This window comes from Paenibacillus silvae, from assembly GCF_014639235.1.
GTDB classification, from domain to species: Bacteria; Bacillota; Bacilli; order Paenibacillales; family Paenibacillaceae; genus Paenibacillus; species Paenibacillus silvae.
Genome location: NZ_BMFU01000005.1, coordinates 144,860 through 202,530, shown reverse-complemented (window position 1 = coordinate 202,530; position 57,671 = coordinate 144,860). Strand labels below are relative to the sequence as shown.

Here is a 57,671-nt window from a genome sequence, read left to right as displayed (position 1 = left end):
AAACCCGTTAGGCAAAGGAGAGAGTGCCATGCTTACCCGAGATATGCTGATTCAAGGCTTGCCTGTCTTAGGAACAGAACGCCTTGTCCTGCGCTCATTACGTCAAAGTGATTACATTGCATTATCCGAGCTGTTGTCCGATCCGCAAGTCATACAATACGTGAATCGCGGCAGCCAGTCTCCCCCAATACGTGCGAGAAAATTGCTGAACCAGATTCGGAGCAGCAGTACCAAGTTAGATTCACTGCATTACGGGATCTGCTGCAAAGGCAGCGAGCAGGTCATTGGCATTGCGTCCTTCCAGCACTGGAATGATCAAAAGGGTACAGCCCAGATCGGGTACATCCTGAGCAAATTATACTGGGGCAAAGGCTTGGCAACCGAAGCGGTTCATCGTTTGTTAACATTCGGATTTGACGAACTTCACCTGTGGAGGGTTGAAGCTCGTTGTTATGAAGCAAACTCATCCTCAGAAAGGGTGCTCCTTAAAATGGGCATGCTTTACGAGCGCAGTCTTCCAGCCTTCGGGCTGAATGATGATGATGACGAGGTCGGTGAGGGCTCCAACTCCATGGACGTCAAGGTATACGGAATGTCTCGTGGACAGTTCCAATCGGGTGTGAACGGGAAAAGTCTGCATTCGCCAGCATGGGACAACCCTGAAATATCATAGAGTATATCAGGGTATGAGAACTGAAACGAACTTCAATCATTTGTTACACAATTGAAATATAGCTGCAATTGAATTCTAACAGACAGAGGGTAAACTTATCTCATGACCCCCTTTTTGATAATAGATAATGCAGTTGGGACCCGCGATGAGCGGGTTCATTTTTTTGTCCATTAAAGTTTCACGAGTCCAGCGGGCGCGCTAATAAAATAAAAAAAGATCCCAATGCTGGTTACTTGCGCGGGGATCTTTGTATTTAGACAGCTTTTATTCTTACAGGGGAACAATCTGCATTTGCTTCTGTTTGAAATAAACCCATTCGGTGAAACCAATTTCCTTCAAACGTGTCCGCACTTGCTCAAGCTCATCGGCAACTCTTCCTGGGATATGTGCATCCGAACCGAAGGTGACTTTTACCCCGTAATGCCGGGCACGTTCCAGAATGGCATCAGATGGGTACCAGCCACCGCTGAGTTTGGTTTTGCCCGAAGTGTTGATTTCGATCGCAACATTGGCTTCGGCAATAACCTGAAGCGTTTCATCAATAGCATGGTCTGCCATAATTTCAGAGAATGGGGGATAGTTACCTTTCATTGCATCAATATGTCCAAGAATCTGGAAGATGCCGCTACGGGCCGATTGTGCAATTAACTTGTAATATGCTTCCTTAACTTCGATTTTGCGAGCATCCGATAATCCTTTCCAGCGGGTTTTATTGAAAATACTGATCTCCTCTGTGTGATGAACGGAGCCGATAACATAGTCAAACGGATACTGTCCCAGCGTTGAACGATACAGTTCGGCATGGACTGGAAAATAATCGGATTCGATCCCGAGCAGAACATCGATTTTCCCAGCGTATTCTTCTTTAAGCGAGAGCACTTCGGCTACATAATGCTGTAACTCAGATTTACCCATCGCGATTCGTGGATGCGCCTGTTCCAGCTCACTGCCAAAGTAAGGGGTATGATCAGAAATTCCGATGGCTTGAAGTCCCGCTTCAATACCTGCTTCAATGTAATCTCTGATGTTGCCATCCGCATGTCCGCAGCGGAAATGGTGCGTATGAAGATCAAATTTCATATGGAATCCCTGCCCTTTCTTTTCATCTAGGTTTATTCCGAGCTGATGAATTGAGTTTCCGGCATGCCCTTGAGGTCACTAAGAAATTGATGCATCGCCGAGTTGAGATAACGACTGGATTTGTAGATGACACCTACAGGATGGCTGACCTCCAGTTCACTTAAAGGGATCATCCGCAGTGTACCTTGCCGCAGCTCATGTGCTACCGATTGTTTGGAGATAATGGCAGCCCCGAGATCAATCTCAACCATACGTTTCACTTCTTCACTGCTGGACAATTCCATCACAACATTGGGCTCAATATTGTATTTTTTGAAAACAGCTTCAGTAAACCGGCGACCTACCGTATCGGGCGACAGAAGAATCAGAGGCGTGCTTCGCAGCACGTCCACGGCTGCATGTTTTTTCTTCGCGAGTGGATGAGCAGGAGATACGACCAGCTCAAACGTGTCATAGTACAGCACAGAGGTACTAAGGTTAGGATTACGTTCAGTAAGGTATCCAATTCCGATGTCCACCAAACCGTTTTCGACCTGTGTATAGATCTGTGAAGAGGGCAGCGATTGAATGCTTGTTTTGATGAGCGGGAATTGATCCTGAAAGTAGGATAACACCCTTGGCAAAATCTGAATGGCAATGGATGTTGTCGTTCCGAGCACAATACGTCCTTGTGGGGTTTCGTCGAGATCGGATAGCTTCTGTTTTAACTCGTCAACAATATCGAGCATGCGTTCAGCGTGCTCCAGGAAAACCTGTCCGCGATCCGTCAGCGTTACCGGCTGGTTCCGATCAACAAGCACGGTGTTGAATTCGTCCTCCAGGCTTTTGATCTGGGCCGACACAGCCGGCTGGGTCAGGTTAAGGAGTTCACCCGCTTTGCGGAAACTCATCGTTTTGGAAATGGTAATCAGCGTTTCCAGTTGGCTGATGTTCATATACGGCCTCCTTGCAGCTTAATATCTCTGTATGTCATGTGTCGTGCTGTAAAAGTCCGTGACGGGTACAGTTTCTTTTATATTAAATTATAGGGGATTACGGTCATCAGAGCAATGAAGGGGAAGGGGCATATGAAAAGTAGTTCAACAGACTAACAAACTTAAAATAAGTTATTATTTAAAATTTAAAACAATTCAAAATCAGTATAAAAGTCCTACAAGCCTTTCGGGGCTTGAATGCAGTCAAATAATTTTTCCAAAGAAGTGAAATACGGACAAAAACAGCTATAAACATTTGCTATTCGAATGACGATAAATTATAGTGCACATGCTTTGCTGAATTCTTAATGAATTCTCGTACGTGATAAAGTATAATAAATTTAATAAATATGGGACTTTTGGTGTGTGACCAATAACCCAGTGTGAGGAGGACATAAAAAGTGAAAGCGGAAGTGATAAATCCATTCCTGGAATCGGCACGTAACGTATTTGAACAGCTCATCCAGGTTTCGCCTTCCACCGGGAATCTTGGCGTGAAGAATGTAGAATACATTGCTGACCATGTCTGGATTGTAATTGGAATGACGGGGCAGCTGAGCGGAAATATTGTTTTTGGTATACAAGAAACGGTTGCTTTGAAAATTGTTTCAGCTATGATGGGTGGTTTTGTGATCACTGAAATGGATGATATGAGTAAAAGTGCGATCTCCGAGCTGGGCAACATGATCAGTGGGAATGCCAGTACAATTCTGTCCAACCAGGGCGTCGTTGTAGATATTACACCACCTCAAGTGATGCAATCGGAGCATTTAACGTCATTCAGTGCAACGAAAGCGTTAAGTATTCCTCTTCTGATGGATGGCATTGGCGAGATGGATATTCAGGTGATGATCTCGTAAAATAGAAGCATGGCCTTTATGAGGCAAATGTGTTCATTACGGGAGGACATCAACCATGCTGAAAGATCAGGTTGTTTTTATTACAGGCGCATCGAGCGGAATCGGTGCACTTTGCGCACAAATGCTGATCGAGGAAGGAGCCATCCCGATTCTGGCTGCCCGTTCACGGGACAAGCTGGAACAGATTGGTGCTTCACTACAAGGACGGCATGAATTGCTCACACTGGACGTTACCGACAGTGAGCAGGTTCAGACGGCTGTAGACGCGATGTTACATAAATACGGAAAAATTGATATTCTGCTGAATAACGCCGGTTACGGAAAATTTGCTGCCATGACGGACATGTCTGTACAGGAATTTGACGAGATGATGGACGTGAATTATATGGGCATTGTGCGCTGTACCAAAGCGGTGCTTCCACATATGCTGGAACGGGGCAAAGGCCAGATTGTGAATGTTGCTTCGATGGCTGGCAAGATTGGAACGGCCAAGTCGGCTTCTTATACAGCTACAAAGCATGCGGTGCTTGGATTTAGCAACGCGCTGCGGCAGGAGCTGCGCAAGACGGGCATTACGGTCACGACGATTAATCCTGGCCCGATTGATACACCATTTTTTGATCGCGCAGACCCTTCAGGACATTATGTGAACAATGTGCGCTGGCTGATGCTGACACCACAGAACGTAGCAGGCCACATGATTCGGGCGATGAAGAAACGCAAGGAAGAAGTGAATCTGCCAAGGCTGGCATCTGCTGGTATCTGGCTGTATCAATTATTCCCGCGGCTCGCCGATCGACTGTCACACGGTGTAATGAATCAGAAGTAGAATGTAACAAGCAGCACCATATATCGGATGATGAAGGGCTCCGCCGAGGGGCTTTTCTTTTTTTTGTGCGGACTTGCACGTTTTAAGAATAAGATTTGGTACACAGGCTTTTTTCGCATATAATGAAAGATAATGTGATGACAGGTTTTGTTTGAATACGAAATAAATTTAAAGGATGGAATACATGACGAATCAAACTTTTGCATCAATAGGCGTGGCACAGGATTTGGAGGCGCTGCTGGCCCAGCACGGCATTAACGAGCCTTCTCCGGTACAGGCGCAGACGATTCCGGTTATTCTGGAAGGCCGTGATGTCGTATCCAAATCGCAGACGGGAACTGGCAAAACGCTTGCCTATCTGCTGCCGCTGCTGCAATCTATCAAGAATGACATTAAAGGCACGCAGAAGCTGATTATCGCGCCGACGCAGGAGCTTGCCATGCAAATTGTGCGTGAGGCACAGCGTTACGGGGCAGAGCGCGGCATTGGTGTTCAAGGTCTGATTGGCGGTGCGGCTGTGAAACGTCAGATCGAGAAGCTGCGTGAGCATCCAGAGCTTGTTGTCGGCACGCCTGGAAGGTTAAAGGAACTGATCACACTCAAAAAGCTGAAAATGCACAACGTATCCACCATTGTGATCGACGAAGCAGATCAGGTGTTCCAGCTCGGCGGCGTAAGTGATGTGGAATTTGTGCTGAAAAGCGCCTTGCGTGACCGTCAGTTAATTTTCCTGTCCGCAACCATTGACGAGCATACAGCTGCACTGGCGAAGCGCGAGATGAAAGAGCCTGTGCATATCGGTATTGAACCGGATCGTGCAACAGCGGCAGGACTTGAGCATTATTACTTCGTAGAAGAGGGCCGCAACAAGGTTGATCTGCTGCGCCGTCTGGTCAGACAATATAACCCAGATCGGGCCATTGTATTTGTCAATGCAACCGAGGACATCGGTGAAGTTGAAGCGAAAATGAATCACCTGGGACTGTCCGCAGCTGCGCTGTACGGGGATGCCGACAAGGTGACACGCAGCAACGTACTGTCAGCATTTCGCAACGGTAAAATCCAGCTGCTGATCGCCTCCGAGGTAGCGGCAAGAGGACTGGACATTGAGGGCTTGCCGATGGTCATTAACTTTGATCCGGCTTTTGACTCCGAGCACTACGTTCACCGTGCAGGCCGGACAGGCCGAATGGGGCGTTCAGGCATCGTGCTGTCTATTGTAGATGAGACACAAATTTTCATTATGCGCAAATTCGCTCGGGAACTTGGCATTGAGCTGCAGGAGCGTGTTCTGTTTGGCGGCAAAGTATTGGAAGCTGATCCAAGACCGGATACTCGCCCGGAAGGGCATTCCTTCTCGCGTAAACCGGGACAGTCCCGCGACCGCAAGCCAGGTCAGGGCAGCCGGAAGCCGGGCCCAAAAGCGACGATCTCCAATCAGCGTTCAACAGGCAGCAAGCCGGCTGGAGCTCGTACGGGGCGCGACCAGGATCGCAAAAACAAGGGTGCACCCAAGTGGAGCAAAGACAGAGCACCGCGCTCTGAGGAATAATCGGATGAAAGGGGTGCAGGGATAGATGGAGAACGTTCAATCGCCTGTGCTGCAGATCAGCGGGCTTAGTGGTGGGTACAGTGCCAAAAGGCCAGTGCTGCACGGCATTAACCTGGAAGTGGGACGCGGAGAAATGGTCGGGCTGATCGGATTAAACGGTGCTGGCAAGAGTACAACGATGAAACATATTCTAGGCCTCATGACTCCGCAGCAGGGAGAAGTTCGAGTGATGGGCAAGAAGCGGGAAGAGGATGCACAGATCTATCAGTCCGCGATGGCCTTTGTCCCGGAATCTCCTGAATTATATGATGAGATGACGGTAATGGAGCACCTGGAGTTTACAGCGCGAGCTTACAACGTGTCGGAGGCAGATTTCAAACAGCGGACAGAGAAGCTGCTGAATCTGTTTCGCATGAATGAAAAGAGTACAAGTCTGTCAACACATCTGTCCAAAGGTATGAGGCAGAAGGTGATGATTATGTGTGCGTTTGTTGCCGGGCCACCGCTATACATCATTGACGAACCTTTTCTGGGACTTGATCCGCTGGGCATCCGTTCCTTGCTCGATTTCATGCTGGAGATGAAAGCAGCGGGCTCTTCCATTCTGCTGAGTTCTCACATTTTGTCCACTATTGAAAATTATTGTGACCGCTTTGTTGTACTGCATCGTGGACAGGTTATTGCTCAAGGCACACTGAGCGAGCTGCGTGCCCAGTTCGGGGAGTCTGATACACCGCTGGAGCACATGTTCTACTCCCTTGTGCAAGGCAGGGACTGACATGGATCTCAAGCTGTTATGGAAGCAACGTCGGACAGGTTTCTGGAATGGGATTCTTCCTTATGTGGGTTATGTGATCCAGAGCGGGGTTGCGATGGTCTTTTTATTTCTGGTCATTGCGTTCTCTGCCTGGTATACCTCGTTTGTACAGAACATTCCTGCGGGATTTCCAATTCGCTGGATTGCTTTATTGCTGCTGGCTCCGCTTGTGCTGCTCAGCAGTTACCGTACATATCTGCTTCCGGCGGATATTGTATTCCTGCGGCCGCAGGAATACCGGATGCAGGAGTATTTGAAGAACAGCTTTGTTCGTGGCGTTATTTATAAAATGCTGGGGCTGCTGCTCGTATTTCTGACGTTATGGCCGCTTTATGTAAGGGCAGATGCAGATGCCAAGCCGCTGGGCTGGTCGATTCTGTTTCTTGTGTTGTGGAAAGTGTTGTCCAGTTATGGAGCGTGGCAAGAGCTGAGGATGGTACAGGCCGTAGCATCCAGAGCATATCGTCTGCTTCGCTGGGCACTGGCCATCCTGGCTGTGGCGGCCTGGCTGTGGCAGCAGCCGTTTCGCAGTCTCTGGTTCTTGCTGCTGCTTGCGGCCGTATATATTGTTGCGCTGCACGTGCCCGTGAAACATCGTGTCGCATGGGAGCGTCTGATTCAGGTGGAGCAGACGCAGGCGGGCAGAGTGATGCGAACATTAGGCTGGTTTGTGGATGTGCCGTCGTCCGGACAGAAGGTAAGCTCTCGCCGCTGGCTCAGTAAATGGGGAAACGGTCTTCCATGGAATGCAGGGCAGGCTTATCGGTACCTTATGACCAAAACATTCATCCGAACAGAAGTATTTACGATTGTGCTTCGTCTGATCCTGCTTGGCATGCTGTTGTCCTGGTGGACAGCGGGCAGTTACTTTGGAGCCGGCGTGTATCTGTTCTTCCTGCTGCTTGCAGGTATTCAGCTCGGGGTGCTGCGTCGCAGTCACAGTGAATCCTTCTGGATCATGATCTACCCGATCTCAGGGGAAAGTCGCCGCTCGCAGGTGCTCGGTTTTATTTTTCAACTCCATGCATTCGCCGCAGTGCTGATGTGGCTGCCGATGCTTGCAGCCGGAATTGAAGGACTTACCGTAACAGGCACTGCACTGGTGCTGGGCATACTTGTCATCGTGCTCATGCGCCGTTCTCAGGGAAGTAAATGGCTCAAGGAGGAAGAGGACGAATAGTTTTTTTCGATCCTGTGCCACCTGCCCGAATGTACTGCAGCTCTGTTGTAACTCACACACGTTGTATTTATCCGAAAAAAGGTATTCCGGGCTGTATCCTGGAATACCTTTTTTGTGCGTGCTGCAATATCAAGATGTCATGTGTGCAGGAAGAGTTTTAACTAACAAAGGAAGGATTTAGTGATGATAACGAGCAGGATGAACAGAACAAGAATGGCACCTGTGTTGGTGAATCCTCCAACGCCGCAGTATCCGTATCCGCCTCTTGTATCTTCCACTTGGGACATGGGTCATACCCCTTTCGAATGATGGTTTTGGCACGCCCTTGCGTACATCGTATATTATGTGCCATGGAGTTAGGCTGATTGGGCCCTTGCCCGTTCATCGCTGTTTTGGGCATCTGTCCCGCAGGAAGGGATGGATGCTCCAGTAGAAACAAGACGAGGCCGGGAAGACAACATGTTACTTCCGAGCTGTGTAAATAGAAAGACCCCTTGGCATCATAAGCTTGCGCTTAGTGCTGCCAAAGGGTTCTGTAGTTGAAACATATTATATTGTTGAATGGTTCTGTTCTATGTCTAGGCTCTTTGGTTTAGCGCTTTTGCAAGTCCTGAACGCCGCGATAGACTGTATCGAACAGTTCTTCCAGACCATTCTCCTCTATACAGGAGAAGGCAATGCGCAGATCAGTCTCACCCAGCGCAATCGTACCTACACCATATTGATGCAGCAGGTGACTGCGCAGCTCCTCAGCACCAACATGCTTCAGCTTCAGGCACATGAAGTAACCGGAGTTGAACGGATAATAGTCCCATACATCTCCATATTTGCCGCTGTCGAGAAGTTCTTTGACTTTGTTGGCGCGGCCTTTCATAATCTCGAATTTCTCCAGCTTCTGAGCTTCGAACTCCGCTGCTTTCAGCGCATCCAGCACAAATGTCTGTGAAGGATGTGGTCCGCTTGAAATGGTTGCACGAATGATGCCAAGTGTTTTTTGCTCCAATGCATGTAGAACAGCAGCATCTTCATGAGCAAAAGTAATGAATCCTACACGGAAGCCCCATACGAATTCTTCTTTCGTTGCGCCGTCAATCTTCACCGTTAATACACGTGGATGAATATTGGCCAGTTTACCAAAAAGAGACTCATGAATGGAATCTTCAAAGAACAAACCGAAATAAGCATCGTCAGTCACAGCGACTACATTTACTCCAGCTTCAGCAGCTTGACGAATAGCATCTACAATAGCATCTGCTTCAGCAGCACCCGGTGTGTAACCTGTCGGGTTGTTCGGGAAGTTGAGCAGCACGATGGCTTTGCCTTTATCCTTTTGTGCCAGCAGTGCTTGAAGCAATCCGTTGCTGTTAAAGTTCATCTGATCATCAAACAATGGATAATGAACCAACTGGCCGTGACGACGAATTCCGAAAGTCAGCTCGTAGTTCTCCCAGTTTTTATCCGGATATATAACAGCATCCCCGTCTTCTGTGAACAGGTCGGCTACAATACTGAGTCCATGGGTCAACGCATTGGTTACGATCGGATTACCGAACGATTTTCCTTCCAGAGAAGGTGTTTCCTTCAGCATCTTGTCTCTCCAGACGGTCCGCAGTTCAGGTTTACCTGCCGGCGGCGCGTAAGGGTACAGATCCTTCGGCTGGAATGCAGAGAGCTTCTCCTGAATCACCGGGAGATGCATCGGCACCCCACCCTCCAGGGCGATACCAATCGTTGCATTGTAGGTCTTGGCCAGGCTTGCCGCTTCCGCAGATTGACTCAAGATACCTTCTTTCGGAAAATAAATTTCTTTGCCGAGTTGTGACAGCATGGAGTAGACGTAACTGCTGCCGGCCTGAATACTTTCGTTCAACTGTTCAGCCAGTGGATTCATTTTTTTCATCCTTCCAAGTCTTTGTGATTCAACTGCCTAACATTATATCACCTTGACATTCCCCCGTCACGGAAATTACGCAATATGACAGTTATATCACTTCACCGCGTTGTTGTGGATGGAGAAAACATATCCTTTTGGTTCGTTTTTTCAGGTTTTTTCTGTCCTCTTCGTTAATGTGGAAAGGAATAGTTTAACTTATATAGCCGAGTTTATTGCTGATGGAAAGGGCAATATTTCCGCATCATTTCGGCTGTTTCCTGATCTCGGCCTTCATTTCGTTTGTGCAGCTCACCGCTAATGTGCTCGAATCGTTCGGGATTCAGATTTTGTCCGAATTTGAACTTGGCACTGATTCGCTCCGGCACAATCCGAACGACAGCAACGGCTTTCAGCTGTCCTGTATAGCGAGGGTCCTCTGCATCAATCGGTACATAACCGCCTTGTGGCTGGAGCTTTTCCATAAAACGCTGCAGCACTTTTCCTTTTATTTCAAGCTCTTTCACGGGCTCTGCATAACCGGCAGCCATGACACTTTTGAAAAAGGAGGTCGCGGGACAAGCCAGCTCAGGATCACTGAAAAAGGAAGGAATCAGCGAGAATTCCTCCGCAACCGTAAAGCTGACCAAGGAATGCTGTTTGATCTGCTTCATTTTTTCCCCGGCCAGGCTGCCATGAAAATAAAAGCACCCATCCATATATACAAAATTCAGCGGTGTCACTCTCGGTTCTCCTTCCGGGCTGACGGTGCCCAGAAATCCGAAGGAGTATTGGTCCAGAAAGGTGATCATTTCCTGTTCTTCTTCTACAGCGAACTCTTTGCGTCTCATATTATTTCCCCCATTATTAGGTCGTTTAGGAAAAAGGATTCTAACGTAATGTTCCTTGGCATAACGATAAAACGAATATTGACAGCTAAATAGATCCAATTTACATTCAATTTTATAGTCCAATCTGGAAGAAGGATCAGTGCAAGCACAACTGACAAGTGAACAAAAGGGGATGCTTACATGGAATTATGGCTGCCGCTTGACTCATACGAGCTCCAGCATCGTTACAAATATCAGGCGTTATATTACGCACTGCGGGATGCCATTCATTCGGGTACACTGGAGGCAGGAGCACGGCTGCCCTCTACACGTGTGCTGGCGAAGCAGTATGAACTGTCACGCGGCTCGGTAGCCCAGGTATACGATATGCTGCTTGCGGACGGGTATGTTCAGGCCTACCGGGGAAAAGGCACTTATGTAACAGAATCGTTATCCACTCATTCTGACCAGCAAACCGACGCGGTGCTGCCTCTCTCTCCATGGGGTGAACGATTGCTTGCATCGGCGGCAGTTGATAAACGATCCCTTGAAGAGACGCAGTCAGGACATGAGTCTGTGATTAACTTTCGGATGCAGCGTCTGCAGCACGATCATTTTCCTGCGGCGGAGTGGAAAAGTGCGCTTGCCGCTGTTCATCGCAGCGGCTGGAGAGAGCCGGCAGGTGCTGCCGGGGACCCGGAGCTGCGGGAAGCCATTGCCTCACATCTCCGCTGGACACGCGGTATCCAGACAGAGGCATCCCAGATCGTGCTTTTCAGCGGATCGATACAGGGCATTACGTTGATCTCCCAGCTGTTCATTGCTGAAGGAAGCCCGGTCGTGTTGGAAAATCCGAGTTATCCGGGCATCGTTCATGCAGTCAGATCCTGTGGTGGTCAGGTCATTCCAGCGGAAGTGGATGAGGGTGGCATTATCCCGCAGCCGTGGCAGGCACAGATGCTGTTTGTTACGCCGACAAGACAATTCCCGACAGGAGCAGTGCTGGGTCTGGAACGAAGACGAGCGCTGCTAGCTTGGGCATCAAAGCAAAATGCCGTGATTGTTGAGGATGATTATGACAGTGAGTTTCGTTGGGGCGGGCGGCCGATCGAACCGCTCAAGGTGCTTGACCACGAGCAGCGTGTTATATATATCGGCTCCTTCTCGCAGACGATGCCGGCTTCGTTCCGATTAGGTTATGCGGTACTGCCGCCCAGTCTTGTGGAGCCGCTACTGGCTGCCAAGGCGTTGTATGAGCCTGTATCACCGGCACTGCTGGAGCAGCGTGCACTGGCCAGGTTTATGGCAAGAGGAGACTATATGCGCCATCTTCGCAGGCTAACCCGGCTGTATGGAGAGCGACATGATTTTATGGTGCAGGAGATGGAGCGGTGTATGCCCAAGGCGTTCACGCTGCTGCCCGGGGATGCCGGGCTTACGATCTATGCGGTCTGGAATGGGGATCGGGCCAGTTACGAATGTTTTACGAAGCAGGTTCATGAACAGGGAATATTGCTTCGGGATGTGGAGCGATATCGCTTGATGCCGGGGCATGATGCGGTCTGTTTCGGGTTTGCTCATCTGGAAAAAGCAGAGATTCGTGAAGGCGTGCGCCGAATGCAATTCGCATGGGAGAAGTGCACATTTTCGTTTCGTTGAATTCCGCTGTATAATGGGATAAGTGTGTAAAGAGATTAACTTTCAAGGGGGAGTGGCGACATGCTGCAGGCATCGCCGTCATCATTTATTATTTTGCCCGCTGTCGCTAAAATTGTCTGTGAACCGGGCTGGAAATGGCAGAAGCGGGAAAAACCGATGCAAAATTATGATTTATTTTACGTGTGGAGCGGTGAAGGCACGGTTATTCTGAATGATCAGCCTTACGAGGTTGGCAAAGGGAGCTGTTTTCTGTTCCGTCCCGGCGATCATACAAGTGCAACACATAATCGGCAGAAGCCGCTTGTGCTGACGTATATTCACTTTGATGTGGACGGGCCTGTGACTGATGTGCCTCAGTCTTATCGCGAAGTGCAGGAGACGGTGGAATTCGAGCATCTGCTGGCACGGTATGTGCGGTTGTTTTTATCCGACGTGTACGGTCGTGATGAAGAAAGCAAATTGATTCTGAAGCAGCTTATGATTCATTTGCTGCGTGCAGATACGGAAGAACCAGTGGAGAAAAAGGTAAGCAACCAGCTGTCTGATGTCATCCAGGAGGTTGCCAATTATGTTCGCCAGCATCCGGGGATTACACATCGTGTAGAGGATCTGGCCGCACGGGCCGGGCTTTCGCCACGTTACTTTTCGATCAAGTTCAAGGAACTGGTCGGCTCATCGGTGCAATCCTATATTATTCGTATGCGTATTGAACGGGCGGAGCATCTGCTGGTGCATACCGGCATGAATGTGACCGAAGTTGCGGATGCACTGGGGTATCGGGATATCTTTTTCTTCAGTCGTCAGTTCAAGCAGTATACAGGTAAAAGTCCGTCCGAGATTCGTTAACTGCCCATCCGTGTCTTGCTTCTAACCCGTATCGCCATCGTTTCATTGCTGGATTGCAGGGGTAAGTAACTAGCAATCCAGATGACCATAGAAGGAGGAACAGGTGATGATCAGAAGAAAAAGACGGGTCCGCCACCGCAGAAATTCGATGAGGGGATACAGCATTTACCGAAATCGTATGCGCCGGCTGGTGCGAGTGGAGGAACCGCAGGATATCTGGTTTTAACGTTAATTTAAACAGGTGATTCAGGCGAAGCGTGGCTCCGCCATGCATGTATACAAAGCATAAATAAAGAGGATGGCACACCACCTGCTTCCAGTGGTGTGCCATCCTCTTTATTTGCATATTCACTTATGACTGCTTAGGCTTCAGGCGGCCAAGTAAAGAACCCATTTTCACGGAATCTCCCGGCTTCAAGTCAGATGCTGGTTCGAAGGTGCCTGTCTGCATGAGCAGTACAACGGTGGAGCCGAATTCAAAATAAGCCAGATCGTCTCCCTGAGCCCAGGCGCGGGCATCTGCATCCGCATATTGAATACTACTCACGTTCATCGCCCCAACTTTGACAACCGCTACTTCACCATAATCATGTTCAATATACGTAATGAGCCGTTCATTTCGGCTGAGCACGGATTTCATATGGGTAAGCCCAAAATCATTGACAGGATAAACCTTGCCCTTGATGTGCTCACTCTCCATTTTGCGACCGCTGACAGGTGCATGAATACGATGATAGTCACGCGGGCTGAGATAGAGCACAAATACGTAGCCATGCTTGTACTTCTCCAGATGCGGAGAATGATTTAATAATTCAGCAAGTGTATAATTTTGTCCCTTAACATTCAGAATGGTTCCAGCGGAGATCGGGCCGGCCGCTGTAATTTTGGCATCAACGGGGCTGATCAAAGCATGTTCTGAAGAATCCAGCGGGCGCATCCCGGGTTTTAATTTGCGAGTAAAGAAATCATTCAGGGAACGATATTCCTTCCAGTCTTTCTCGGCTTCCTGTGCAGGGATGTTGTAGGTCCGGACAAAATATGGGATAAATGCTTTGCTTCCCCGGCTTTTGGAGAAGGCTCCCACGGTCCGGGAGATCCATTTGCGCGAAGATAGCTCGGTCATTAATCGCAACAGCGTTTTTGCCATGAATATCCCCCTTAGGGTTAATACAAACTTCAAGGCCGCAAAAGCGGCCATTCTGCATAATATTGACACAAATCACGAATGAAATCAATACAATCCGCGATCATAGGTCTGCGGCTGTCTTGGAATGCTGAATTTCTGATCCAGCAGCAGACGTCCATATGCCATCGGTTTGCTGTAAGTCAGCTGCCAATGCTCCCTCATTCCTGCTTTGCGAAAACCATATCGCTGGTCTCGTCCATTGCATTCAATGAAGAAAATGTCTCCCCCTCGCGTAATGCCAAGATCAAGGCCCAGATCAGCAAGATGTGGCAGACTGGCACTCAACGTGTGCGCAATTCGGGCAGCTACTGCGGCAACTCGAGCTTCAAGGTGAAACAGCCCGGTTCCTGGCTCATTTAGCCCTAATGCCTCAGAGACGGTCATCACTTTCCCGCCCTGGGCGATGTTGGTGACAAACGTATGGGCGGGTGCTGCCTTGGCAAACATGCCTGTTACGCTCCATAACCCGTCACCACCACGCTGGACGGATACCCTGAGATCGACAGGTCTCCCCTCATGCCGGATGAGTGGGATGCGTTCTTCAATCAGGTAGGCGTGACGGAATATCCGCCGAAGTGCAGCGGAAGGCAGCTGCCCCCGATTCAAGCGAAAGGTTGCCCATCCGCTGCGCGATGCTCTGGTTTCACAGGTCAGCTTCCAATGCCCCTCCTGCTGAAACAGCCGCATAATGCCATGACCGATGCTGCCACTAGACGGTTTAATGATGAGATCATTGTAATGCTGCATCATATAGGCAAGGGATTCGGGAGTTGCTTTGACGGCATAGGGGAGATGTGCTCTCAAAAAAGGGTCCTGCTGCAGCATGTCATGTACATGATGCTTGTGGTAGCGATTACGTACGTTGTAGACCTGAATGCCTTGCAGCAGTAAACGTGTGATCTGTCGCTGCTCCGCACTCCGAAGCTGAAGCGCCCGGTTATGAATAACAGAGGGCAGCGTTATGCGCTCACGGACGTATTGCCCCTCTTTTTTCACATAAGCCCTACACACCTTACGTTCCAGATCGATATCTTCCAGCCGTAAAAAGCAGGGTGTTAATCCGAAGCTGGCTGCGGCCAGCTCATAATTAGCGAGTGATTCCTGACCGGTCCTTCCGGCCGGTATCCCCCGGTACATGCGTGAATCGAACATGATGCCGATCGTTTCTTGAGGCATGACCGTTCCTCCTTCGTTGTTATCGCGACCCTCCATCGTTGTCCTCTCGGCACGCCGGTCTGCCTAGTGCTTGGCTCTGACATCGCGATAACACTGACCGGTGTGCAGATGCATTCCAATGCACCCGTGTATGCTCAGACACCATATCCTATGAGCGGATCAGGAATGGGGCGTGGACAGCCGCCTTGTCTCTTGTTTGTGTTCAGCCTATTTACTGCCGGACAGGCATGGACTATGGTCTGAATTCGCTTATAGCAGATTGTAGATATGCAAAAGTCGGGTCAGAAATGTGGCAGATGCCCAGAATGAAGCATATGATGCCGGAGACGAACGTTAGAGGAAGGAGCTGGCCTCATGAATAAGAAGGGCAAAAAAAAGATTTTAACGCCGAAGCTGCCTCATATCAGTCCAAAATTCAGGGAACTGGAGCTAACCGATCGGCGGATTGAATCCACAAAGTTGGAAAGAGCAGTGAAAAAGGCAGAGAATTCGGTTTCGGACACCATTGCTACCGAAGCGGCTGCTGCCGAAACGACAGAAAAGCCGGAAGCTGTCACATCCGGGTCCGAGTCCGAGTCCGTGCAGATTAAACCGGAAGTCGTTATGGAATCGGAAGCTCTCAATAAACCACATTCGGAAGAATTATCACCTGAAGCTCCAAGCCTGAAACAGAAAGAGGATACTATCCAGACGACTGTGGAAAGAGAAATTCATATCAGCAGCATTGCTCCTCCTCAGGAAAAACAGGAGGATGCGAGATGGCTCGCCGGCAAGCAGCATCTGGAACAGCTGAATCAGAACCGGATGCCTGGTCATGAGGGACATTATATCTATACGGATGACATCAGTGATTTTGCTGTGACCGAAAGCAAGCTGGCGCCCTTTGCAGTAGATGCATCCAAGCTGAAATCAGGGGCAGTAGGCAGTGAAGCTTTGCAGGATTATGCAGTGACGAGCATTCATATTGCTGACGGTGCGATCGTATCTGCTAAGCTTGCCGAAGCTTCCATTGCAGAGGAGCATCTGATTGATGGCTCTGTATCCGGTCACAAAATCAGAAATGCCTCGATTGCCGGGGATAAAATCCGGGACGGCAGCATCACTTCACAGAAGCTGAGCAATCAGGTTATTGATGCAGCCAAAATTGCGGATGGCTCGATTGGAACGAGACATCTCAGTCGTCTGCTGGTCACTGAGGACTTGATTCAGAATCAGGCGGTAACCGCGGACAAAATTGCGATCAGCGGTATCGAAACCCGCCATTTAGCCGGCGGCGCAGTGCATACGTCAAAGCTTGCAGACGATGCAGTCACGAGTGCCAAAATTCGTGAAGGTGCGGTGACTGGCAATAAAATTGAAGATCAATCCATTGATTCACGTCATATTCAGGCCGGCTCGATTAAACAGTCTCATCTGGCAGAGGCAGCAGTAGGACGTAATCAGCTGTTAAGTGGCAGTGTCGGCAGTGAACAGATCGAGGACGGAGCTATTCAAACCCGCCATGTAGCAGAGCATGCCTTAAATGGAAAACATCTGGTGGATGGTTCGATCGGAGCGGCACAGATTCGAGCTGGTGCAATCGGCAGTGAGCAGATCGGCAGTGCCGAAATCGGCACTGAGCATCTGGCTAATGGTGCGATCAGCAGCAGCAAGCTTGCAGATCAGTCCGTGGGAACGGCTAAATTGCTGGAGCAGGCTGTAACTTCTTCAAAGCTGGCAGACCAGAGCGTTATTGCTTCCAAAATTGCCGATGAAGCCGTGCAGGGGAAACATCTCGCCAAAGGTTCGATTCGTGCAGAGCATATCGCCAATCGCGGTATTACACCCGTTCATATCGATAATGGAGCCATTCATTCGATTCATCTGGCCAACAGCAGCATCGAAACAGCCCATCTATCAGAGGAAAGTGTATCTGCTGATGCGCTGGCAGCTGGATCGGTTCTGGAGAAACACCTGACAGAGTCATCGGTTGGATCATTTCAATTACAGGATGAAGCGGTAACGACTTCGAAGCTGGCAGCCGAAAGTATAACGTCTGAAAAACTTGGACCCGGCTCGGTAAACGGCAGAGTTCTGGCTTCGGGTGTGGTGAGCTCCTCCCATCTGGCGGGCGGAGCCATTACAGCAGCACATCTGACCCCAGGCAGTGTGGGCTCGGAGGCACTTCGTCCGTATGGAGTGAAATCCGAGCATCTGACAGAACGTGCGGTAGGTGCACCACATCTTCAGCCGGGAAGTGTTCAGACAGACACCGTGTCACGTGCAGCCATTACAACCGACAAAATAGCACCGGGCAGCATCAATTCCGCACTTCTGGCGAATGGCTCGATCTTTCCGCCGCATCTGACAGACCATGCCGTGACATCACCTAAACTATCACCTGAAAGTGTATCCACGGATAAGCTGGCAGATCTGGCGGTTACCTCGGCAAAGCTTGCTGACGGCAGCATCACTTCCTCCAAAATTATGGCGGAAAGCATTGTTGCCAAACATATTCCTGCGGAAACGATTCGCGGATATCATCTGAAGCAGCATGCTGTTTCATTGGAACATCTGTCGGATGAGGTACGCAATCCCGAACTCTTTGCCAATGGCAGTATTCCTGGAAGCAAGCTGCGTCCAGCAGCAATATCGACAGAACATCTGGCCTCTGGTTCGGTATCCGGAGAGGCATTGCAGCATGGAGCAGTAGGCAGCGAGCACCTGCGGCAGGATGCTGTCGATTCACAGCACCTTGCTGACGGCAGCATCAAGTCCGAGCATTTGGCTGCTCAGGCCGTGAATGGTGCTCATCTAAAGGCAAATGTAATAGACAGTGAGCACATTGCCGAACAGGCGATATGTTCCCGTCATCTGGCGGCTGGGATTGTGCAAAGCGGACATCTTGCGCCACTCTCTGTATCGGAAGCACATATGCAGCCGGGACTGATCAGCGGACTGCATCTGCAATCAGAAGCTGTAGGTGCAGCTCATTTGCAGCAGGGCGCGGTGCATTCTCGTCATCTTCAGGATAGAGTGGTGCTTTCGCACCATATTCTGGAGCGTAGCATCGGGACTGAACATCTGGAGGAGGAATCGGTTAGCACTGCACTTCTGCAAGATGGTGCAATTACTGCATCCAAACTGGCGGATAACAGTGTGGACGGAAGTAAACTTGCAGATGGCAGTGTAGATGACAGTAAGCTTGCAGAGGGCAGTGTAGACGGCAGCAAGCTTGCAGAAGGCTCGGTAAGCAGCAATCATTTAACGGCAGAGAGTGTGCAGGCTGCGCATATTGCAGCAGGCGAGGTCCATGGGGATCATATAGCGGATAGCAGCATCACTTCCTACCATCTGAGCGAAGACGCCGTAGGTACAGTTCACCTGCAAGATGGTGCAATCACCGCCTCCAAACTCGCGGATAACAGTGTGGACGGAAGTAAGCTGGCAGATGGCAGCGTAGATGGCAGCAAACTTGCAGAAGGCAGTGTAGACGGCAGCAAGCTTGCAGAAGGTGCAGTAAGCAGCATTCATTTAACGGCAGAGAGTGTGCAGGCTACGCATATTGCAGCAGGCGAGGTCCATGGGGATCATATAGCGGATAGCAGCATCACATCCTATCATCTGAGTGAAGAAGCCGTAGGCACAGTTCACCTGCAAGATGGTGCAATTACCGCCTCCAAACTCGCGGGTAACAGTATGGACGGAAGCAAGCTGGCAGAGGGCAGTGTAGATGGCAGCAAGCTTGCAGAAGGAGCGGTAAGCAGCATTCATTTAACGGCAGAGAGTGTGCAGGCTGCGCATATTGCAGCAGGTGAGGTCCATGGGGATCATATAGCAGAAGGCAGCATCAGTTCCTACCATCTGAGCGAAGAAGCCGTAGGCACAGTTCACCTGCAAGAAGGTGCAATTACCGCCTCCAAACTCGCAGATAACAGTATGGACGGAAGTAAGTTGGCAGAGGGCAGTGTAGATGGCAGCAAGCTTGCAGAAGGTGCAGTAAGCAGCATTCATTTAACGGAAGAGAGTGTGCAGGCTGCGCATATTGCAGCAGGCGAGGTCCATGGGGATCATATAGCGGAAGGCAGCATCACTTTCTACCATCTGAGCGAAGAATCCGTAGGCACAGTTCACCTGCAGGATGGCGCAATCACCGCCTCCAAACTCGCGGATAACAGTGTGGATGGAAGTAAACTTGCAGAAGGCAGTGTAGACGGCAGCAAGCTTGCAGAAGGAACGATATCATCGGTGCATCTGGCTGATCGTGCCATTGACGGCAGCAAATTGAGCGAACAAAGTATTACGTCTGATCACTTGAATGAAGGCATTGTAGGTACAGCTCATTTGAGCGAAGAAATCTGGAATGCGATTCGTCAGGTCAGTGCAGAGACGTTGGAACAGCTTGCCGACCTCAAACGTCAGGAAGCGATGCAGGAAGTTCAGCAGTTTATGCAATCCGTTGGTATGCAAAATGAAGGCTTGTTCACCTGGGGAGACAATGGAGAGGAATCGCCGGAGGATAACGATGCACAGAATGCGTTCCAGGTGGGAAACTGGAAGCTGCAGGAGCTGCTGGGGTTAGCCGATGAATATGAGGAGCAAGCCGTTTTGACAGACGGTGAGCACGCTGCGGAATGGCCAGAGCCTGAGGTAATACAGACAGGAGAGAATATCGCGGCTTCAGATGAGGCCGACTCTGAACGTCCCGAAGCGGTTATTCCCGTAGCGTATACACTTGAGCCTCAATCAGTGACACAAGAGCATCTGTGTGATGCTTCTGTAGGCAGCGAGCAGTTGCAAGCCGGTGCTGTGCATGCCGAGCATCTGGCGTTTCAGCCTGTGCGCAGTGTAAGCAAACAGCCGGTTGTGCAGCAGTTTGGAATGGAAGCCTTTATTTTGCCAGAGGATGAGGCTTGCACGGAGGTCACGATTGTTTTTGAAGAATCATTTGATTCGGAGCATTATGTGATTGTGGGTATGAGTAATGATCGCGGATTCCAGGTGTCGCTCTTATCTCAGAGTGAGGATGAAGCGGTGCTGGAGATTACCCGCACAGCAGATTGCAAGCATACGTACGGTTTGTTGTCATGGATTGCAGCGGGACCTTCAGCCTGACCGTTGCCTTAACATTTGCCTGTAAGGTCTGAATTTGATATATGCATAGATAGAAGCGGTGTCCGGCAGTTGTTCCGGGCACCGCTTCTGCTATTTGCCGTTATGACCGTTCGGACATGAGGGGAGCGAGACGGTCGGTTTTCTTTTTTACAAACCTACCGCTTGATAAGCTTTGGTGATGGCCGTAGCTTCAGCGGAATTGGCACCGTACAGGTCCTTGGCTGCCTGAATTGTCGCTGTTTTGGCTGCTGCGAATTTGGAGGTTGGCGTCAGGTAGTTCACAAGCGTGCTATAGAAAATACGAACTGCTTTATCCCGGCCGATGCCGCTAACCGTTACACCGTTATGTGTGCCGCCTTGGGCTGCAAGATAATAGGCTTTGTTAATGATACCACTGTTTATATGCACACCGCCGTTATCCTGCGTACCTGTATAGCGGTCACTGTATTTGTCAGGTTGATCATACAGCGTAGGATTGGACAAGGAGCGCAGTGCATCCCCCGGAATGTTAGGAGTGTAGATATCATCGCCAAGAAGCCAGTTTTTGCTCTCAATTGTATTCCCCATAATATCGGCAAATGCTTCGTTCAGAGCCCCGGGTTCATTGCGATACTCCAGATCGGCTGTATACTCGATGACCCCGTGTGTTAATTCATGACCGACAACATCCAGATCAGCGGAGAAAGCACGGAACAATGAGCCGTCGCCGTCACCAAATACAATTTGTGCCCCGTTCCAGAAGGCGTTGTTGTAATTGGAGCCATAATGCACCGTAGAGCGGATCAACAATCCGTTACCGTCGATGCCGTTGCGGTTGAATTTATTTTTGTAAAAGTCATAAGTTGCTGCTGCATAAGCATGTGCATCTACAGCTGCACGGTCTGTCCATATATTGTTGGAGCTGGTAAGCAGGGTTCCTGGCAGAGAGGAGCGATTGTTCGCTGAATAGGTTTGAATGCCGTTACCACGAGTGGTGTCTTTCAATTGGAAGGTGCTGCCGGATTGCGTGGTGGTCAGCGTTTTGGTGTCACCCAGCACGCCAGTACCTGTACCTGTGGCAAAGTTGATGATATCAAACTGGGATACGATGCTTCCGTCCAGGGCGTTAATGAAATACTTGGTTCGCAGCGGAGCAGGCTCGAGCACGTTAACTTCTGTAATGTAAACAAGATAGGTTTGACCGTCTTCTTCATGATGATAAATATTTAACTCGGCTTTTGGCTCAAGCTCCGGTGCGCCCAGCTCGCCAATACGGGAGGTTGCTTCTTTCTCAGCGGCTTGGATGGCATCCTCTGCACTGATTGCGGGAACGCCATCATTCGGGATAGCCTGTTCTTCAATTGGAGGAAGATCGCCGAGTGCAGAGGTTACTGCCCCGTTCTTGTCCAGATGAATTGTTTGTTCTGCACCGTATACCGGAACACCTTTGATGTACTGCTTCAGACGAAAGTGCCTTACGCCGGAAGTGTCCGTGCTGCGTTTAATAATTTTGAGCTGGCCTTTGACATCGGCATTCAGGAATTGCTCCTGTTGCCCCAGGTAATTGTAAATGGTTTCGTCCGGATTATTGGTCAACAGTATACTCTCCTCGGAGGTGTATGGAGCCTCAAATGGAATGGATGAATCAGAGATCGGGGCAGCGGCAGCAGGGGACACGGAAGCAAGCAGCAGTGCTCCTCCAAGAATCGTTGGCATAACTTTGGCAAATTTCATCGTTTACTCTTCCTTTCCGGATCAAATTTTAATAAAAAGCGATTATGCCTATCTCGGCTGGTTGTCCGTCTGCATCGGGCAGGGCGGAGTGTGGAGCTTGGATGAGAAGAGGGGCTAACAGAAATGTGTGAATAACAGTTATGGAATGGCATCACTCCTTTCAAGGTTGTTACAATTGCCAAGTACACGGCGGGAGAATAAGACGAATGGCTATAACTAACCAAAGGTCAATAAATGAATGGAGAAAGCGAAGTTGGGAACGTGAGTTCCTAAGAAGGTTAAAATTGTAAATATCATCGGCTTGAATCGTATAGTATCACAGTGTAAAAGTTTGGAAAAGATGTTATGTCAGCTTTTTAACAAAATTGTGTCTAAAGACGGGGAAACGATGTGGAATCTGATTTTTTTGACGAATTTTGTCAAAATTAAAGGCTTGTTTTGCATCAATCGATGCTTAGAACCTGCATACAGCAAGGGCAAAAGCCGTTTCCACTGCTCCACGAATACATAGAATAACGTGTACTCCCTTGGCATGATCAGGATCGATTTGCGGGAGGTGAAATGGTTGCGGAAACAACGGATTAAAGCCCGTTTTGCAACAAAAACAGGAAATAAACGCTCCGGAGGGGCGGCAAGGAAAAAACAAAAGTATTCTGGGAGGAAAAAGGGTACAAAGGCCTACGTGCTCATCGCACCCGTCACGGTTGACGAGGCTGCTCAAGAGAAGGGGAAGCCTGTTCGTGATGATAGGGAAACGGTTCACCGGATCGGGGAAAATGCTCACGGGCCTCTGCTGTCCGTTATTATTCCAGCGATGAACGAGCAGCGTACCATTGCGGCTGTAGTCCATGAATGCTTGCGAATATGCCGTGATGCGGAGGTGCTGGTTATTGTGAATGGATCAACCGATGCTACGGCCAGCGAAGCAAAGCGGGCAGGAGCACGTGTGATTCAATATGCAGAAGCGCTGGGGCATGACGGGGGACGCAGAGCCGGGGCGGCAGCTGCAAGAGGGCAGATTCTGCTTTTTACCGACGCGGATATCAAGGTTCCGGCTGAACATCTTGCACCATTCGTGCAGGCAGTGCTGAAAGGTGTTGATGTTGCGTTGAACGATTACAACGGCCCGGTGACACGAAATCCGGTGCATCCGGTTGTTGAAGCGAAACATATGTTAAACAGTCTGCTGTGCAGATCCGATCTTGGCGGGGCTTCCATGACAGCCGTTCCGCACGCCATCAGCCGCAGAGCACTGGAGATCATTGAGACATCCTCTTTGGAAATTCCACCGCTTGCTCATGCGAAAGCGATCGTTGGGGGGCTTCGGGTGCAGGCTGTTCATCATGTGCCTGTGGGAAGATTGAATGCGGTTCGCAGCAAGAAACGAAGCAAAGCTGATCTGCTTAGCCAACTTGTGCAACAGGATCATCTGGAGGCTATTCGCTGGATTACCGATACGCGTGGTGCGCGAGGCGGTTTTCCAGACTTACAGCGTGTTCGCAGTTTGACCATATAGAGGGACGAACAGCTGGATGGTGAGCGAGGTTATGACCAGCTGCGGTAGGGGAGAGGGATAGGTAAGTCGCAATCGTGAATGGGGTTCTGTGCCGGCTGCAGTATGATCGGAGGTGACAGCAATGAAAACGAGACCAGAAGCAGCGGTTCGCAGACACACGGTGGCCAGGCGGACGTCCGCGAGAAGGTTACAAAGCAGGCCCCTATCCGGGAAAGGCACAACACGCAAGCTTCGTCAGAAGAGCAGTCGAGGAAAAGAACGGCAGCTGGGACTGGACCTTCGTTCGTACTGGCGAGCGGGCAGACTTGCAGGCAAATCTTCGACGATGGATGCCGATCTGGTGAATCAACATGCTGGGGCTGCATGGCAGGCTTACGCAGCGGATCAACCGGGACTGGAGCAATTGGAGGATGCGATGCAGGCGGGAAAAGCATTTATGCAGGGGTATGCCCAATCCTCTGGCCGTTCGCCAGACATTCTACCGCTCGCTCTCCGCCATACCGCCGCTGCAGTAGTCTGTGCCTGCAATGAGGAACGAACGCTGGGGCAGGTGCTGATCCAGCTGAAACGATTGCCCTTGCGTGATATTGTAGTTGTATTAAACGGCACGACAGATAACAGTCTGGAGCGGGTGCTGCAGCAGCCGGGCATTACGCTTGTGTATGAACCAGACCGGGCCGGACATGATGTAGGGCGTGCACTGGGAGTCAAAATGACGGATGCGGAGACGGTTCTGTTTGTAGATGGGGATATGGTCGTGCCTGCCGAGGAGCTGGCGCCTTTTCTCTTCGCTGTTGACCGGGGACAGGATGTTGCACTTAACAATCTGACCTCTTTGCTTCCTCCATTTGCCAAGCAGGATGAGGTCAGCCGCATTAAAGCGTATTTGAACCATACGCTGGGCAGGCGGGAGCTTGGCTCGAATTCGATGACTGCTGTGCCGCATGCTGTATCCAGACGTATGATTGAGACGGTGAAGCCTGCTTCACTGGCGGTTCCACCCAAAGCGCAGATGCTTGCCATCCTGCATGGGCTGCGGGTATCTGCTCCGAGTCAGGTGGACGTCATCCGCTCCAATCGGCTGCGCCCCGGGAATACAGGGAGCAACAACGAGGTTGCCAGACTGATTCTGGGTGATCATCTGGAAGCGCTGGCCGTCTGGCTGAACTCAGGTGGGAACGCTGCCCGGTTGAGTGTTCTCTCCCGGGCAGAGGTTGCATACAGGAGGAACGCGAGATGACGCTGACGAGCATAATCATACCGACGTATAACGGACTCTCACTGTTAAAGCCTTGTGTGGAGGCCATTCGAACATATACAGGGGAATCGACACCATACGAGATCATCGTGGTGGATAACGGATCGACGGATGGAAGTGCCGAGTTTTGTGCCAGAGAGCGCATACGATTTGTTCGTCTGCCTGAGAATCGGGGTTTCCCGGCGGCCTGCAATGCAGGGCTGCGCGCCGCCTGCGGGGATGAACTGCTGCTGCTGAACAACGATGTTACCGTGACATCCCGCTGGCTGGAAAATATGCGGGCAGCACTGTACAGTGCCGAGGATGTGGGCATCGTTGGTCCGGTGACCAATTATGCCAGCGGCATTCAACAGGTGCAGATAGAGTTTCGGGATATGGCACATTTTCAGGAGCTGGCTGCTGCGAGCAACGTTTCGGATGCGTCGCGATGGAGGGAAGTGCGGCGAATCGTCGGACTGTGCATGCTGATGAAACGAAGTGTGCTGAATGCGGCTGGATGGCTTGATGAAGCGTACTCTCCGGGGCATTATGAAGACGATGACTACTGTTACCGGGCGAGACTGCTGGGATTTCGACTGCTGGTATGTGGGGATGTACTCGTACATCATCAAGGCAGTGCGAGCTTTCAAAAGACGGATCCGATCGAATGGAAACAACTGCTGGAGCGCAACCGTTCGATTTTTATCAATAAATGGCATGTCGATCCACTTGAATATATGGACATATCCGATGAAGGAGGGAACAAGATATGAAAGGTGTAATTCTTGCCGGCGGCACAGGGACCCGATTGTACCCTCTGACCCGGCTTATCAATAAACATCTGCTTCCCGTCGGCAAACATCCGATGATTATGTATGGCATCGACAGGCTTCGTCAGGCAGGGATTGAGGATATTCTGATTGTTATTAATAAACATTCCGCAGGCTTGTATACGGAGTATCTTGGAGGCGGAGCGGACCACGGGGTCAAGCTAACCTATCGCATTCAGGAAAAAGCCGGCGGCATTGCTGAAGCGCTCGATCTGGCATCTACTTTTATTCTTCCGGGCGAAAGATTTGTGGTGCTGCTGGGCGATAATCTGTTCAGCGATGATCTGAAGCCTTACGTGGACAGATATATGCAGCAGCCTGCCGGCACCGCACGTGTACTGCTCAAAGGGGTGGATGATGCGCGACGGTACGGTGTGCCTGTTTTTGACGAGCAGCATCCGGAACGTATCGCATATATTGAGGAAAAGCCAAGCCAGCCGAAGACCTCTTACTGTGTAACCGGCATATATATGTATGATGATCATGTGTTTAATCTGATTCATAACATTGTACCTTCGGCCCGCGGAGAGCTGGAGATCACGGATGTCAACAATCACTATGCATCCAGCGGCGGACTGGAGTACGACATTTTGCAAAAATACTGGAGCGATGCTGGCACATTTGAGTCGCTTCAGGAGGCAGCTGAGCGTATGAAGGGGCAGCTGCCATAACGGATATAAACCGATAGTGCAGCCGCTGTGCGGTGCCAGATCGACACAGATGATCGATGCCAAGCTTGCGCCGGAGCCTTGAAGATAGCTCCGGCGTTTTGCGCAGCGTCAGCGGCGATCCTTTTCCATGTTCAAGGAGGGATTGATGTGAGAGCAGGAAGCAGAAGGAGTGCAGGTAAAGCAGGGTGTATAAGGCACGTGGCGGTACAAGTGGAGAATGCAGGGAAGTGGGGCATGTGAAGGGCGCAGGGAGAACAGGGAGCAGAAAGAATGCAGGTAAGGCAGGTGGTGTGAGACGTGCGGGCGGAGCTGGCGGTGTGATAGCTGCGGGCAAATCAGGCAGAGCCCGAGCTGTGCCCCATGCGGGCAGGGCGGCGCGTGCCAGCCGTGCAGCGCTGGCTGGCCGGGCACAGGGCCGCCTGCGCCAGGGCTCGGCCCAGCGCAGGCACGCCTCCGCGCAGGGCCGCCGCGCCGCGGCCCGCGCCAAGCAGCGCACGGCGATGCGCCGTGCGCCACAGCCAGCACCGCATGCAAGCTCGCCACAGGCGATGCCTGCCCGCGGTGCTGGCCCCGCCCCGCGCCAGACGACACACCCGCAGGGTGTCGTCGCCCTGCCCGCGGGGCGGGAAGGCGCTGCCGCGAGTGCGGGCAGCGCAAACGGCGTGCCGCCGGCGGCTGCGCAGCAGGCCGCGCAGGCGGCAGTGCCCGGCGGTTACGCCGCGGGTTACCGCGACGGCGTATACGCCGGGGGCGAGGCGCTGGTGGCGAAGCACATCCCGCCGGATCACATCCTGCCCGCTGTTGCAGCGTCAGATTTGATCGAGGCGGGCTTCCGCCAGTATGCGCCCAGCCTGACCCGGCTGGCCAGCCCTCATGAGCTGGCTGGTCACATCATTGCGGCGCTCGATGAGCAGCGCCCCCTGTCTGTTGTTCGCCTCGGGGATGGCGAACTGCTTACGCTGGCAGCAGATACGGTGCTGCCCGCTCTTGAAGTGCAGGAGCTGGCACCGTTTCTGCCGTATGCAGGGGTGCCATGCTCCACGCCGGACATCCGCGCGATGCTTGCGGAAGCTATCCAAGGTGCGGACTGGGTGGGAGTACCCATCTCACGCGCACCTACATTTCAAGGACTGTTATTCCCGGTGCTGCGCCATTTCGGGATCAACTGGTCCGGTCTGAAATTGACCAGCTCAACCATCAATTACAGCCTGCATCATTCGCGTTTGCTGCTTCCCATCCTGCAAGGACGGAGGGTGCTGCTTATCGGCAGTCAGGCAGCAGATTTGGGAGTGCTGCTGCATCAGCATGAAGTACAGATCGCAGGTATACTTCCGTCTGTGGCGGGTATGGCGGATATTCCGAGAGTGATGCAGCATGCTGCGGAGCATACCTTTGATATTGCGCTAGTTGCAGCGGGCATTCCGGCAGTGGTGCTGTGCAGACGTATTGCTGGCGAACTGGGCAAAGTGGCTTTCGATTTTGGACATTTGGCCGACAAACTGGTGACAGGAGAGCTTCAGTTCTAGCAGATCGTCCTGAGCAGGGGATCAAACGGGCTTTGCTGCGGGACGGGTGGAATGGAGGAAGCAGCATGAAGAAATCGAAAAAAACGTCTCATCACACATGCAACGCACGAAAAAATAGAATAAGCGGCTCGCAGGAAAGCGGTCAAAGTAAAAAGTCTGCACCATCAATGAGCAAAGCTGCTCATCGTACCGAGGCATCGGCTACCGCTCTGCTTCATGCAGCAGGCAGCCGTCATCGACGGTTGTCCTCACGCAAAGGCAAAAGAAATGCTCGAAGCCTTCGAAGCACCAAGCTTTATAATCAGGGTTACAACCGAGGTTATGAAGACGGGGTGCGTCAGGGACAAAATTCATTTGGCCTTGTTTTTGAGGGCGTGAGCATTATCATCCCGACCTACAATAAGCGTGATTATGTGCTGCAATGTGTGGCGAGCATCGAGAAACATACCCCCGCTCCCTACGAGATTATTGTGGTCGATAATGCCTCACGGGATGGCACGGCAGAAGCGCTGCTTCGTCAAGGGGGGATGGTAAGAGTTGCTGCACTGGAGAAAAATCGGGGCTTCGCCGGGGGCGTTAACGTTGGTCTGATGATGGCCAAAGGACGACATATTGTCGTGCTGAACAATGATACGCTTGTTACACCAGGGTGGCTTGATAATATGATGGCGTGCCTGAACAGTGATCCGCAGATCGGTGTAGTGGGCCCTGTGACGAATTATATTGGCGGGGATCAGCAGATTGAGGTGCCATATCATGATGTGAAGGAGATGTGGACCTTTGCTGCCAGCCAAAATCGCCCGGATACAGGCAAACATCGGTTGACAGACCGACTCGTTGGATTCTGCTGGCTGTTCTCGAGAGAGTTGTTTGAGCGTGTAGGTTATCTGGATGAAGGGTATACGGTAGGCAATTTTGAAGATGATGACTGGATTGTACGCGTGCGTATGCTCGGATATCGTCTTGCCGTGGCGGGGGATGCGTTTATTCATCACTACGGAAGTGTAAGCATGAAAGAGCTCGGAGAACAGCAGTTCAACACAGTGAATCAGGGAAATGAACAATTTTACAGCGAAAAATGGGGAGACCCCCACACGCTCATTGCCGAAACCTCCCGGCTGATACAGTCAGAGCATGCGGACAGCCAATCGCGATCCTGGCGGAACGTCCCCTTAGCCAATGAAAAGGGAGATAAGCATCATCTGGCAGCAGGCTTTGATTTGGAAAAGGAAACTTCAGTATCCTGCCTAAGACGCAGCGGCGATTTCTATCCCGAAGAGGCATTGCTTGTTGATCTCAAGGGAGATGTTTACACCTTAAAAGGCAGGAAGCGACGCAAGCTAAACATTCCAGTTCCACGCGGCATTTCGCCTGTTCTGGTAGCCAAACCAGATCTGCTCGGCATTCCCGCAGGTGAGCCAATTAACGCTTCAGGGGATATTCGCAGCTGGCCGTTTGAACCGGCGCATGCACAGCCTGACATAAATTCGGATGCAGGCAAGGTGGCTGCCGAAGGCAGCATCGTTGCGGCTTCCAATGCACTCGAAGTATGGTATCAGATCAGTGAAGGCAAACGCAGAAGGTTTGTGTCGGGTTATGCTGTGGAACGCTGGGGGGTCAGCTCCAGACATGTACAGCAGATACCAGTCGAACTGCTCCACGCGATCCCGGAAGGCTTGCCCATTATTGCGCCACCGCAGCTGCTGACCCAGGACCTGTAATGACCGCCGCTCGCGGTTTGAAGCAGTATTTGAAACATGCGGAATAAACAGCACAGCAGAGTAAGCAGCTTTAGGCTGACTTACACGCTGATCTGTTCATTCCGCATAAGGCTTTGCTACATAATAAAATGTTGCCCCTAAGGCAAGTGAGTAGAAATGAGGAGGTAGATGTTACAGAAGCGAAGCAATGCTGGATGATTGGATTAAGACTATAAAGACTTTAATAACTTACGACATTTTAAGTAATGCACTGAGCTATGAGAAGTCTGGATAGTGGGTGAGGGCGCTAAATGATGATGATATCCTTTAGTACAAAAGCCTGCAAACTTATGCTTAACAGCGGAGGCTGGAAATAGATGTAGAATAAATCTTCATAAATTTGCTAGATAACAAACTAGGACGTTTTAGTCATATTACAGAATGAAAACAATTTCTACTGTAATAAATATTTATATTATACCACATAAACCCTTTATGAAAGCGTTGTTATGTGATAGGGTGAAAAGGAAGAAAATATAAAATGGAGGTATTAATTTGAAAATCAAAAAAAGGATGTTTGGTTCGTTATTGTCTCTTATACTTGTGCTACAGATGTCTCCAGTAAACGCTGAGGATAACACTTATGATCCATTAACAGAGTCATTTACTGTAACCAAAGAATTTTTGAAGGAAAAGGCAATACAGGAAGGAAAGCAATTAAACGTTGCTGAATATGAAAATAAACTTGAAAATGCAAAGACTCAGTCTGAGATAGAAGATTTAATGGAAATGATGAATGATTATTCAGTATATACAGAAATCGAGTATCAAAATAAGTTATATAGTTTTGATAATAGAGATAGTTTTGATCATACTGTAACTTTAATGGCGTCTCCTGGAGACACTAGGTTGCGTACAGAATATTCTTATGGTGCACAAACCTTGTATGGAAATGAGCAAGGGGATTTAAATAAGATGGGTAATAAGCTGATTCAGATTGGAGCAGGCATGACTCATCCTTACGTAGGTGCATTTATGACAGTTGTAGATCTATTAATTAAAGAGAATGAGTACGACAGTTATAAAAGTACTATTGTTAGATCGCTGCACGACTATGTAATAATATATAAATATGTAGATGTTTATCAGTGGAATGGTTTCCAATATATATGGGCTCCAATGGCGACATCGACTAAGAAAAATACTTCTGCACAACTCAATGTTGTTTATTACAAAAATTCAATACGATATACACCAAGAAATTTTGATTTAGGACAAATCTCAGGGCAAGCTGGTAATTACTTTTATGACGAAGAAAGATTAACTTCACTTGCAAAAAATACATTGTCTCCCTTGTATTATGGTTACCAGAGTGGGACTGTTATACCTGTAAATGTATATTGGAAATTTAAGTATTGACTTACTTATGGGGAGGGGCTATCTCCAGTTAATAGTTTGGAGGCTGAAAATGAAAAAAGTGCTTTTTATTACTTTATTAAGCTTATTCATTCTCTCAGGGTGCAGTACTCATGAACAAATAGACATTAAATCACCATCTTACATGTATAGTGAGAACTCCGAGATAGGCAGGGACGTAAGAGTGAGTTTGAATGGCACATTGAATAAAAAGGATGATGTTTTCGAGGGGGAATTATCTATCGATGATATTGTCTTCAAAAAAGTCATTTTCACGCATAATACGTTATTAATCTCTTATGAAGGTTCAAAGAGAACAGTCCTGGGCGATATTTATTTTGATAAACAGGCGAATCAATATGCAATTATTGTTACAGAACCTGAATTATACACGAAATTAATGCATGCAAAATTCCAGAATAAAGGTTTGGTTATCAGTTCTCCGGCATCAAGTTTAGCAGAAGCAAAGATTATCGAGGCGAAATTAAAAGCAATGGAGTGAGTATGAGCTCACTCCTTTTTTGTCCTACATTTTCTTGAAATCGTCTAACAAAGTTCTGTTGTTTTCCGACACTACCTATTTCCAAAAAATAAAATACAATTTTTCTATGCTGTTATAGGAGTATTCTATTAGGAGATCCATTGACCCAGAGAGCGCGCGGGAGTACATTATAGCCATAAACCGACTTATCAGATGGGAATTATTGATTTAGTTCGTCTGAATAAGAGGAACCGACACTTTAGAAACCAGGGAGGTATATCGATGTCATCATCCAAAAAAACTGGCTCAGTTGCTGGAAAAGGTAGATGAAGCAGCTGCTGTGTGAACAAAAATGCATTCTGTTTTGCGGCCTCATCCCCTTATATACATTTCAATATCGTTATAGAAAAAATCTATTAGAAGCACGGTTGACCTGTTTGCAGGGCAGTGATAAGCTGTGTGAAATTAAAACAAACCAAACTAATAGGAATAGTATATTTTAGCGGCGACAGCAGGTTTCATAATTTTCAATTTGTATTTGTACGACAGAAGCGGCGTTCATTTTACGACCCGATTTTACTCTTGTACAATAACTTATTTCAGGAAGGCGGAGGGCATATGACAGCAAAACGTAGTTTGAAATTTGGAGCGATCATTCATGGTGTAGGAGGAAGCAACACCACCTGGAGACACCCGGAGGTATTGTCTGATGCGAGTGTGAACTTCGGGTTTTACAAACGTCAGGCCTTGAAGGCAGAAGAGGGCAAGTTTGATCTGGTTTTCATCGCGGACGGACTGTATATTACCGAAAAATCTGTTCCCCACTTTCTCAACCGCTTTGAGCCGATCAGTATTCTTTCCGCTCTCGCTGCGGTAACCTCACGCATTGGCCTGGTCGGCACACTTTCCACATCCTACAGTGATCCGTTTACAGTCGCCAGACAGTTCGGTTCCCTCGATCTGATCAGTGATGGACGTGCAGGCTGGAACGTTGTTACGTCCCCGCTCGAAGGTACTGCGAAAAATTACAGCAAAAGTCATCATCCAACACATCCGGAGCGTTACCGCATTGCCAAGGAGTATTTGCAGGTGACCAAAGGATTGTGGGATTCCTGGGAAGATGATGCATTTGTACGAGACAAGGAGAGCGGTGTATTCTTTGATCCCTCCAAGCTGCATACGCTGAATCATGAAGGCGAATTTTTCTCGGTACAAGGGCCGCTTAATATCGCTCGTTCGCGGCAGGGACAGCCGGTTATTTTCCAGGCAGGTTCTTCGGAAGATGGCAAAACGCTGGCCGCTCAGGAAGCGGATGCTGTATTCACCGGGCATGACAATATTGAAGATGCACAGGCGTTCTACAAGGATGTGAAAACAAGAGCTGCTTCTTATGGTCGCTCATCACAGGATATCGTCATTTTGCCAGGCATCAATCCCATTGTGGGACGCACGGCAGAGGAAGCCGAGCAGAAGTACCAGGAGATCGCGAGTCTGGTTACGATTGATAAAGCACTGGATTATCTGGGACGTTTCTTCGAGCATCATGATTTCTCCCAATATCCGCTGGATGAACCGTTCCCGGAACTGCATGGCATTGGCAGCAACAGCTTCCGCAGCGGAACAGACAAAATCAAGAAGGATGCAAAAGAGCAGGGGTTAACGTTGCGGGAAGTTGCTCTGCGGGCCGCAACACCACGGAGCCAATTCCTGGGTACACCGGAGCAAGTGGCCGACAAAATTCAGGAATGGTTCGAGGCAGAAGCAGCAGACGGTTTTATCATTGCTTCTGAACTGCCTAGCGGATTGTCCGACTTTGTGGAGCTGGTTGTGCCTATTTTGCAGGAACGCGGTATATATCGCACGGAATATGAGCATGACACGCTGCGTGGCAATCTGGGTGTACAGGTGCCTGTAAACCGCTATACCGCAGCCAGAACACAGGAAGAGTCGAACGTCATCTAATCAAACGTCATGTACCTGTTTCATGTATGTTTTCTAAACGCGGTGACTCCAACCTGTACTCATAATCCGATACATTCGGATCAAATAACGGTTCAGTGCAATAAAATTTTAGCCCAGTCCAGTCTATCGTGAAATGAAGCATAAATGCATCTGGAGCAGGAGTTAATCCAGTTAATAGAGTCTTTCACGCCATAAAACCTACTTTTCTCATAGGAAATATAAATTATATGTGAGTTTGCTTACAGTAGCTCATTAATGACACCTGTATACACAGAGGGGGAAGCGATATGAACAGGTCTGTTTCATGGACAAAATACGTGGCATTGGCATTAGCATTGGTGATGGTATTGTCTGGATGCGGAGCGGCGTCAGGAGGAAAAACAAGCGGTACAGCAGCGGCTTCCCAAGGTGGAGGCCAGGCTGGAACGGCTGAAGGCGGTAATCTTACGTTTGCACTTGCAACCTCACCGGATACGCTGGACCCGCATCGCAGCGGCCTTGCTGTAGCCGTACGTGCCATTCGAACCATCTATGACAATCTGGTAGTGCAGCTGCCCGATGGTTCCATTAAGCCTTGGATCGCCAAGGAGTGGAGTGTGTCGGAGGACGGCAAAAGTTATACGTTCAAGCTGCGTGAGGACGTCAAGTTCCATGATGGAACTCCGTTTAATGCCGAAGCGGTGAAGTATAATCTGGATCGGGTCATTGATCCCGCCACCAAAGCCGCTAATGCCCTTGCCCTGATCAGACCCTACAGCTCCTCCGAGGTCATTGATGAATATACAATCAAGGTGAAGCTGGCTGCACCGTCACAGGCTTTTCTGGGCAATTTGAGTCAAGCGTTGCTGGGGATCGTGTCTCCAACCGCTGCGAAGAAATATGGGGATCAACTGGGCAAAAATCCGGTAGGCACAGGTCCGTTTACGTTTGTGAAATGGGATGAAAATGCGGATATCGTTGTAGCCAAAAACAAGGATTATAACTGGGGACCGGATACGGTAGAAAACAAAGGAGCTCCTTATATCGATACAATCACGTTTAAGATTGTACCGGAAGAAGCCACACGCATCGGAAGTGTGCAAAGCAAGCAGGTACTCGCGGCAGAGACCGTACCGCCGCAAAATATCGCTGCGCTCAAAAGTGATCCGAACCAGCAATTGCTGCAGGCCAATACCGTTGGACTTCCGTATACCCTCTTTTTCAATCTGCGCAAGGCACCTTGGGATGATGTAAAAGTAAGGCAGGCGGTTCAATCCGCTGTAGACGTCGAGTCCATTGTGAAAACCTTGTATCTGGGCAACTACGAGCGCGCATGGTCTGCATTGTCTCCAGGTATTCTCGGCTATGACAAGGCGCTTGAAGGAAGCATTACTCCGGATATCAACCGCGCAAACCAGCTGCTGGATGAGCAGGGTTGGGTCAAGGGAGCTGACGGTATTCGGGTGAAGGACGGGAAGAAGCTGACTCTGAAATATGTGGATGGCTCCCCTAACCGGGAGAAACGGAATGACATTGCTGCGATCATTCAGCAGCAGCTGAAACCGCTGGGCATTGCGGTTGAAGTGGTTATTACCAAAGACGTTGCTACCGTGATCTATCAGAACTGGGACTATGATCTGTATGGCAACAGTCAGGTCAATTCCGATCCTAACGCGTTGTATGCCTTCTATCATACAAGTGCGGAAGGAGAACGCCCGACATTATCGGGTCTGTCTGATTCAAAGATTGATCAACTGTTAGAGCAGGGAGCGGTAGAGACGGATACCGCGAAAAGAGTAGATATCTACAGTCAGATACAGAAGTACCTGATTGAACAGGCGGTTATTTTGCCAATCTACGTTTTCCCGTATACAGTGGCTGCATCCAAAGATGTGCAAGGCATAAAATTTGATTCGCTCGGTTATCCGCTCTTTAATGATGTACGCATTCAGCAATAACAGATGTACCCGCCCCTGACATTAATAGAAGCTGTATAGCACATTCTGGTCTCGGAAAGGAGACATCCCGGTATGATTCAACTTGTCTTGTCACGGCTGGCAACGTCACTGCTCGTTATATTTGGAGCCTCGGTGCTGGTGTACTGCATCATGTATCTTCTGCCGGGTGATCCGGTGCTGCTTATGCTGGACCCGTCCACGGCTACCCCGGAGATGATCGCAAACCTCCGGGCCCAGCTTGGACTGGACCAACCGTTTTACGTACAGTTTGCAAACTATTTTGGTCATATGCTGCGTGGTGATTTTGGTCAATCCATGGTGAACTCCGATCCGGTGCTGCCTAAAATTCTGGAGCATTTTCCAGCAACCCTGGCTTTAACTGCACTGAGCTCGCTAATTGCCATTACGATCGGAATCACACTGGGCGTTTTGTCCGCAGTGCACCGAAATGGTGTCATTGATTTTGTGGCTCGACTAGTTGGTTTGTTCGGTATCTCGATGCCTACCTTCTGGACCGGCATTCTGCTCATTCTGCTGTTTTCCGTGCAGCTCGGCTGGTTTCCGGCGATGGGTTCGGACGGATTCAGTTCACTGGTGCTTCCGGCTGCAACCCTCGGACTGGTCGGTGCGGGCTTCATTGTGCGCATGGTGCGCAACAGCATGCTGGAAGTCATTCATGAGCCCTTTATCGTTGCGCTGCGAGCCAAAGGAATGTCTGAACGTGTCATCATGTATGGTCATGCACTGCGTAATGCACTCATCCCAGCAGTGACGGTGATTGGCATGCTGATCGGTGATCTGCTGGCAGGCACTGTGGTGGTGGAGACGGTATTCTCCAGACAGGGAATCGGGCGTATCATTGCTGATGCATTAATGGCAAAGGATTTGCCGGTGGTGCAGGGGGTTGTGTTTTTTACATCCATCATCTATGTCGTTCTGAATGTGCTGGTCGATATCTCGTATTCGTACATTGATCCTCGGGTTCGGCGGGCTGTTCGTACATGAAACAGATCATCATACCCTCATACCAAGATCATCAGACCATCAGACATATCAGGAACAGCGCATCAGGCGCGCGCAGAGGGAGGCGTTAATGGTTATGAGCATGAAACCTTTGGCTGGTGACAAAAAGGCATGGGCAGGCAGCGCAGGGAAAGCCCGCTTGTGGGGATGGAGCCGCCTGTCTTGGCGGCAGCGTGTCTCATCCACAGTATCGCGGCTGTTCTTGTATGTCGCGCTGCTAATCGTCATTTTTACTGTGGCCTGTGCGATCGTTCCAGGTTGGATTGCTCCGTATGATCCCACACAGATGATGACGGACGCAATACTACAGGCTCCTTCTGCTGTTCACCTGTTTGGTACGGATTATTTCGGAAGAGATATATTCAGTGTGGTTGTGTATGGCAGCAGAGATTCCCTGCTGATTGGTTTTGCATCCGTGCTTGTGGGCGGTCTTGTTGGCAGCATGCTTGGAATCCTTGCGGGGTACGTGGGCGGAATCGTTGATACCGTAACAATGCGTGCTGTAGATATTCTTATGGCTGTGCCTGGTGTCCTGCTGGCACTGTCTGTTGCCGCTGCACTTGGCCCAGGACTGATGAATATTGCGCTGGCGGTGGCAGCAGCCTCGATACCGGGGTATGCCCGGGTGATGCGTGGTCAGGTCATGTCAGTGAAGAATCTGCCCTTTATTATGGCAACACGTTCACTGGGCGGTTCCAATGCCCGCATTTTCTGGAAGCATGTTCTGCCACACTCCTTGTCGCCGCTGCTCGTTATGGCAACGCTGGGGGTAGGAACATCCATATTGACCGGATCGGGACTCAGTTTTCTCGGACTCGGTGTATTGAAGGAAATTCCCGATTGGGGTGCATTGCTGTCTCAAGGCAGAGGTTATTTGACGGTAGCCTGGTGGATTTGCACCTTCCCGGGCCTGGCCATTACGCTGTTTGTTCTGGCTGTAAATCTGATTGGAGACGATATTCGCGATAGACTTGATCCAAAAGTAAAAGGAGCGGCCTGACCGCTATTCCAAGGAGGAAAATAACATGTCACATGTTGTCATTATTGCCGGAACCCCGTCCAAGCGTTCACGTTTGACAGGACTTACGGATTATAGTACCCATACGTTAAGCAAAGCTGGTATTTCCGTTGAAGTGATTCAGGTGACCGATTTGCCGGCAGAAGATCTGGTGCAGGCAAAGTTCGACAGCCCGGCCATTCAGGATGCACTGGCCATCGTGGATGCAGCGGATGCTGTTATTGTGGCTACTCCTGTATACAAGGCAGCCTATTCGGGTGTGCTCAAGCTGTTTCTCGACCTGATTCCACAAGAAGGACTCCGGGATAAAGTAACTCTGCCCCTCGTCATTGGCGGTTCGATTGCACATTTGCTTGCCATTGATTATGCATTGAAGCCTGTGCTTACCGCACTTGGTGGACGGCATATTCTTGGCGGCGTATACGCAGTGGATCAGGCGATTGAACGCAATGAGGACGGAACATTTACACTGGCGGCAGATATTACCGCCCGTCTCGACCGGTCTCTGGAAGAATTAAGATTGACACTGGCAAAGGACGGTATTACGATAAACTAAAACCAAGTAATATGATAGGAAAAATAAAAAATAGATGATGGTCTTACCATCAGCGATGTTTGTTTCCCTTGCAAAAACGTCTGCGGACGTAGATACGGAGGCGCCCATGAATGTAGAGAACATTGAAGCATTTGTATATATCAATCACTATGGCAGCTTCAATAAGGCGGCTGAAGTACTCTTCTTGTCCCAGCCTTCGGTTACGGCACGCATCCAGTCACTGGAAAGAGAGCTCGGGTGCAAGCTGTTTGACCGGCTAGGCAAGCAGATTGTGCTGACAGATGAGGGCCGCAAATTTTTACCTTATGCGCAGCAGGTGCTGCAAGTACTTCAGAAGGGAAGACAGAAAATTCAGCAGCGGAGAACAACACCTGAAGCTTTGCGTCTAGGCAGCACGGTGTCGGTGTCTAATTATGTTATTCCTGATTTTCTGCCCCGAATCAAAGCGACGTATCCCGAGGTGAATATCAAGCTGACCACCGCAACAACGGATCAGTTGATTGCCAAACTGCTCGGGCAGGAGATTGATTTGGCCTTTGTACGAAAGGTCATGCATCCCGCCATTCGTACCGTTGCTTATTACGAAGATCCAATCCAGCTGTATGTATACAAAGACCATCCCTTCATTGAACGTGGGCATGTCAGTATGGAGGCGCTTCGGGAGCAGCAGCTGGTTTTCTTTGAATGTGGATCACTGGACTGGCTTCGAATTCATCGGGCTTTCGATTCTCTGGAGCATTCGCCGGACATTACATATCATGTCGATAATTCGGAAACGGCGAAGAAACTGGTTATGCAGGGTGCAGGTATTGCTTTTCTCCCGGGGCTTACGGTAAAGAAGGAGGTACAGCGTCAGGAGCTGTTCCCTATTCAGGTTCATGAGGTGGCAGGGGTATCGCTGCAGATCAGTGTTGTGACCTTGAAGGAGGAATATTCGCCATTTGCCGAGCCCTTCGGGGAGATGCTGCGACAGCTGTAAGTGCAGCACCCTTTTGCCATCGAAGAGATTATTGTCACAACAGCAACGAAGGATTTCTCAAAACGCATTCGTTCCTTCGAATTGCTGTATGAGTTGCTGTTTGGCAAGGGAACGATCTTTTTGGGCAGGGAAGCGAATCGAAGCAAGAGAAAACTGAAGCAACCATCACATAACCTGAAGCTGAACGGAGGGACGGAATGAGAAGTGAGCTGGAGCAGTCTGGACGAAAGCTTGAGCAGCAGGATGAAGAGCAAGGGAGTAAGCAGGATGAAGAGCAGCAGAGCAGGCAGGATGCAAAGCAAGGACACCAAAAAGATTCAGAAAAGCAAACTGATGAGCAAGCAGAACAGCTGCAGGCACAATATGTAGTGCATGATGAGGCATTTGCGGAAGAGCTGACCGCGATCCGGCGGTATCTGCATCGCAACCCTGAGCTGTCTGGTGAGGAAAAGGAAACAACCGCAGCCATTCGTGGCTGGCTGGAGAAGGAAGGCATTCGCTTTGCGGATGAGTATAAGCTGCGCACCGGGCTTGTCGCTGAAGTGGGACAGACGGAGGGACCTATTGTTGCGCTGCGGGCGGATATTGATGCTCTGCCGATTCAGGAGCAGACCGGGCTGGAGTTTGCTTCACAGATCGAGGGGCGCATGCATGCGTGCGGGCATGATGCCCACACAGCTATTCTCGTTGGAGCCGCACGGCTGCTGAAGCAGCGTGAAGCCAGTCTGCCCGGGCGAGTACGCCTCATCTTCCAGCCTTCAGAGGAGAAGGCGACAGGTGCACGGCAGGTCATTCAGAGCGGGGCACTGAACGAAGTGCAGGCCATATTCGGTTTGCATAACAAACCGGATTTGCGAGTTGGCACTGTAGGCATTCGTGAGGGGGCTCTGATGGCTGCGGCAGACGGTTTTGTTGTCAAGGTGGAAGGCGTAGGCACCCATGCTGCAGTGCCGGAAGCAGGCATTGATCCGATTGTCGTTGCTTCGCATATCGTCACCGCGCTGCAGGCTATTGTCAGCCGTAATGTGAGTGCGCAGGAGAGTGCCGTTATCAGCGTTACCAAAATTCATAGCGGCACTGCCTGGAACGTCATCCCGGAGGAGGCGGTGCTCGATGGCACAGTACGTACCTTTGACGAGAAGGTGCGGGCGCTTATCCGCGAACGTTTCAATCAGGTAGTGTCCGGTGTCGCTGCAGCCTATGGCACCCGTGCAACGGTTCGCTGGATTCAGGGACCGCCCGCAGTGGTCAATGATGAATTGCTGGCGGAGGACGCTGTTCAGGCTGCGCAGCAACTTGGCCTGAATACCGTCAGACCGCTGCCCTCTCCGGCGGGGGAGGACTTTTCCTTTTATCAAAAAGAAGTTCCCGGTCTGTTCCTCTTCCTCGGCACCTCGGGCCCGCACGAGTGGCATCATCCGGCCTTTGATGTGAATGAGCAGGCGTTGCCGCTGGGCGCCCACTTGCTGGCAGCACTGGCAGAGCAGGCGTTTTACCGATTGCAAGGTTAGGATCGCTGTTCAGGGTAGAGGGACATCTGAACAGACGAGAAGTCAGTTTTCGCTTTGCACATCATCGTGGTGCTGGTCATTCGTATGATATCGGATAAATTGGTATCTGTTGATCTGTACTTTCTATACCATTAGCTGTAGAGCTGGCGCCAGGCGTCAGCTCTATTTTTCTGTTTTTTTAACCAACAATGCATCTAAATTATATTTTATAGATCAGCACAGCTAATGACGTACATGGAAATATTTGTTGACGACCCCTAATGCGTGTGCTATATTTCTTCTTGTTTAATCGTAATAATTACTATTAAACGACAGGCGATGAATTTGGAGTACTTCAATTCGAATTTCATAAGAACAGGAGCAACTGCTGGCATGAAACATGAGATTGATTTTATCAAATGTAGTCCAACGCAGAACATGACTATTCTGGTCAAAACGAATCATGCTGCCGAGCATTACAGCGGCATAGCCTCCAGTCTGATGTCTTATGATCATGTCTACGCTGAGCAGGTGGGATTCATTAAGCCGCCTCACAGGCAGGAAGCCGCCGCCCGTCTTGAGATGGCTGGAGGAGAGTTCTGTGGTAATGCATGTATGGCACTTGCTGCCCATATTGCTTCTGAACAGGGGCTGGAGCAGCAGGCTTCAATGAACGTCAAGCTGGATGTTTCAGGCACAGAGAGCCTGATTTACTGTCATGTGAAGAAGCGGGAGAATCGGTATGATTGCCAGGTTACAATGCCCGTTCCCGAGCTGATCGAGCGCAAGGCGATCACGTTTGAAGGTATGGAGCTGGAGATGATTGTTGTTCGATATGCCGAATTTATTCATATTGTGATCGAAGTTCAGGATTTCGATGACACGATGAGACGGCGGGCACAGCATCTGGCGCGGCTCCTTGGACTTACGACGAGTGACAAATTGATTGGCATTCTGTTATACCGTCCGGTCACAGAAGAGATGGCTCCGTTAATTTATGTTCCGCAGCTGGACAGTCTTATCTGGGAGAGGGGCTGCGGGTCGGGCACAGCATCCATAGGCGCTTATCTGGCCTGGCTGTCACAGCGGGAGGTTTCGCAGATGATCAAGCAGCCTGGAGGTGTAATGAAGGTGACTGCCCAGTGGAATACAGCAGGTGTGAAGGCAATTAAGATCGAGGGCAATGTTGGAATTGTAGCTCACGGAACCGCTTTTATTGATGCTCCGCTGGAGCGGAGCAGAAGTATGGCGAGTATATGAGCATAACTCTCCATTTAAACCTTCAACGTATCTGAGTGAAGCTTTTAATCTTAAATCTGGCAGCACGGTGTGACGATAACGAGATGCAGGAGGAGACACTATTGATCACGTTAATCCACTTTGAGACAAGGCTTACCGAATTCGCTTCACAGTTCAGCAATCTTGCGGTCAGGTATGACCAGACGCTTGAGCACAGCTCCGAGCTGGAGACAGTTATTAATAATTATTCCCGTTTTGTGACGGATGCGGATCATCGGCACGCTTGGAACATGTTGAGACCGTCAGAGCTGGAGGAGCTTGAACCGCTGATTCAGGAACTTAGAGATCAATCAGCCCGGTGTGTAGCGATTATGGAGAAGTACCGGGCATTGAAGCTGCAGGATGGAGAAGTGCAGATTGCGGATTATTTTAAAAATATTGAAGAGTGTATCGACAAAGAGTTTGGCAGCTTTCAGGTGACGCCTGATTCGAAGGTGCTGCTGGTCGGTTCCGGTTCCTTCCCGATGACCCCGCTGCTGATTGCACGGCGCACCGGAGCACAGGTGATAGGCATTGATATTGATGCAGAAGCAATTACGCTAGGGCGGAAAGTTGTGCAGACGCTTGGGTCAGAATTAAACATTCGCCTGGAGTTGTCATTGCTGGAGGATCTGGCATATACCCGGGAAGCCACCCATATCATTTTCAGCTCAACCGTAGCCAATAAATACGAACTGCTTGATCAATTACATGCGTTGACCAATGCACAGGTGGTCGTGGCGATGCGCTACGGCAATCAGTTGAAATCGCTGTTCAATTATCCGATGCGGGAGACGGACGGCCGGAAGTGGAGGCTCGCAGATAACATTTTGCGCCCGCATGATGTGTTCGATATTGCGTTATACCAGAAAAGTATGTAAGGGAGGCAGATATGAGCAATGAGCGGCATTCAACGAGTTCTGTTATGCGGCACAGGTCCTGCGTCCATCCAGCTGGCTATTACGTTCAAAAATGATCTTGATTGCCGCGTTGGCCTGGCGGGCAGGGAATCGGTGCGGTCAGCAGCCTTTTATGCAGCATTGGAACAGAGTGGGCAGCAGGTTCAAGTGACCATACAAAATGAAAAGCATCGTGCCTTGGCAGGAAAGTGTATCGTGGATCAGGTATTCCGGGGGTACAACACACTGGCAGGAGAATGGCAGACGCTGGTTCTGGCTGTCACAACCGATGCTTATATCGATGTATTGCAGCAAATAGATGATGCATTCATAAAGCAACTGAAATGCGTTATTCTCGTTTCACCGACGTTTGGTTCCAGTCTGCTGGTGAGCCAATATTTGCAGCAACGGGGGGCAGAGGCGGAGATTATCAGCTTCTCCACGTATCTGGGAGATACGCGCTGGTTGCATGAACATCCGTCGAATCAGGTTATCACTACAGGAGTGAAAAGGAAGGTATATATTGGCTCCACTGTGCCCTCTTCAGCTTATGTGCAGCAATTACGCGAGCTGTTCGAGCGGTTGCATATTGCACTCGGCGTGATGTCTTCCCCGCTGGAGGCTGAAACGCGAAATATTTCGTTATACGTTCATCCACCGTTGTTTATGAATGCTTTCTCACTGGAGGCGATCTTCGGTGAGCAGGGCGTACAAAAATATGTTTACAAGCTGTATCCCGAAGGCCCGATTACACCTGCGTTAATTCGCAGCATGCGGGAACAATGGCAGGAGATTACGCAGATTACGGACAGACTCCATATTCAGGGAATCAATCTGCTGCAGTTCATGACGGATGACAACTACCCGGTTCGATTAGAGAGTTTATCGCGTCATGATATCGAGGAATTTGATCAATTGCAGGCGATTCATCAGGAATTTCTATTATACATACGTTACGCCTCGTTATTGATTGATCCGTTCTCGGAGCCGGATGCTGCCGGAGCCTATTTCGACTTCTCTGCTGTGCCGTTCCGCCGCATATTTACGAACCGCGAGGGAGAGCTCGACGTTCCGAGAATGCCGAAGGAGGATTACTACCGCATCAAAATCATTCAGGGCATTGCCAGACATGTGCAGGTCAGCTGCCCTGCGATTGACCATTTTATAGCCATATACGAAGCAAAGCTTCAGGAAACGGCCCGTGCACACCCGGATCAGCGTCTGTCTACAGCATTTGTAATCCAGTCGTTTCAACAGGATATTCGTATGATCTGCAGTGCGCTAAATGGCAGTAAGGATTGATTTGATATAAAAAATGCAAGTTGAATTTAGTTTTACACCGAAACGGAGAGGGCAGAAAAAACCTGAAGAAACGAAGTGCTCGTATTTATCCCCGGATTTCCCCCTTGGAAATGGATTCCTGAAATCTGGGGATAACGGCGATCGGAAGGTTGTTCTGACCACGAAGTGGTATGGTGTAAATTTTGAATGTAACTTGCTCACCAGGGGGAAAGGTTATGACAAAAAGAAATGCTTTCAAACGTATCGTGTCATTGGTCACTGTCATTGCGATCATCTCGGGCTGTGCCCAAACTGCAACGGAGGAGAAGGCCCCGGCAGCTCCGGCAGCATCGGCAGTCAGCCAGACGAGTAATGAAATCATCTACGCCTCTGCCAAAGATATTAATGATATGAATCCACATCTCTACCCAGGCTCCATGCCTGCGCAAGGAATGGTTTACGAGTCGCTGGTGGAGAACACCAAGGACGGCATCAAGCCGCTACTGGCAGAGTCATGGGATATCTCGGAGGATGGCAAGACCTATACCTTTCATCTGCGGAAAAATGTGAAATTCCATGATGGCGAGCCATTTAACGCCGAGGCGGTCAAACAAAATATAGAAGCGGTTCAGACCAATGCCGAGAAGCATTCCTGGATCAAGCTTTCCACCAAAATCAAGGATATTAAAGTTGTGGATGAATATACGCTGCAGCTTGTGTTGTCCGATACATACTATCCAACGCTGGTGGAATTGTCCATGACCAGACCGTATGTGTTCATCTCGCCCAAGGATTTCAAAAATGGCGGAACCAAAGATGGAGTGAGCGGCTTCCATGGAACGGGACCATACAAGCTGACCGGACATAAGGTTGAGGAGAACGCTACGTTTGAAGCAAATGCGGATTATTGGGGCGGTGCACCTGCGATTCAGAAGATTACAGCCAAGGTGCTTCCGGCTGGAGAAACGACATATCTGGCATTGCAGAAGGGGGAGATCAACGTTGTATTCACCGATGACCGCGGAGCGGACAGCATTGATGTAGCGGCAATGGACCAGCTTGCTGCTTCCGGCGAGTATCAGGTGGTGCGAAGTGATGCCATGAATACAGCCATGATTGTAGCGAACAGCAGCAAGCTGGATAGCCCGGTGCATGACAAGGCTGTGCGAGAGGCATTGTGGACTGGCATTGATCGCGAAACAATCAGCAAGGATATTTTTAACGGCACGCAGACCGTGGCAGACACTCTATTCTCATCCAACGTGAACTATGCCGATGTGGGCCTGAAGATCAGAGCGTATGACCCGGAAGTCGCGAAACAGCTGCTGGAGCAGGCAGACTGGAAGCTGGCTGAAGGCAAGACCGTACGGGAGAAAAACGGTCAACTACTCGCGATGAAGCTGTATTATGACAGCAACTCTTCTTCGCAAAAAACGCAGTCCGAGCTGATCCAGTATGAGATGAAGGAAATCGGCATGCAGCTCGACCTGGTAGGAGAAGAGTCCTCTTCCATCGCCAATCGCAGAGCGACCGGGGAATATGATCTGTTATTTAACCAGACCTGGGGACTGGCCTACGATCCACAGAGCACCATTGCTGCGTTTACATCAGATTCCTCATACAAGCATACCACCAGTGGTATTGCGGAAGCGGATGAGCTGTACCGTAAAATCGATGAGGTGATGAGCTCCACGGATGAGCAATCCAGAAAGGCCTTGTATGCCGATATTCTGAAAATCGTGCATGATGAAGCCGTCTTTATTCCGCTTACCCATGGTCGTGTGACTGTTGTTGCTCCGAAAAATCTGCGGGGGATTACCTTTAAGCAGACACAGTATGAACTGCCTTTTGAAAAGATGAAATTCGAGTAGGGGGAGAGGACCATGGGAAGTTACATTGCGAGACGATTGCTGTTAACCATCCCGATGCTGATCATCATATCCTTGATTACCTTTCTGCTGCTCAGTCTGTCACCTCTTGACCCGGCTGTGGTAGTGCTGCAGGCGCAGGATGTACCGCAGATTACCGACGAGCTGATCGCCCAAACGAACGAAGCGCTGGGCTTTAACCAGCCTTTCCTCGTTCAATATCTGGACTGGATGAAGGCCGTTGTGCAGTTCGATTTTGGACATTCGTATGTATCTGGTGAGTCAGTGTGGTCTTTGATCGGGCCGGCTTTGCTGAATACGTTAAAGCTGACCCTGGTATCTTCTGTTTTCATCATCCTGTTCTCTGTATTGCTTGGTGTACTCAGTGCATTAAAAGAAGGCAAACTGCTGGATCGATCGGTCCGAGGGGTTTCCTTTTTCCTGACAGCAATGCCTTCCTACTGGCTTGCGGCGCTGCTCATCTGGTATTTTTCCGTGAAGCTGGATCTGCTTCCAACCAGCGGTATGGATTCTTATCGCAGCTATATTCTGCCTGTGCTGGTGATTACGGTGAGTTATACGGGCATTTATTTCCGCTCGGTTCGCAGTGCCATGCTGAGCAATATGAATGAAGATTATGTGTTCTATGCCCGTGCAAGCGGTCTGAGTGAGCGGAAGGTCATGCTGCATATTTTGCGCAATTCCTTGCAGGTGGCTGTGTCGATCTTTGGTATGGCGATCCCGATTATACTGGGCAGTACGGTGGTCATTGAAAATGTATTTGCATGGCCCGGCCTTGGCCGGTTAAGTGTAAGGGCAATTCTGAGCCGGGATTTCCCGATCATTCAGGCGTATGTGCTTATTTTGGCGGTAACGTTTGTGCTGTTCAACATGTTCTCCGATATGATCAATGCTGCGCTGAATCCCCGTTTGAGAAAGGAATTCTGATGCGATGCGACTATTCAAAAATCTGAGCCGTGACAAGCTGGCTGTTACCTCATTGGCCATTATTGTTTTGACGATTGCCCTAGGATTATTTGCTCCTCTTGTCGCTCCCCATGATCCCGGTGCGGTCAATATGAAGCTTCGCTACGCCTCGCCGTCCTGGTCATATCTGTTAGGCAATGACCATCTGGGCCGATGTGTGTTATCCAGGCTGATCTATGGCATTCGTCCAAGTGTGCTGTGGGTGCTGGCTGCGCTGGGCTTCTCGGTGCTGGCGGGTGCAGTCGCCGGGTTTGCCACAGGTTATTTCAAGGGCAAAGTGGATGCGTGGCTGATGCGAATCTGTGATGTTATGCTGTCGTTTCCCGGTTACGTCATGACCCTTGCGGTTGTCGGGATTCTGGGGGCGGGACTGGAAAATATTCTGATCGCGTTTGTTTGTATGAAATGGGCCTGGTTTGCCCGTGTCATTCGTACATCTGTGATGCAGTTCTCGGAAATGGAGTACGTGAAATTTGCCAAAGCTTCAGGCATATCCAATATGCGAATTATTACACGGCATATCATTCCGGTGACGTTTGCCGATATTGCGGTGATTTCCAGCAGTGCAATGTGTTCGATGATGCTGCAGGTATCGGGACTTTCCTTTCTGGGGCTGGGCATTCAGGCTCCCCATGCCGAATGGGGCATGATGCTGAATGAAGCCAGAGAAGTCATGTTCTCCAGACCTGAATTGATGCTGGCTCCGGGACTCGCGATTGTTGTTGTTGTGTCCGCTTTTAATTTTTGGTCGGATGCCCTTCAGGTGGCCCTTGATCCGAAATTAATGACTTCACAAGGGAAGCCGGACCCGTCTCATGGAAGAGAGGTGAGAAAGGCTGTCTATGAATATAGTCGAGGTTAAACACCTCAAGGTGTGGGACACGCAGACAGATCGAACGATTATCCATGACAGCTCATTTGAGGTCCGACAAGGAAGCTGCCTGGCCATCGTTGGGGAAAGTGGCAGCGGCAAGTCGGTCACCTGCCGGGCCTTAATGCGGCTGAACAAACCCAATATGCGTCAGTCGGGAACGATGCTGTTTCAGGGCGAAGACCTCCAGCTGCTCCCGGAACAGGAGATGCGGCGCCGAAGAGGCAGACATCTGTGTATGATTATGCAGCAGGGCATGAGTGCATTCGATCCCTCTTGTGTGCTTGGAGTCCATATCCGGGAGACCTTACAAACACACTATAACTGGAACACCCGTGAACTGGAGCGCAAAATGCATCAAGCCATGGAACGGGTCATGCTCAAGAACCCGAAGGACATTCTGAACCAATATCCGCATCAGCTGTCTGGCGGCATGCTGCAGCGAATGATGATTGCCCTCGCCCTTGTGCTGGAGCCGGAACTGATCATTGCGGATGAACCAACAACAGCGCTGGACACTATCTCCCAATATGAGGTGCTGGAGCAATTGATTCAGCTGCGGGAGCGCATAGGCTGCTCCATGATTTTTATCTCGCATGATCTTGGTGTAGTTCGGAAGGTGGCGGATGATGTGATGGTGATGAAGGATGGAAGCATTGTCGAGCAGGGCAGCATACAGTCTGTATTGCAGGAGCCAGCGCATGCGTACACCCGTTACCTTGTATCCACCAGGCAGGAGCTAAGCGATCATTTCAAAGCTATCATGCAGGAGGGATCGTAAATGCTTACGGTAGAGCAGGTTGAAAAATCATATGTGCAGGGCGGCATGTTCTCGAAGCAGCGACAGCAGGTGCTGAAAAAGGTGACTCTGGAATGCCGTCCAGGTGAGTGTCTGGGCATTGTCGGTGAGAGCGGCAGCGGCAAATCGACACTGGGGCGTCTCATGCTCGGACTCGAAAGGCCGGATCAAGGAATCGTTCGATTCGGGGGCCGGGACGTGATGGATCGCCGGGTTCGGATGGGGCGAATCAGCGCAGTTTTTCAAAACTATACGTCTTCGATGAATCCATTTCTCACGGTGCAGGATGCCATTATGGAGCCCATGAAGGCGCAGCGAAAAGCAGGGCCGGGACAGCAAATGATAGAGCACGGACCGCAAAAGACGGAGCGGGGACAGCTCAAGTCGGTGAAAGAGCGACACCGGTTGGAGCAGCGAAATCACGAATCTGTACTAAGCCCTCAGAAGGCGGCAGCGGCGAAAGTGGATATGCTGCTTGCTCAGGTTGGACTGGACCCTTCGTACCGGCTCAAATATGCTCATGAGCTGTCGGGCGGGGAGGCCCAGCGAATCTGTATCGCAAGAGCGATCTCGACAGAGCCGAAGTGCATTGTGCTGGATGAAGCGGTCAGCTCGCTGGATGTGTCGGTTCAGATTCAGGTGCTGCAATTGCTGAAAACGTTGAAAAGTTTGTACAAGATGAGCTTTGTTTTTATTACACATGATATTCAGGCAGCGGCCTATATCTGTGACAGGTTTGTTTTTTTCAGAGAGGGCCGGGTTGAGGAGACGATTGCGGTTGAACAGTTGAAGCATGTCCAGTCCGACTATGCACGAAAATTATTAAAGCATCAAATCTCGTTCTAGCTGCCCGGGCAGCGATCGATCGAAGTTGAACGATACTTTTACAAGGTTATTCTGTCATTCGGACTGGACTGTGTCACGTGTCTTTAGTTCAGCCTATATAGCCTTGGATGCGAGGATGAACGGTTTTGTGTGGAGGAGGAGTAATGTTGTGAATGGCGCGATGTCCTGGCCTTTTTTGCGCTTGTACATTTTGGTGATTTTGTACTTCAGTGTCAATGCGATTCTAAATGTGATCATTCCGCTACAGGGGGCATCTCTCGGTGCAAACAGTACAACCATAGGAGTGATTATGGGGGCGTATATGTTCACCACGATGTTTTTCAGACCTTGGGCGGGCAAAATGATTCAAAAGCACGGTCCGATTAAAATTTTGCGGATCATTCTGATTATTAACGGGTTGGCCTTGATTTTATATACATTTACGGGGCTGGGCGTTTATTTGATTGCCCGCATGATGCAAGGGGTATCCACGGCCTTTTTTTCCATGGCGCTGCAGATTGGCATCATTGATGCACTGCCGGAGAAAGACCGCTCGCAGGGCATTTCGTATTATTCGCTGTTCAGTTATATTCCGGGCATTGTTGGCCCGGTACTGGCTTTAGCCATGTGGCAGGCGGGAGGCATGAACTATTTTACAGTAGTACTGATCGGAATAGCTGTCTGTACAGGCATATTTGGCTACACGGCCAAAATGGAAAAAAATAAAGAGCAGCCGCACCCGGCAGATGCATCTGCGCAGAACGTGAACATGTGGCAATCCTTCGCACAGCTTGTGCTTAATCCGCTGCTGTTTCGCTCCAGTCTGCTGATGCTGAGTGCTTCCGTTGTATTTGGTGCGGTCACCACCTTTATCCCGCTGTATGCGGGTCAAATTCAGGGCGGCCATGCCGGGGTGTATCTGATGCTTCAGGCGGGTACGGTGGTGCTGGCGCGCATTGTACTTCGCAAACGCATTCCTTCGGATGGGCGATGGCATTCGCCGTTTATGATGGGAACGATGCTCCTGCTTGCGATTGCCTCGCAGTGTGTAAGCTTTTCGGTGACGGGCGGCATGATTTTTTTCTATGCTGGTGCTGTGCTGATGGGCATCGCTCAAGCGATTCTGTACCCGACGCTGACGACGTATCTGTCCTTTGTCCTGCCGAAGCTGAATCGCAACGTATTGATGGGTCTGTTTATTGCCACAGCGGATCTGGGCATCTCTCTGGGCGGTGTCATCATGGGACCGATTGCAGATATCTCTTCCTATTCATTTATGTATATGATCTGTGCTATTCTAGGAGCGGTGATGATATTTTTTGCCTATGAACGGCGGACAAGGCTACTGTGAGTTTCTTGAACTGTTCGCCCCGGTGCAGGCATGTGACAGAGGATTGAGGAATACAGTCAGGTCATAGAGAGCGTATGTATGTGATAGAGAAAGCAGGTATGGAAATTTTGAAAGCTTCAACTTCTGTAACAACTACGACCAGTAGAAAATTAAATCCGGTATCCGTTTCGTTTATCGGATTTTATATGCTGGCTTTTTTATTTTTTGCTGCGAACGCGGCTTTGACCATTATTCTGCCCTTGCGAAGTGAGGCATCCGGGTTAAATCAGGCTGAGATCGGTCTGATGATGGGCAGCTACATGTTCACCTGTATGCTGTTGCGGCCGTTTGCAGCACAGATGCTGGGCAAGCATGGGCCGTTGCGCGTGATGCGGTGGCTGCTAATATTGCATGCCGGAACGCTGCTGCTGTTTATCGTGACTGGTGTGGACACGTATCTATGGCTGCGGGCGCTGCAAGGCGTAGCAACTGCATTTTTTTCGATGACGATGCAGGCGGGAATTGTGGAGAGACTGGAAGACAAGGATCGGGCGCAGGGGCTGTCGATGTACACGCTGTTTACGATGGTGCCCTCGCTGGTTATTCCGGTTCTGGCCGTGCAGATCTGGCAAAATGCCAGCGAGCTGGCGTTTACACTGCTGATGATCGGACTGGCTGTGCTTCCCTTGCTGCTCGGATACAAGGTGGATTTGCCGCAGAGCACCGTGCAGAACAAAACGTATACGCTGGGCGATATGCTGCGCTCGTTCAGCGGCATCTGGCGCAGTACACCGCTGCTTGTCAGCAGTGTGGTGATGCTGTTTGCCTCCTGTGTATTTGGCGCAACAGCGACCTTTCTTCCACTCTATATGGTATCGACAGGTGCAGCGAGTGCCGGACTTTTTCTGACGATCCAGGGCCTCGTTGTGATCCTGTGCCGTTTTCTTTTGCGTAAAAAAATCCCGTCGGACGGCAGCTGGAATACATGGCTTATGGCGGGGCTTATGCTTAGTGCTGCGCTGGGAACGCTGCTGCTTAGCCTGATGGATAGCATTGGGCCAGTGGTTTATGTGGCTGCGGTGTTTAGCGGTTTTGCACTGGCCTTGCTGTATCCGACCCTAACGACATATCTGTCCTTTGTACTGCCTGCGGATTCCAGATATGTGCTTATGGGCATTTTCATGTCCTCCTATGATCTGGGCTTCTCGCTTGGCGGGCTGGCGATGGGTGTTGTGGTGCAGATCAGCTCGTATTCGGTCATGTTTACCGTCTGTACGCTGCTCTCTGTAATAGCTTTAATCGTAGTGGTGCTTAGCAGACAGCAGATGGAGGGCAGGGCGGATGCGCCCTCATTTTAAACAGGGTGAGCTAGTGCAGGAGCGCAGGCAGGCTCACTAGAGAGGTGGACGAATACGAATAGGAATACGAACATGAAATATGATTAAAAGTATGAGTGTGAGTGTGAATAACAGCAAAAGTATAAATAAGAGCAAGAGTATGAATTTTGAATAAGCATATTTATAGGAACTTTTAGAACAGGCTTATGATGAAGCTTTGCTAAAGCGCATGGGGGATGCGATTAGGCAGGCAGAAATCGTAAGCTTTTTTTACATTGTTTTTTAGGGCAGGAACGAAAAAAGATTTGACAATGGTGTCAAACAGGATTATAGTCATTGTTGTTAATCGTAATAATTACTATTAAATATCATCTATAAAGATGAACTGCAACTATAAGGAGTCGATTTTCATGACGCAAAAGCAAATACCGGTGACCGTTCTTAGCGGTTATCTGGGATCAGGTAAAACAACGGTTCTAAATCATGTGCTTCACAATCGGCAAGGCTTGAAGGTCGCTGTGATCGTAAATGACATGAGCGAGGTCAACATTGATGCGGCGATGGTCAAAGGTGAAGCAACGCTCTCGCGTACAGAAGAGAAGCTGGTGGAGATGTCTAACGGCTGTATCTGCTGCACGTTGCGCGATGATCTGATGCAGGAGATTGAGAAGCTGGTGAACGAGGGCAAATATGGCTACATCCTGATTGAATCGACAGGCATCAGTGAACCTGTTCCGGTGGCACAGACGTTTACATACGCCGATGAAGAGACAGGCATTGATCTGACTCGTCTGGCGAAGCTGGATTGTCTCGTCACTGTTGTTGATGCCAATCGCTTTTGGCATGATTATGCTTCGGGACAGAGCTTGCTGGATCGCAATCAGGCGACCGGGGAGGAAGATACCCGTGATGTCGTTGACCTGCTCATTGACCAGATCGAAACCTGTGATGTATTGCTGTTGAACAAATGTGATCTGGTGGAAGAGGCGGAATTGCAGAAGCTGGAAGGCATAATCCGCAAGCTGCAGCCGAGTGCGAAGATCGTTCGCACGGTAAACGGACAGGTGAATCCGGTGGAGATTCTGAACACGGGCCGGTTTGATTTTGAGAAGGTGAGCATGTCGGCTGGCTGGATACAGGAGCTGGAAAAGGAAACCCATACACCAGAGACCGAGGAATACGGTATTGGATCATTTGTATATCGCCGCCGGAAGCCCTTCCATCCATCCCGTCTGGCTGAGTTCATGAGTTATTGGCCGGAAGAGATCGTGCGTGCCAAAGGGCTGGTGTGGCTTGCTGCTGAAGGGGATGTGGCTGCCAGCTTGAGCCAGGCGGGGCCCTCTATTCAATTCGGACCTGCGGGGCATTGGGTGGCCGCGCTGCCGGAAGCAGATCAAGCAGAAATTTTGCGGACCGAGCCTGATATGCTTGCCAAATGGGATGCCCGGTGGGGCGATCGCCAAACGGAGCTGGTGATGATCGGCATAGATATGGAGCGTTCCATTATCGAGGATGAACTGGACCAATGCCTGCTCAGCGATGAAGAGATGCTGACGGATTGGGGACATTTTGAGAACCCGCTGCCTTGGCCTGTAGAAGTCATGTAATGAGGACTGAGTTGGCTGAGCTATACGTGAACAGTGAATTGGCTTAGAACGCACGGAGCGTCAGGTGTACATTTTATGAAATATCACATTATTCAAACGATAAAGGAGCTGGAGAATTTGGCTAAAAAATCAAAGGTTGTACGTGAGAAGCAGCGTCAGGCTATAGTGGCAAAGTATGCAGAGCTGCGCAGGGAGCTCAAGGAAAAAGGAGATTATGAGGCTTTGCAGAAGCTGCCTCGTAACGCTTCACCAACAAGATTGAAAAATCGCTGTGAAGTGACAGGCCGTCCGCGTGGATATCTGCGCAAATTCAAAGTATCCCGGATCAAATTCCGTGAGATGGCTCATCAAGGACAAATCCCGGGTGTGACCAAATCCAGCTGGTAAGCCTTACGGAATGGTGTGTTTATAAATGAAAGTAAGAGTGATAGTAAGAGTGGAATTATAGGGCGTATGTGTGGGGCTGGTCATCGGGAATAAGTCAGCAGGATAAGATGGTCAGTCCTGTTGATGTCATTTGGCAGCTAAATTTGTTAAGGGGACTGCAATCGTGGATTACGATGGGGGTCCTCTTTTTGTTGTTGCCGGGAGAAGTTAGGAATGCGATGCGCAGTTGGCGGTAAGAGTGAGATGATGCGATTACAGTGACATTAAGGTAACTGAGCAGCGAGAGGGAATGAGGTGCTTCGAGAGAGTGGAGTGGCTTGGCGTCAGGAGTGAGATGGTGAGAGAGTGGAGTAACTGGTGTCATGAGTGAGGTAGTGGTGTGGGAGCGGAGCAACCTGGCGTCAGGAGTGAGATGGTGCGAGGGAGGGAAGTAACTTGGCGTTAGGGGTGAAGTGTGCGAGAGAGTGGAGTGACTTAGCGTCAGGAGTGGAGTGTGCGAGAGAGTAGAGTAACTTAGTGTCAGGAGTGAGGTGGTGCAGAAGAGTGGAGTAACTTGGCGTTAGGGAGGACTGATATGCACAACATCATATTGTGTCAAAATAAACTCACCAAAGCACGATCAAGTAAGGAGTAAATTGTTAACGATTCCTAGGAACGCTATTTGCCCGGATTTAGCTAGTTTTGAATTCTAACGATTCGTAGAAGCGCTATTTTGCTGAAAATAGCGGTTTTCGTAGGGAAAATGTTGAAATTGAGCCGAATAAGGTTTGTAGGAATCGTTAGATTTTTCTAAACGTGAGAATGGGGGAAATAAGCCTTCTACGATTCGTTAGCGACAGGAGCGAAGTGCGAGAGAGTAGAGTAACTTAGTGTCAGGAGCGAAGTGTACGAGGGAGTGGAGTAACTTGGATACAGGGAGTGAGGTGGTGCGGGGGCGTGGAGTAACTTAGTGTCAGGAGTGAGATACTGCCAGGGAGCGGAGTAACTACACAGTCCGTCCCCCCACCTACAGGCCCTCACTTCTACAGCTATGCCTCATATAAAATCTCACCCGTACGGGATACATCGTATCCTTCAAATGCCTTCAGCTCCTGCTGGAATTCCAGAGATTGCAGGATACGCAGCACCGACTCGATCCAGGCCTCGTTGCCGTGTTTTCGTAGCATAACCAGGTCATATCTCTCTTGAACGAGCGGGATAAAATCAACCTTTCCCACAAGACGGGCGGCTTTTTCAATACCTATACCAACATCGGCTTCGCCGGAGCTGACTTTGGCTGCCACGCCCATATGGCTTGTTTCCTCCACATCATACCCGAGCAGCTCCGCAGTTGATATTCCATTCAGCCGCAGCTGCTCATCCAGCAGTACCCGGGCTCCCGAGCCCTTTTCACGATTCGCAAGGCGTAGCCCTGCCCTGTTCAAATCGGTCCAGTCATTTAACTGAAGAGGATTACCACGCGGAACGTACAGACCCGCAGGACGGGTCAGCAGATTTACAACGACGTATGACCAGCCTGTTAAAATTTTGCGGATATATGGCAGATTGTACTCTCCAGTGTCTCCATCCAGTAGATGTGTGCTGACCAGATCGGACTCGCCGCGATACATTGAGATCAGACCGTCCAGACTACCCATAAAGGAGCGCAATGGACGAATGTCTCTTGATTGTTTTTCGATGTGACGCATCAGAATATCCAGGCTGACATCCTGACCCGTAATGACCAGATGGCGTGTTGCACCGGCGCTGTTCTGTCCGAAACCAGCTGGAGAGTTGACGTACGAAGAAGGAGCCATCTGCGAAGCAGACGACACTGCTGCCCCGATTGTATGAGCTGCATACTGTACCTCCCCCTGCCCCGCGAGTATATTCGAGCTGGTATGCTGCTCCTGTGTTCCAATGGGTCCAGCAGCCTGCTGATTCACGCCTGAGCCGCTCACGCCTGTTGACTGCTGCGTCGGGGACTGAAGCTGCTTGGAGCGGCGTTTATAGGCTTCCAGATCTGTGGCGTCAATGCGCATTTGTTTGCCTACCCGATAGGCGACAAGGTCTCCCTTTTTGATCAAATCATAGACGGTCAGTTTCGATATTTTAAGCATCTTGGCAATGTCTTCGGTTGTGTAGGATTGCTCCTCCGTCATGAGTGAAGAACCTCCCTTTATATGATAAGGCCGTAAAACTCCGGCGTTTCATGCAATGTGTTTATTGCAAGCAGGATAACAGAAGTTGCACCCGAAATCATTCCTGAACGGGTTGTTATCGATCCGATACTGATGCTGCTAGATGCAGACGTTTCTTGTACTATACCACTATTTAAAGGTCTTCATAAACCTGTATCTGAAGGTAAACATAAACCTGTGTAGTTTGTAACTGCATCCTTCCCAGTACTCTTCAAGAAAAATGTGATGCCATTCACCTTTCCATTTTAAACGTTCTGTGTATAATTAGTTATAATTAAATATAACTAGTTATAACTAAACATAACTTTGGGGGAGAATGAATGAACAAGAGAGCTGGAACCTTACTTGGAGTTATATCACTAAGTCTCGCACTTGTGCTGGCAGGCTGCGGGGCAAACGGCAGTTCGGCAACAGAGAAGCCGGATGCATCATCCGCGACTAACCAGACTGCAGCCTCTACACCAGCAGCATCTGGTGAGGGTACATCACCAGCTACGTCAGAATCCAAGGAAAAAGTCGAGCTAACGATATCGGCGGCAGCAAGCCTGACCGATGCCATGACAGAGATCAAAACCAGCTATGAACAGGCACATCCCAACATCAGCCTGAATTTTAACTTCGGGGCTTCGGGTGCGCTGCAGCAGCAGATTGAGCAAGGAGCACCCACAGATATTTTTGTATCGGCTTCAGCTAAAAATATGAAGGCTCTGGTCGATGAACATCTGATCGCATCCACAGACCAGAAAAATCTGCTGCAAAACTCACTGGTAGCCATCGTGCCCGCAGATGGGACAAGTACAGTCACCAGTGAGAAGGACCTGGCTAATGACGCCATCAAAACGGTAGCCATTGGCATTCCCGAGAGTGTGCCCGCTGGAACATATGCAAAAGAAGCTCTGACCAACGCGAAGCTGTGGGATCAGCTTGAGAAAAAGCTTGTGCAAGGGAAAGACGTCAGACAGGTGCTGCAGTATGTCGAAACAGGCAATGCGGATGCAGGCTTTGTGTACAAAACCGATGCACTGACCTCCAAGCAGGTGAAAATTGCATTTGAAGTGGACAAAAACAGTTATACCCCGGCGAACTATCCGCTTGGCATTATTGAGGACACGAAGCACCGTACAGAGGCCGAACAATTCTATGCCTATCTGCAAACACCGGAAGTGCTGGACATTTTCGCTAAATACGGATTCACGATCCCGCAATGAATATAAATGCAATCGACTGGTCCATGTTCTGGTCACCAGTGCGCTTGTCCCTGCAGGTGGCGCTGCTATCCAGCATTGCTGCATTATTGATTGGCGTGGCCGTTGCCTGGAAAATGTCCCGTGCTTCCTTTCG

Annotated in this window: 47 protein-coding genes (1 of these 47 cut by a window edge); 38 read left to right on the top strand and 9 right to left on the bottom strand. The window is 49.9% G+C overall.

Annotation, left to right across the window (positions count from 1 at the left end):
* Window positions 1-28: 28 nt before the first annotated feature.
* Window positions 29-673: a GNAT family N-acetyltransferase gene (locus IEW26_RS18665; protein WP_188593438.1), complete on the top strand. Its 645-nt coding sequence runs from the start codon at window positions 29-31 to the stop codon at window positions 671-673.
* A gap of 270 nt (window positions 674-943) precedes the next feature.
* On the opposite strand, the gene IEW26_RS18660 is transcribed toward IEW26_RS18665, so the two are convergent.
* On the bottom strand, window positions 944-1,753 hold the full coding sequence (locus tag IEW26_RS18660; RefSeq protein WP_188593437.1) for a histidinol-phosphatase: 810 nt from the start codon (window positions 1,751-1,753) through the stop codon (window positions 944-946).
* A 32-nt stretch (window positions 1,754-1,785) separates the two neighbouring features.
* The gene (locus tag IEW26_RS18655) at window positions 1,786-2,688 is read right to left on the bottom strand and encodes a LysR family transcriptional regulator (protein WP_110897395.1); all 903 of its coding nucleotides are present in this window, start codon (window positions 2,686-2,688) and stop codon (window positions 1,786-1,788) included.
* 440 nt (window positions 2,689-3,128) lie between these two features.
* On the opposite strand from IEW26_RS18655, the gene IEW26_RS18650 reads away from it, so the two are divergent.
* From IEW26_RS18650 to IEW26_RS18630, 5 genes are all read left to right on the top strand, one after another.
* Window positions 3,129-3,587, top strand: a complete 459-nt coding sequence (locus IEW26_RS18650) for a chemotaxis protein CheX (RefSeq protein ID WP_145405357.1) — start codon at window positions 3,129-3,131, stop codon at window positions 3,585-3,587.
* A 55-nt stretch (window positions 3,588-3,642) separates the two neighbouring features.
* Window positions 3,643-4,416, top strand: coding sequence for an SDR family NAD(P)-dependent oxidoreductase (locus tag IEW26_RS18645; RefSeq protein ID WP_111269467.1), 774 nt, complete (start codon window positions 3,643-3,645; stop codon window positions 4,414-4,416).
* Between the two features lie 184 nt (window positions 4,417-4,600).
* Window positions 4,601-5,968 carry a DEAD/DEAH box helicase gene (locus IEW26_RS18640; RefSeq protein WP_188593436.1) on the top strand — a complete coding sequence of 456 codons (1,368 nt, stop codon included), beginning with the start codon at window positions 4,601-4,603 and terminating at the stop codon, window positions 5,966-5,968.
* 25 nt (window positions 5,969-5,993) lie between these two features.
* Complete coding sequence (locus IEW26_RS18635; protein WP_111269465.1) at window positions 5,994-6,746, top strand: ABC transporter ATP-binding protein; 753 nt, start codon at window positions 5,994-5,996, stop codon at window positions 6,744-6,746.
* A 1-nt stretch (window position 6,747) separates the two neighbouring features.
* Window positions 6,748-7,965 (top strand): ABC transporter permease, encoded by a 1,218-nt coding sequence (locus IEW26_RS18630; protein ID WP_188593435.1) that lies wholly within the window; start codon window positions 6,748-6,750, stop codon window positions 7,963-7,965.
* Window positions 7,966-8,126: 161 nt separating this feature from the next.
* Here IEW26_RS18630 and IEW26_RS30400 read toward each other — a convergent pair whose 3' ends face one another.
* The 3 genes from IEW26_RS30400 to IEW26_RS18620 form a co-directional block, all read right to left on the bottom strand.
* Window positions 8,127-8,252 carry a YjcZ family sporulation protein gene (locus IEW26_RS30400; RefSeq protein WP_208643788.1) on the bottom strand — a complete coding sequence of 42 codons (126 nt, stop codon included), beginning with the start codon at window positions 8,250-8,252 and terminating at the stop codon, window positions 8,127-8,129.
* Between the two features lie 305 nt (window positions 8,253-8,557).
* A complete protein-coding gene (locus IEW26_RS18625) occupies window positions 8,558-9,856 on the bottom strand; it encodes an aminotransferase class I/II-fold pyridoxal phosphate-dependent enzyme (protein WP_188593514.1) in 1,299 nt (432 codons plus the stop codon).
* 212 nt (window positions 9,857-10,068) lie between these two features.
* The gene (locus IEW26_RS18620; protein WP_188593434.1) at window positions 10,069-10,686 is read right to left on the bottom strand and encodes a pyridoxamine 5'-phosphate oxidase family protein; all 618 of its coding nucleotides are present in this window, start codon (window positions 10,684-10,686) and stop codon (window positions 10,069-10,071) included.
* Window positions 10,687-10,866: 180 nt separating this feature from the next.
* On the opposite strand from IEW26_RS18620, the gene pdxR reads away from it, so the two are divergent.
* Both pdxR and IEW26_RS18610 read left to right on the top strand, forming a co-directional pair.
* Window positions 10,867-12,324: a MocR-like pyridoxine biosynthesis transcription factor PdxR gene (pdxR, locus tag IEW26_RS18615; RefSeq protein ID WP_188593433.1), complete on the top strand. Its 1,458-nt coding sequence runs from the start codon at window positions 10,867-10,869 to the stop codon at window positions 12,322-12,324.
* A gap of 60 nt (window positions 12,325-12,384) precedes the next feature.
* Window positions 12,385-13,170: a helix-turn-helix domain-containing protein gene (locus IEW26_RS18610; protein ID WP_111269460.1), complete on the top strand. Its 786-nt coding sequence runs from the start codon at window positions 12,385-12,387 to the stop codon at window positions 13,168-13,170.
* Window positions 13,171-13,522: 352 nt separating this feature from the next.
* On the opposite strand, the gene asd is transcribed toward IEW26_RS18610, so the two are convergent.
* Window positions 13,523-14,317, bottom strand: a complete 795-nt coding sequence (gene asd, locus IEW26_RS18600; protein ID WP_111269459.1) for an archaetidylserine decarboxylase — start codon at window positions 14,315-14,317, stop codon at window positions 13,523-13,525.
* An 84-nt stretch (window positions 14,318-14,401) separates the two neighbouring features.
* Entirely contained in the window at window positions 14,402-15,532 is a 1,131-nt protein-coding gene (locus IEW26_RS18595; protein WP_188593432.1) for a YheC/YheD family protein, read from the bottom strand.
* A 354-nt stretch (window positions 15,533-15,886) separates the two neighbouring features.
* On the opposite strand from IEW26_RS18595, the gene IEW26_RS18590 reads away from it, so the two are divergent.
* The gene (locus tag IEW26_RS18590) at window positions 15,887-20,626 is read left to right on the top strand and encodes a WIAG-tail domain (RefSeq protein WP_188593431.1); all 4,740 of its coding nucleotides are present in this window, start codon (window positions 15,887-15,889) and stop codon (window positions 20,624-20,626) included.
* A 147-nt stretch (window positions 20,627-20,773) separates the two neighbouring features.
* On the opposite strand, the gene IEW26_RS18585 is transcribed toward IEW26_RS18590, so the two are convergent.
* On the bottom strand, window positions 20,774-22,339 hold the full coding sequence (locus IEW26_RS18585) for a M4 family metallopeptidase (RefSeq protein WP_188593430.1): 1,566 nt from the start codon (window positions 22,337-22,339) through the stop codon (window positions 20,774-20,776).
* 565 nt (window positions 22,340-22,904) lie between these two features.
* Here IEW26_RS18585 and IEW26_RS18580 point away from each other — a divergent pair.
* The 27 genes from IEW26_RS18580 to rpsN all read left to right on the top strand — a co-directional run bounded on the left by IEW26_RS18580 (window position 22,905) and on the right by rpsN (window position 54,150).
* Window positions 22,905-23,855, top strand: a complete 951-nt coding sequence (locus tag IEW26_RS18580; RefSeq protein ID WP_188593429.1) for a glycosyltransferase family 2 protein — start codon at window positions 22,905-22,907, stop codon at window positions 23,853-23,855.
* Between the two features lie 121 nt (window positions 23,856-23,976).
* Window positions 23,977-25,095, top strand: coding sequence for a glycosyltransferase family A protein (locus tag IEW26_RS18575; protein WP_229729926.1), 1,119 nt, complete (start codon window positions 23,977-23,979; stop codon window positions 25,093-25,095).
* Window positions 25,092-25,865, top strand: a complete 774-nt coding sequence (locus IEW26_RS18570) for a glycosyltransferase family 2 protein (protein ID WP_188593428.1) — start codon at window positions 25,092-25,094, stop codon at window positions 25,863-25,865. Before IEW26_RS18575 ends, IEW26_RS18570 begins: the two co-directional genes overlap by 4 nt.
* Window positions 25,862-26,593: a sugar phosphate nucleotidyltransferase gene (locus tag IEW26_RS18565; protein WP_145405346.1), complete on the top strand. Its 732-nt coding sequence runs from the start codon at window positions 25,862-25,864 to the stop codon at window positions 26,591-26,593. Before IEW26_RS18570 ends, IEW26_RS18565 begins: the two co-directional genes overlap by 4 nt.
* A gap of 185 nt (window positions 26,594-26,778) precedes the next feature.
* Window positions 26,779-28,119, top strand: coding sequence for a GT-D fold domain-containing protein (locus IEW26_RS30395; RefSeq protein ID WP_229729925.1), 1,341 nt, complete (start codon window positions 26,779-26,781; stop codon window positions 28,117-28,119).
* 65 nt (window positions 28,120-28,184) lie between these two features.
* Window positions 28,185-29,840 carry a glycosyltransferase family 2 protein gene (locus tag IEW26_RS18555; RefSeq protein WP_229729924.1) on the top strand — a complete coding sequence of 552 codons (1,656 nt, stop codon included), beginning with the start codon at window positions 28,185-28,187 and terminating at the stop codon, window positions 29,838-29,840.
* A gap of 534 nt (window positions 29,841-30,374) precedes the next feature.
* Window positions 30,375-31,238, top strand: coding sequence for a hypothetical protein (locus IEW26_RS18550; RefSeq protein ID WP_110897414.1), 864 nt, complete (start codon window positions 30,375-30,377; stop codon window positions 31,236-31,238).
* Window positions 31,239-31,287: 49 nt separating this feature from the next.
* On the top strand, window positions 31,288-31,737 hold the full coding sequence (locus IEW26_RS18545; protein WP_145405344.1) for a hypothetical protein: 450 nt from the start codon (window positions 31,288-31,290) through the stop codon (window positions 31,735-31,737).
* Between the two features lie 597 nt (window positions 31,738-32,334).
* On the top strand, window positions 32,335-33,678 hold the full coding sequence (locus IEW26_RS18540) for an LLM class flavin-dependent oxidoreductase (RefSeq protein ID WP_188593427.1): 1,344 nt from the start codon (window positions 32,335-32,337) through the stop codon (window positions 33,676-33,678).
* A 287-nt stretch (window positions 33,679-33,965) separates the two neighbouring features.
* Window positions 33,966-35,615 (top strand): ABC transporter substrate-binding protein, encoded by a 1,650-nt coding sequence (locus tag IEW26_RS18535; RefSeq protein ID WP_188593426.1) that lies wholly within the window; start codon window positions 33,966-33,968, stop codon window positions 35,613-35,615.
* 72 nt (window positions 35,616-35,687) lie between these two features.
* Window positions 35,688-36,620, top strand: coding sequence for an ABC transporter permease (locus tag IEW26_RS18530; protein WP_145405341.1), 933 nt, complete (start codon window positions 35,688-35,690; stop codon window positions 36,618-36,620).
* Between the two features lie 94 nt (window positions 36,621-36,714).
* The gene (locus IEW26_RS18525; RefSeq protein WP_188593425.1) at window positions 36,715-37,638 is read left to right on the top strand and encodes an ABC transporter permease; all 924 of its coding nucleotides are present in this window, start codon (window positions 36,715-36,717) and stop codon (window positions 37,636-37,638) included.
* Between the two features lie 25 nt (window positions 37,639-37,663).
* Window positions 37,664-38,212: an NADPH-dependent FMN reductase gene (ssuE, locus tag IEW26_RS18520; RefSeq protein WP_111269445.1), complete on the top strand. Its 549-nt coding sequence runs from the start codon at window positions 37,664-37,666 to the stop codon at window positions 38,210-38,212.
* A 106-nt stretch (window positions 38,213-38,318) separates the two neighbouring features.
* A complete protein-coding gene (locus tag IEW26_RS18515; RefSeq protein ID WP_111269551.1) occupies window positions 38,319-39,191 on the top strand; it encodes a LysR family transcriptional regulator in 873 nt (290 codons plus the stop codon).
* Between the two features lie 197 nt (window positions 39,192-39,388).
* On the top strand, window positions 39,389-40,702 hold the full coding sequence (locus tag IEW26_RS18505) for an amidohydrolase (protein ID WP_308423498.1): 1,314 nt from the start codon (window positions 39,389-39,391) through the stop codon (window positions 40,700-40,702).
* A gap of 372 nt (window positions 40,703-41,074) precedes the next feature.
* The gene (locus IEW26_RS18500; protein ID WP_188593423.1) at window positions 41,075-41,941 is read left to right on the top strand and encodes a histidine racemase CntK family protein; all 867 of its coding nucleotides are present in this window, start codon (window positions 41,075-41,077) and stop codon (window positions 41,939-41,941) included.
* 101 nt (window positions 41,942-42,042) lie between these two features.
* The gene (locus IEW26_RS18495) at window positions 42,043-42,840 is read left to right on the top strand and encodes a methyltransferase domain-containing protein (RefSeq protein WP_373288501.1); all 798 of its coding nucleotides are present in this window, start codon (window positions 42,043-42,045) and stop codon (window positions 42,838-42,840) included.
* Window positions 42,841-42,858: 18 nt separating this feature from the next.
* Window positions 42,859-44,160, top strand: coding sequence for an opine metallophore biosynthesis dehydrogenase (locus tag IEW26_RS18490; RefSeq protein ID WP_188593422.1), 1,302 nt, complete (start codon window positions 42,859-42,861; stop codon window positions 44,158-44,160).
* 215 nt (window positions 44,161-44,375) lie between these two features.
* On the top strand, window positions 44,376-46,010 hold the full coding sequence (gene cntA / locus IEW26_RS18485; RefSeq protein WP_188593421.1) for a staphylopine-dependent metal ABC transporter substrate-binding lipoprotein: 1,635 nt from the start codon (window positions 44,376-44,378) through the stop codon (window positions 46,008-46,010).
* Between the two features lie 12 nt (window positions 46,011-46,022).
* The gene (opp1B, locus tag IEW26_RS18480; protein WP_188593420.1) at window positions 46,023-46,955 is read left to right on the top strand and encodes a nickel/cobalt ABC transporter permease; all 933 of its coding nucleotides are present in this window, start codon (window positions 46,023-46,025) and stop codon (window positions 46,953-46,955) included.
* Window positions 46,956-46,959: 4 nt separating this feature from the next.
* Window positions 46,960-47,856 (top strand): staphylopine uptake ABC transporter permease subunit CntC, encoded by an 897-nt coding sequence (gene cntC, locus IEW26_RS18475; RefSeq protein ID WP_188593419.1) that lies wholly within the window; start codon window positions 46,960-46,962, stop codon window positions 47,854-47,856.
* The gene (gene cntF / locus IEW26_RS18470) at window positions 47,837-48,646 is read left to right on the top strand and encodes a staphylopine uptake ABC transporter ATP-binding protein CntF (RefSeq protein WP_188593418.1); all 810 of its coding nucleotides are present in this window, start codon (window positions 47,837-47,839) and stop codon (window positions 48,644-48,646) included. The genes cntC and cntF overlap by 20 nt, the downstream gene beginning before the upstream one ends.
* Complete coding sequence (locus IEW26_RS18465; RefSeq protein ID WP_188593417.1) at window positions 48,647-49,510, top strand: ABC transporter ATP-binding protein; 864 nt, start codon at window positions 48,647-48,649, stop codon at window positions 49,508-49,510.
* A 148-nt stretch (window positions 49,511-49,658) separates the two neighbouring features.
* Entirely contained in the window at window positions 49,659-50,840 is a 1,182-nt protein-coding gene (gene cntE, locus IEW26_RS18460; protein WP_188593416.1) for a staphylopine family metallophore export MFS transporter CntE, read from the top strand.
* A gap of 98 nt (window positions 50,841-50,938) precedes the next feature.
* Window positions 50,939-52,177, top strand: a complete 1,239-nt coding sequence (gene cntE, locus IEW26_RS18455) for a staphylopine family metallophore export MFS transporter CntE (RefSeq protein ID WP_188593509.1) — start codon at window positions 50,939-50,941, stop codon at window positions 52,175-52,177.
* A 389-nt stretch (window positions 52,178-52,566) separates the two neighbouring features.
* Window positions 52,567-53,763, top strand: a complete 1,197-nt coding sequence (locus IEW26_RS18450; protein WP_188593415.1) for a GTP-binding protein — start codon at window positions 52,567-52,569, stop codon at window positions 53,761-53,763.
* A gap of 117 nt (window positions 53,764-53,880) precedes the next feature.
* The gene (gene rpsN, locus IEW26_RS18445; protein ID WP_188593508.1) at window positions 53,881-54,150 is read left to right on the top strand and encodes a 30S ribosomal protein S14; all 270 of its coding nucleotides are present in this window, start codon (window positions 53,881-53,883) and stop codon (window positions 54,148-54,150) included.
* 1,028 nt (window positions 54,151-55,178) lie between these two features.
* Here rpsN and IEW26_RS18440 read toward each other — a convergent pair.
* Window positions 55,179-56,291, bottom strand: coding sequence for a helix-turn-helix transcriptional regulator (locus IEW26_RS18440; protein ID WP_188593414.1), 1,113 nt, complete (start codon window positions 56,289-56,291; stop codon window positions 55,179-55,181).
* 359 nt (window positions 56,292-56,650) lie between these two features.
* Between IEW26_RS18440 and modA the strand changes: the two genes are divergently transcribed.
* Entirely contained in the window at window positions 56,651-57,538 is an 888-nt protein-coding gene (modA, locus tag IEW26_RS18435; RefSeq protein WP_188593413.1) for a molybdate ABC transporter substrate-binding protein, read from the top strand.
* Window positions 57,535-57,671 carry the start of a molybdate ABC transporter permease subunit gene (gene modB / locus IEW26_RS18430; protein WP_188593412.1) on the top strand. The gene runs 553 nt beyond the window's last position, so 137 of the gene's 690 nt are visible here — the first part of the coding sequence; its start codon is at window positions 57,535-57,537; the stop codon falls past the right edge of the window. The genes modA and modB overlap by 4 nt, the downstream gene beginning before the upstream one ends.

Bases quoted from the DNA above. Each gene is read 5' to 3' on its own strand.
- cntA (WP_188593421.1), top strand. From the start codon at position 44,376: ATGACAAAAAGAAATGCTTTCAAACGTATCGTGTCATTGGTCACTGTC.
- IEW26_RS18465 (WP_188593417.1), top strand. From the start codon at position 48,647: ATGCTTACGGTAGAGCAGGTTGAAAAATCATATGTGCAGGGCGGCATG.
- IEW26_RS18440 (WP_188593414.1), bottom strand. From the start codon at position 56,291: ATGACGGAGGAGCAATCCTACACAACCGAAGACATTGCCAAGATGCTT.
- asd (WP_111269459.1), bottom strand. From the start codon at position 14,317: ATGGCAAAAACGCTGTTGCGATTAATGACCGAGCTATCTTCGCGCAAA.
- cntF (WP_188593418.1), top strand. From the start codon at position 47,837: ATGAATATAGTCGAGGTTAAACACCTCAAGGTGTGGGACACGCAGACA.
- IEW26_RS18610 (WP_111269460.1), top strand. From the start codon at position 12,385: ATGCTGCAGGCATCGCCGTCATCATTTATTATTTTGCCCGCTGTCGCT.
- IEW26_RS18490 (WP_188593422.1), top strand. From the start codon at position 42,859: ATGAGCGGCATTCAACGAGTTCTGTTATGCGGCACAGGTCCTGCGTCC.
- IEW26_RS18525 (WP_188593425.1), top strand. From the start codon at position 36,715: ATGAGCATGAAACCTTTGGCTGGTGACAAAAAGGCATGGGCAGGCAGC.
- IEW26_RS18635 (WP_111269465.1), top strand. From the start codon at position 5,994: ATGGAGAACGTTCAATCGCCTGTGCTGCAGATCAGCGGGCTTAGTGGT.
- IEW26_RS18645 (WP_111269467.1), top strand. From the start codon at position 3,643: ATGCTGAAAGATCAGGTTGTTTTTATTACAGGCGCATCGAGCGGAATC.
- IEW26_RS18660 (WP_188593437.1), bottom strand. From the start codon at position 1,753: ATGAAATTTGATCTTCATACGCACCATTTCCGCTGCGGACATGCGGAT.
- IEW26_RS18450 (WP_188593415.1), top strand. From the start codon at position 52,567: ATGACGCAAAAGCAAATACCGGTGACCGTTCTTAGCGGTTATCTGGGA.
- IEW26_RS18575 (WP_229729926.1), top strand. From the start codon at position 23,977: ATGAAAACGAGACCAGAAGCAGCGGTTCGCAGACACACGGTGGCCAGG.
- IEW26_RS18565 (WP_145405346.1), top strand. From the start codon at position 25,862: ATGAAAGGTGTAATTCTTGCCGGCGGCACAGGGACCCGATTGTACCCT.
- cntC (WP_188593419.1), top strand. From the start codon at position 46,960: ATGCGACTATTCAAAAATCTGAGCCGTGACAAGCTGGCTGTTACCTCA.
- pdxR (WP_188593433.1), top strand. From the start codon at position 10,867: ATGGAATTATGGCTGCCGCTTGACTCATACGAGCTCCAGCATCGTTAC.
- ssuE (WP_111269445.1), top strand. From the start codon at position 37,664: ATGTCACATGTTGTCATTATTGCCGGAACCCCGTCCAAGCGTTCACGT.
- IEW26_RS18570 (WP_188593428.1), top strand. From the start codon at position 25,092: ATGACGCTGACGAGCATAATCATACCGACGTATAACGGACTCTCACTG.
- IEW26_RS18620 (WP_188593434.1), bottom strand. From the start codon at position 10,686: ATGAGACGCAAAGAGTTCGCTGTAGAAGAAGAACAGGAAATGATCACC.
- IEW26_RS18640 (WP_188593436.1), top strand. From the start codon at position 4,601: ATGACGAATCAAACTTTTGCATCAATAGGCGTGGCACAGGATTTGGAG.
- cntE (WP_188593509.1), top strand. From the start codon at position 50,939: ATGGAAATTTTGAAAGCTTCAACTTCTGTAACAACTACGACCAGTAGA.
- IEW26_RS18665 (WP_188593438.1), top strand. From the start codon at position 29: ATGCTTACCCGAGATATGCTGATTCAAGGCTTGCCTGTCTTAGGAACA.
- IEW26_RS18545 (WP_145405344.1), top strand. From the start codon at position 31,288: ATGAAAAAAGTGCTTTTTATTACTTTATTAAGCTTATTCATTCTCTCA.
- opp1B (WP_188593420.1), top strand. From the start codon at position 46,023: ATGGGAAGTTACATTGCGAGACGATTGCTGTTAACCATCCCGATGCTG.
- IEW26_RS18585 (WP_188593430.1), bottom strand. From the start codon at position 22,339: ATGAAATTTGCCAAAGTTATGCCAACGATTCTTGGAGGAGCACTGCTG.
- IEW26_RS18505 (WP_308423498.1), top strand. From the start codon at position 39,389: ATGAGAAGTGAGCTGGAGCAGTCTGGACGAAAGCTTGAGCAGCAGGAT.
- IEW26_RS30400 (WP_208643788.1), bottom strand. From the start codon at position 8,252: ATGTCCCAAGTGGAAGATACAAGAGGCGGATACGGATACTGCGGCGTT.
- IEW26_RS18515 (WP_111269551.1), top strand. From the start codon at position 38,319: ATGAATGTAGAGAACATTGAAGCATTTGTATATATCAATCACTATGGC.
- IEW26_RS18500 (WP_188593423.1), top strand. From the start codon at position 41,075: ATGAAACATGAGATTGATTTTATCAAATGTAGTCCAACGCAGAACATG.
- IEW26_RS18630 (WP_188593435.1), top strand. From the start codon at position 6,748: ATGGATCTCAAGCTGTTATGGAAGCAACGTCGGACAGGTTTCTGGAAT.
- IEW26_RS18590 (WP_188593431.1), top strand. From the start codon at position 15,887: ATGAATAAGAAGGGCAAAAAAAAGATTTTAACGCCGAAGCTGCCTCAT.
- IEW26_RS18595 (WP_188593432.1), bottom strand. From the start codon at position 15,532: ATGCCTCAAGAAACGATCGGCATCATGTTCGATTCACGCATGTACCGG.
- modA (WP_188593413.1), top strand. From the start codon at position 56,651: ATGAACAAGAGAGCTGGAACCTTACTTGGAGTTATATCACTAAGTCTC.
- IEW26_RS18625 (WP_188593514.1), bottom strand. From the start codon at position 9,856: ATGAATCCACTGGCTGAACAGTTGAACGAAAGTATTCAGGCCGGCAGC.
- IEW26_RS18530 (WP_145405341.1), top strand. From the start codon at position 35,688: ATGATTCAACTTGTCTTGTCACGGCTGGCAACGTCACTGCTCGTTATA.
- IEW26_RS18555 (WP_229729924.1), top strand. From the start codon at position 28,185: ATGAAGAAATCGAAAAAAACGTCTCATCACACATGCAACGCACGAAAA.
- IEW26_RS18655 (WP_110897395.1), bottom strand. From the start codon at position 2,688: ATGAACATCAGCCAACTGGAAACGCTGATTACCATTTCCAAAACGATG.
- IEW26_RS18540 (WP_188593427.1), top strand. From the start codon at position 32,335: ATGACAGCAAAACGTAGTTTGAAATTTGGAGCGATCATTCATGGTGTA.
- IEW26_RS18535 (WP_188593426.1), top strand. From the start codon at position 33,966: ATGAACAGGTCTGTTTCATGGACAAAATACGTGGCATTGGCATTAGCA.